This window comes from Bacillus sp. TCT6, from assembly GCF_056033845.1.
This window is the reverse complement of the sequence record NZ_JBVYHX010000001.1, coordinates 3303403-3361073: the sequence shown is the minus strand read 5'-3', so window position 1 is coordinate 3361073 and position 57671 is coordinate 3303403. Positions and strand designations below refer to the sequence as shown.

Annotated in this window: 61 protein-coding genes and 1 pseudogene (2 of these 62 only partly in view); 43 read left to right on the top strand and 19 right to left on the bottom strand. The window is 35.9% G+C overall.

The window, feature by feature from the left end; genetic code table 11:
• Positions 1 to 1026: the 5' portion of a chitinase gene (locus tag AC0ONG_RS17000; protein WP_000932447.1), read on the bottom strand. It extends 57 nt beyond the left edge of the window; the window shows 1026 of its 1083 coding nt (coding positions 1-1026); it begins with the start codon at positions 1024 to 1026; the stop codon falls past the left edge of the window.
• A 270-nt stretch (positions 1027 to 1296) separates the two neighbouring features.
• Between AC0ONG_RS17000 and gabP the strand changes: the two genes are divergently transcribed.
• The 8 genes from gabP (at position 1297) to entD (ending at position 10281) form a co-directional block, all read left to right on the top strand.
• Positions 1297 to 2691, top strand: a complete 1395-nt coding sequence (gene gabP, locus AC0ONG_RS16995) for a GABA permease (RefSeq protein WP_000360101.1) — start codon at positions 1297 to 1299, stop codon at positions 2689 to 2691.
• A 123-nt stretch (positions 2692 to 2814) separates the two neighbouring features.
• On the top strand, positions 2815 to 3153 hold the full coding sequence (locus AC0ONG_RS16990) for a hypothetical protein (protein ID WP_003309818.1): 339 nt from the start codon (positions 2815 to 2817) through the stop codon (positions 3151 to 3153).
• 318 nt (positions 3154 to 3471) lie between these two features.
• Positions 3472 to 4014: a DUF420 domain-containing protein gene (locus AC0ONG_RS16985; protein WP_000248061.1), complete on the top strand. Its 543-nt coding sequence runs from the start codon at positions 3472 to 3474 to the stop codon at positions 4012 to 4014.
• A 115-nt stretch (positions 4015 to 4129) separates the two neighbouring features.
• Positions 4130 to 5293: an iron-containing alcohol dehydrogenase gene (locus tag AC0ONG_RS16980; protein WP_016077363.1), complete on the top strand. Its 1164-nt coding sequence runs from the start codon at positions 4130 to 4132 to the stop codon at positions 5291 to 5293.
• Between the two features lie 158 nt (positions 5294 to 5451).
• Complete coding sequence (locus AC0ONG_RS16975) at positions 5452 to 6204, top strand: DeoR/GlpR family DNA-binding transcription regulator (protein ID WP_000957288.1); 753 nt, start codon at positions 5452 to 5454, stop codon at positions 6202 to 6204.
• Entirely contained in the window at positions 6201 to 7112 is a 912-nt protein-coding gene (gene pfkB, locus AC0ONG_RS16970; RefSeq protein ID WP_000640856.1) for a 1-phosphofructokinase, read from the top strand. Before AC0ONG_RS16975 ends, pfkB begins: the two co-directional genes overlap by 4 nt.
• Positions 7113 to 7125: 13 nt before the next feature.
• Positions 7126 to 8982, top strand: coding sequence for a PTS fructose transporter subunit IIABC (locus AC0ONG_RS16965; protein ID WP_000704609.1), 1857 nt, complete (start codon positions 7126 to 7128; stop codon positions 8980 to 8982).
• Between the two features lie 348 nt (positions 8983 to 9330).
• Positions 9331 to 10281, top strand: a complete 951-nt coding sequence (entD, locus tag AC0ONG_RS16960) for a cell wall-binding protein EntD (protein ID WP_000735454.1) — start codon at positions 9331 to 9333, stop codon at positions 10279 to 10281.
• 62 nt (positions 10282 to 10343) lie between these two features.
• Here entD and AC0ONG_RS16955 read toward each other — a convergent pair whose 3' ends face one another.
• Positions 10344 to 10589, bottom strand: a complete 246-nt coding sequence (locus tag AC0ONG_RS16955; protein WP_000814430.1) for a hypothetical protein — start codon at positions 10587 to 10589, stop codon at positions 10344 to 10346.
• A gap of 180 nt (positions 10590 to 10769) precedes the next feature.
• On the opposite strand from AC0ONG_RS16955, the gene miaA reads away from it, so the two are divergent.
• Together miaA and hfq are read left to right on the top strand one after the other, a co-directional pair.
• The gene (gene miaA, locus AC0ONG_RS16950) at positions 10770 to 11723 is read left to right on the top strand and encodes a tRNA (adenosine(37)-N6)-dimethylallyltransferase MiaA (RefSeq protein ID WP_000504289.1); all 954 of its coding nucleotides are present in this window, start codon (positions 10770 to 10772) and stop codon (positions 11721 to 11723) included.
• A 21-nt stretch (positions 11724 to 11744) separates the two neighbouring features.
• A complete protein-coding gene (gene hfq, locus AC0ONG_RS16945; protein ID WP_000813896.1) occupies positions 11745 to 11969 on the top strand; it encodes an RNA chaperone Hfq in 225 nt (74 codons plus the stop codon).
• A gap of 73 nt (positions 11970 to 12042) precedes the next feature.
• Here the strand turns inward: hfq and AC0ONG_RS16940 are convergent.
• The 5 genes and pseudogenes from AC0ONG_RS16940 to AC0ONG_RS16920 form a co-directional block, all read right to left on the bottom strand.
• Positions 12043 to 13397 (bottom strand): IS3 family transposase gene (locus AC0ONG_RS16940; protein WP_085959122.1). Its coding sequence is split into 2 segments (ribosomal slippage): positions 12043 to 12944 and positions 12944 to 13397, totalling 1356 coding nucleotides; the frame shifts between segments, so codons are not numbered across the junction.
• 101 nt (positions 13398 to 13498) lie between these two features.
• Positions 13499 to 13843: a Gly-Xaa-Xaa repeat protein gene (locus AC0ONG_RS16935; protein WP_238328462.1), complete on the bottom strand. Its 345-nt coding sequence runs from the start codon at positions 13841 to 13843 to the stop codon at positions 13499 to 13501.
• Positions 13844 to 14748: 905 nt separating this feature from the next.
• Positions 14749 to 15078, bottom strand: coding sequence for a hypothetical protein (locus tag AC0ONG_RS16930; protein WP_474203620.1), 330 nt, complete (start codon positions 15076 to 15078; stop codon positions 14749 to 14751).
• Positions 15079 to 15211: 133 nt separating this feature from the next.
• A pseudogene (locus tag AC0ONG_RS16925) lies at positions 15212 to 16685 on the bottom strand (collagen-like repeat preface domain-containing protein); the annotation flags it as partial.
• 113 nt (positions 16686 to 16798) lie between these two features.
• On the bottom strand, positions 16799 to 17764 hold the full coding sequence (locus AC0ONG_RS16920; protein ID WP_000381624.1) for a tyrosine-type recombinase/integrase: 966 nt from the start codon (positions 17762 to 17764) through the stop codon (positions 16799 to 16801).
• 264 nt (positions 17765 to 18028) lie between these two features.
• Between AC0ONG_RS16920 and spoVK the strand changes: the two genes are divergently transcribed.
• On the top strand, positions 18029 to 18985 hold the full coding sequence (spoVK, locus tag AC0ONG_RS16915; protein ID WP_000438196.1) for a stage V sporulation protein K: 957 nt from the start codon (positions 18029 to 18031) through the stop codon (positions 18983 to 18985).
• Positions 18986 to 19016: 31 nt separating this feature from the next.
• Here the strand turns inward: spoVK and AC0ONG_RS16910 are convergent, their stop codons facing one another.
• Positions 19017 to 19154 carry a hypothetical protein gene (locus AC0ONG_RS16910; RefSeq protein WP_000181500.1) on the bottom strand — a complete coding sequence of 46 codons (138 nt, stop codon included), beginning with the start codon at positions 19152 to 19154 and terminating at the stop codon, positions 19017 to 19019.
• A gap of 99 nt (positions 19155 to 19253) precedes the next feature.
• Positions 19254 to 19877: a trimeric intracellular cation channel family protein gene (locus AC0ONG_RS16905; RefSeq protein ID WP_000312267.1), complete on the bottom strand. Its 624-nt coding sequence runs from the start codon at positions 19875 to 19877 to the stop codon at positions 19254 to 19256.
• Between the two features lie 92 nt (positions 19878 to 19969).
• Here AC0ONG_RS16905 and hflX point away from each other — a divergent pair, with 92 nt between their 5' ends.
• From hflX to AC0ONG_RS16870, 7 genes are all read left to right on the top strand, one after another.
• The gene (hflX, locus tag AC0ONG_RS16900; RefSeq protein WP_000391414.1) at positions 19970 to 21244 is read left to right on the top strand and encodes a GTPase HflX; all 1275 of its coding nucleotides are present in this window, start codon (positions 19970 to 19972) and stop codon (positions 21242 to 21244) included.
• Positions 21237 to 22508: a methionine gamma-lyase family protein gene (locus tag AC0ONG_RS16895; RefSeq protein WP_000460287.1), complete on the top strand. Its 1272-nt coding sequence runs from the start codon at positions 21237 to 21239 to the stop codon at positions 22506 to 22508. The genes hflX and AC0ONG_RS16895 overlap by 8 nt, the downstream gene beginning before the upstream one ends.
• A 173-nt stretch (positions 22509 to 22681) precedes the next feature.
• The gene (gene glnR / locus AC0ONG_RS16890; protein ID WP_000656783.1) at positions 22682 to 23071 is read left to right on the top strand and encodes a transcriptional repressor GlnR; all 390 of its coding nucleotides are present in this window, start codon (positions 22682 to 22684) and stop codon (positions 23069 to 23071) included.
• A 48-nt stretch (positions 23072 to 23119) separates the two neighbouring features.
• Positions 23120 to 24454 carry a type I glutamate--ammonia ligase gene (gene glnA, locus AC0ONG_RS16885; protein ID WP_000092763.1) on the top strand — a complete coding sequence of 445 codons (1335 nt, stop codon included), beginning with the start codon at positions 23120 to 23122 and terminating at the stop codon, positions 24452 to 24454.
• 618 nt (positions 24455 to 25072) lie between these two features.
• Positions 25073 to 25396 (top strand): PadR family transcriptional regulator, encoded by a 324-nt coding sequence (locus AC0ONG_RS16880; protein WP_001102628.1) that lies wholly within the window; start codon positions 25073 to 25075, stop codon positions 25394 to 25396.
• A complete protein-coding gene (locus AC0ONG_RS16875) occupies positions 25389 to 25931 on the top strand; it encodes a DUF1700 domain-containing protein (RefSeq protein WP_000031386.1) in 543 nt (180 codons plus the stop codon). The genes AC0ONG_RS16880 and AC0ONG_RS16875 overlap by 8 nt, the downstream gene beginning before the upstream one ends.
• Complete coding sequence (locus AC0ONG_RS16870) at positions 25932 to 26735, top strand: DUF4097 family beta strand repeat-containing protein (protein WP_003279471.1); 804 nt, start codon at positions 25932 to 25934, stop codon at positions 26733 to 26735.
• Between the two features lie 90 nt (positions 26736 to 26825).
• On the opposite strand, the gene lexA is transcribed toward AC0ONG_RS16870, so the two are convergent.
• The gene (lexA, locus tag AC0ONG_RS16865; RefSeq protein WP_000413739.1) at positions 26826 to 27446 is read right to left on the bottom strand and encodes a transcriptional repressor LexA; all 621 of its coding nucleotides are present in this window, start codon (positions 27444 to 27446) and stop codon (positions 26826 to 26828) included.
• A gap of 141 nt (positions 27447 to 27587) precedes the next feature.
• Between lexA and AC0ONG_RS16860 the strand changes: the two genes are divergently transcribed.
• Together AC0ONG_RS16860 and AC0ONG_RS16855 are read left to right on the top strand one after the other, a co-directional pair.
• Positions 27588 to 28244 (top strand): YneB family resolvase-like protein, encoded by a 657-nt coding sequence (locus AC0ONG_RS16860; RefSeq protein ID WP_000991471.1) that lies wholly within the window; start codon positions 27588 to 27590, stop codon positions 28242 to 28244.
• Between the two features lie 45 nt (positions 28245 to 28289).
• A complete protein-coding gene (locus AC0ONG_RS16855) occupies positions 28290 to 28529 on the top strand; it encodes a DUF896 domain-containing protein (RefSeq protein WP_000607015.1) in 240 nt (79 codons plus the stop codon).
• Between the two features lie 39 nt (positions 28530 to 28568).
• Here AC0ONG_RS16855 and AC0ONG_RS16850 read toward each other — a convergent pair whose 3' ends face one another.
• Entirely contained in the window at positions 28569 to 30152 is a 1584-nt protein-coding gene (locus AC0ONG_RS16850) for a bifunctional metallophosphatase/5'-nucleotidase (protein WP_000437465.1), read from the bottom strand.
• 184 nt (positions 30153 to 30336) lie between these two features.
• Here AC0ONG_RS16850 and AC0ONG_RS16845 point away from each other — a divergent pair, with 184 nt between their 5' ends.
• The 14 genes from AC0ONG_RS16845 (at position 30337) to AC0ONG_RS16780 (ending at position 44719) form a co-directional block, all read left to right on the top strand.
• A complete protein-coding gene (locus AC0ONG_RS16845) occupies positions 30337 to 31275 on the top strand; it encodes a phosphate/phosphite/phosphonate ABC transporter substrate-binding protein (protein ID WP_000915043.1) in 939 nt (312 codons plus the stop codon).
• 95 nt (positions 31276 to 31370) lie between these two features.
• Positions 31371 to 32144 carry a phosphonate ABC transporter ATP-binding protein gene (gene phnC / locus AC0ONG_RS16840; RefSeq protein ID WP_000569232.1) on the top strand — a complete coding sequence of 258 codons (774 nt, stop codon included), beginning with the start codon at positions 31371 to 31373 and terminating at the stop codon, positions 32142 to 32144.
• Positions 32141 to 32935, top strand: coding sequence for a phosphonate ABC transporter, permease protein PhnE (phnE, locus tag AC0ONG_RS16835; RefSeq protein ID WP_016077368.1), 795 nt, complete (start codon positions 32141 to 32143; stop codon positions 32933 to 32935). Before phnC ends, phnE (AC0ONG_RS16835) begins: the two co-directional genes overlap by 4 nt.
• On the top strand, positions 32935 to 33738 hold the full coding sequence (gene phnE / locus AC0ONG_RS16830) for a phosphonate ABC transporter, permease protein PhnE (protein ID WP_001082385.1): 804 nt from the start codon (positions 32935 to 32937) through the stop codon (positions 33736 to 33738). The genes phnE (AC0ONG_RS16835) and phnE (AC0ONG_RS16830) overlap by 1 nt, the downstream gene beginning before the upstream one ends.
• A 295-nt stretch (positions 33739 to 34033) precedes the next feature.
• A complete protein-coding gene (gene tkt, locus AC0ONG_RS16825) occupies positions 34034 to 36034 on the top strand; it encodes a transketolase (protein WP_000019774.1) in 2001 nt (666 codons plus the stop codon).
• A gap of 156 nt (positions 36035 to 36190) precedes the next feature.
• A complete protein-coding gene (gene sirA, locus AC0ONG_RS16820; RefSeq protein ID WP_000860652.1) occupies positions 36191 to 36631 on the top strand; it encodes a sporulation inhibitor of replication protein SirA in 441 nt (146 codons plus the stop codon).
• Positions 36632 to 36709: 78 nt separating this feature from the next.
• Complete coding sequence (locus tag AC0ONG_RS16815; RefSeq protein WP_001123317.1) at positions 36710 to 36931, top strand: YneF family protein; 222 nt, start codon at positions 36710 to 36712, stop codon at positions 36929 to 36931.
• 122 nt (positions 36932 to 37053) lie between these two features.
• On the top strand, positions 37054 to 38805 hold the full coding sequence (locus AC0ONG_RS16810) for an ABC transporter ATP-binding protein (RefSeq protein WP_000862447.1): 1752 nt from the start codon (positions 37054 to 37056) through the stop codon (positions 38803 to 38805).
• Positions 38805 to 40568, top strand: coding sequence for an ABC transporter ATP-binding protein (locus AC0ONG_RS16805; protein WP_000229515.1), 1764 nt, complete (start codon positions 38805 to 38807; stop codon positions 40566 to 40568). Before AC0ONG_RS16810 ends, AC0ONG_RS16805 begins: the two co-directional genes overlap by 1 nt.
• Before the next feature lie 132 nt (positions 40569 to 40700).
• Positions 40701 to 41747 (top strand): GH25 family lysozyme, encoded by a 1047-nt coding sequence (locus AC0ONG_RS16800; protein ID WP_001181414.1) that lies wholly within the window; start codon positions 40701 to 40703, stop codon positions 41745 to 41747.
• A 140-nt stretch (positions 41748 to 41887) separates the two neighbouring features.
• Positions 41888 to 42907: an NERD domain-containing protein gene (locus AC0ONG_RS16795; protein WP_016077369.1), complete on the top strand. Its 1020-nt coding sequence runs from the start codon at positions 41888 to 41890 to the stop codon at positions 42905 to 42907.
• A gap of 23 nt (positions 42908 to 42930) precedes the next feature.
• Positions 42931 to 43479, top strand: coding sequence for a hypothetical protein (locus AC0ONG_RS16790; RefSeq protein WP_016098823.1), 549 nt, complete (start codon positions 42931 to 42933; stop codon positions 43477 to 43479).
• A gap of 239 nt (positions 43480 to 43718) precedes the next feature.
• On the top strand, positions 43719 to 43865 hold the full coding sequence (locus AC0ONG_RS16785) for a BC1881 family protein (protein ID WP_000644411.1): 147 nt from the start codon (positions 43719 to 43721) through the stop codon (positions 43863 to 43865).
• Positions 43866 to 43963: 98 nt separating this feature from the next.
• Positions 43964 to 44719, top strand: a complete 756-nt coding sequence (locus tag AC0ONG_RS16780; protein ID WP_000974665.1) for a sulfite exporter TauE/SafE family protein — start codon at positions 43964 to 43966, stop codon at positions 44717 to 44719.
• A 367-nt stretch (positions 44720 to 45086) separates the two neighbouring features.
• On the opposite strand, the gene AC0ONG_RS16775 is transcribed toward AC0ONG_RS16780, so the two are convergent.
• Complete coding sequence (locus AC0ONG_RS16775) at positions 45087 to 45287, bottom strand: DUF3903 domain-containing protein (protein WP_079245837.1); 201 nt, start codon at positions 45285 to 45287, stop codon at positions 45087 to 45089.
• 142 nt (positions 45288 to 45429) lie between these two features.
• Between AC0ONG_RS16775 and AC0ONG_RS16770 the strand changes: the two genes are divergently transcribed.
• The gene (locus AC0ONG_RS16770; protein ID WP_000442973.1) at positions 45430 to 45843 is read left to right on the top strand and encodes an NUDIX hydrolase; all 414 of its coding nucleotides are present in this window, start codon (positions 45430 to 45432) and stop codon (positions 45841 to 45843) included.
• A gap of 12 nt (positions 45844 to 45855) precedes the next feature.
• On the opposite strand, the gene AC0ONG_RS16765 is transcribed toward AC0ONG_RS16770, so the two are convergent.
• Both AC0ONG_RS16765 and AC0ONG_RS16760 read right to left on the bottom strand, forming a co-directional pair.
• Positions 45856 to 46533: an LrgB family protein gene (locus AC0ONG_RS16765; RefSeq protein WP_000578954.1), complete on the bottom strand. Its 678-nt coding sequence runs from the start codon at positions 46531 to 46533 to the stop codon at positions 45856 to 45858.
• Positions 46530 to 46895 (bottom strand): CidA/LrgA family holin-like protein, encoded by a 366-nt coding sequence (locus tag AC0ONG_RS16760; protein ID WP_000872365.1) that lies wholly within the window; start codon positions 46893 to 46895, stop codon positions 46530 to 46532. The genes AC0ONG_RS16765 and AC0ONG_RS16760 overlap by 4 nt, the downstream gene beginning before the upstream one ends.
• A 153-nt stretch (positions 46896 to 47048) precedes the next feature.
• On the opposite strand from AC0ONG_RS16760, the gene alsR reads away from it, so the two are divergent.
• Complete coding sequence (gene alsR, locus AC0ONG_RS16755) at positions 47049 to 47948, top strand: acetoin biosynthesis transcriptional regulator AlsR (RefSeq protein WP_000423234.1); 900 nt, start codon at positions 47049 to 47051, stop codon at positions 47946 to 47948.
• A 93-nt stretch (positions 47949 to 48041) separates the two neighbouring features.
• Here alsR and AC0ONG_RS16750 read toward each other — a convergent pair whose 3' ends face one another.
• On the bottom strand, positions 48042 to 48641 hold the full coding sequence (locus tag AC0ONG_RS16750; RefSeq protein WP_001220625.1) for a hypothetical protein: 600 nt from the start codon (positions 48639 to 48641) through the stop codon (positions 48042 to 48044).
• A gap of 170 nt (positions 48642 to 48811) precedes the next feature.
• On the opposite strand from AC0ONG_RS16750, the gene AC0ONG_RS16745 reads away from it, so the two are divergent.
• The 4 genes from AC0ONG_RS16745 to AC0ONG_RS16730 all read left to right on the top strand — a co-directional run bounded on the left by AC0ONG_RS16745 (position 48812) and on the right by AC0ONG_RS16730 (position 52989).
• Positions 48812 to 49387, top strand: a complete 576-nt coding sequence (locus AC0ONG_RS16745) for an ABC transporter permease (protein ID WP_127725910.1) — start codon at positions 48812 to 48814, stop codon at positions 49385 to 49387.
• A 159-nt stretch (positions 49388 to 49546) separates the two neighbouring features.
• The gene (locus AC0ONG_RS16740) at positions 49547 to 51016 is read left to right on the top strand and encodes an RNA-guided endonuclease InsQ/TnpB family protein (protein ID WP_127726081.1); all 1470 of its coding nucleotides are present in this window, start codon (positions 49547 to 49549) and stop codon (positions 51014 to 51016) included.
• A gap of 124 nt (positions 51017 to 51140) precedes the next feature.
• The gene (locus tag AC0ONG_RS16735) at positions 51141 to 52052 is read left to right on the top strand and encodes an ABC transporter ATP-binding protein (RefSeq protein WP_000180626.1); all 912 of its coding nucleotides are present in this window, start codon (positions 51141 to 51143) and stop codon (positions 52050 to 52052) included.
• Positions 52045 to 52989 carry an ABC transporter permease gene (locus AC0ONG_RS16730; protein WP_000482759.1) on the top strand — a complete coding sequence of 315 codons (945 nt, stop codon included), beginning with the start codon at positions 52045 to 52047 and terminating at the stop codon, positions 52987 to 52989. Before AC0ONG_RS16735 ends, AC0ONG_RS16730 begins: the two co-directional genes overlap by 8 nt.
• Before the next feature lie 48 nt (positions 52990 to 53037).
• On the opposite strand, the gene AC0ONG_RS16725 is transcribed toward AC0ONG_RS16730, so the two are convergent.
• Positions 53038 to 54183 (bottom strand): M20 peptidase aminoacylase family protein, encoded by a 1146-nt coding sequence (locus AC0ONG_RS16725; protein ID WP_000253665.1) that lies wholly within the window; start codon positions 54181 to 54183, stop codon positions 53038 to 53040.
• A gap of 87 nt (positions 54184 to 54270) precedes the next feature.
• Positions 54271 to 55185 (bottom strand): EamA family transporter, encoded by a 915-nt coding sequence (locus AC0ONG_RS16720; protein WP_000947042.1) that lies wholly within the window; start codon positions 55183 to 55185, stop codon positions 54271 to 54273.
• A 322-nt stretch (positions 55186 to 55507) separates the two neighbouring features.
• On the opposite strand from AC0ONG_RS16720, the gene AC0ONG_RS16715 reads away from it, so the two are divergent.
• The 3 genes from AC0ONG_RS16715 (at position 55508) to AC0ONG_RS16705 (ending at position 56978) form a co-directional block, all read left to right on the top strand.
• Positions 55508 to 55657 (top strand): peptidase T, encoded by a 150-nt coding sequence (locus tag AC0ONG_RS16715; RefSeq protein ID WP_074790237.1) that lies wholly within the window; start codon positions 55508 to 55510, stop codon positions 55655 to 55657.
• A 16-nt stretch (positions 55658 to 55673) separates the two neighbouring features.
• Positions 55674 to 56381 (top strand): cytochrome c-type biogenesis protein CcdA, encoded by a 708-nt coding sequence (gene ccdA / locus AC0ONG_RS16710; RefSeq protein ID WP_001152674.1) that lies wholly within the window; start codon positions 55674 to 55676, stop codon positions 56379 to 56381.
• Positions 56382 to 56471: 90 nt separating this feature from the next.
• Positions 56472 to 56978 carry a CcdC family protein gene (locus AC0ONG_RS16705; protein ID WP_001028640.1) on the top strand — a complete coding sequence of 169 codons (507 nt, stop codon included), beginning with the start codon at positions 56472 to 56474 and terminating at the stop codon, positions 56976 to 56978.
• Between the two features lie 70 nt (positions 56979 to 57048).
• Here the strand turns inward: AC0ONG_RS16705 and AC0ONG_RS16700 are convergent, their stop codons facing one another.
• Together AC0ONG_RS16700 and AC0ONG_RS16695 are read right to left on the bottom strand one after the other, a co-directional pair.
• A complete protein-coding gene (locus tag AC0ONG_RS16700) occupies positions 57049 to 57480 on the bottom strand; it encodes a DUF2621 domain-containing protein (RefSeq protein ID WP_000889371.1) in 432 nt (143 codons plus the stop codon).
• Positions 57481 to 57583: 103 nt separating this feature from the next.
• A protein-coding gene (locus tag AC0ONG_RS16695; RefSeq protein WP_000262400.1) for a hypothetical protein crosses the window boundary here: on the bottom strand, positions 57584 to 57671 show its 3' portion. It continues 209 nt past the right edge of the window; 88 of the gene's 297 nt are visible here — the last part of the coding sequence; its start codon lies beyond the right edge, outside the window — the gene reads right to left on this strand; it ends in the stop codon at positions 57584 to 57586.

The window sequence follows — 57671 nt, the reverse complement described above, 5'->3', positions numbered from 1 at the left end:
GTTGTTTTTTGCATCCCAATTAATAGACCAAGACATTAGGCCGCGGAATGCAGGATAGCCACTCTGATTTGAAAGTTTATACTTTCCTCCGAAAGGAATGCCCTTAATGATATAATCTAAAGCTTTTTTCATTTCAGTTGGAGAAATGTACCCGCCACTTGGAGCGGCCGCTGGAGCTGCAGGAAGTCCAATCATGACTTGATCCGAACGAAGAGCTGGGAAAATGTTATTTGCATTACCACCTACAGGAAAACCATGTAAGAGCATATCCGCCATAGCGACTTCGTAGTCTGCAGTACCTTGATTGTAGTTATTACCGTCCATTCCAATCCCGCTACCAGCATTGTAGTGTTGAACGTGAATGTATGTTAGTTTATCTTTCACTCCATAAATAATTGGTAAATATGCACCCCAGATGCTTCCGTATGCGCTATAACCGCCTTGAACATAAGCTGTTTCAGGAGCCATGCTTAATAGAAAATCTGGACCATAATGATCTGAGATTGTTCGAATAGCTGATATAAGATTTACGATTTGAGGAGTAGTTGGGTTTTTGAAATTAGTGTCATTTCCGTTTAAGTAAATACCCGATTCAAGGTCAATATCTATTCCATCAAAATCATATTTATCAATCAGAGATTGTATGGAATTAATAAAACGTTGCTTAGCGGCATTGTCAGGGAGTAAAACGACCCCATTTTGTCCACCTATTGAAAGAACTACTTTCTTTCCTTTACTTTTTAAATAAGAAATATCTGATTTGAATTCTGCATCTGTACCATATACAGGGGAAAATTCAACAGTGGAACGATCACCACCAGTTTCACCGAAAGATACATTGATTACATCCCATTTTGGTGAAACGTCTCTTAATTTAATAATGCCAGTACCGTTATCGAAGTTATGCCAGTATCCAACGAGTAATTTTGAACCTAAATTGTTTGCTGCTTGTGTTTGGAAAGGGGATAGCGGTAGTAGTAAGAACATTACTAAAATACAACAAAAAAATTTGAACTTGTTTAACATATTAACACTCCTATACAAAAAGTTGTCTAGATGTATAATCTTGTTTATTTAATGATATCTGAAAATTCTTTCTTTTGTAAGAGGACTATAATTTTCTCAACAATTGTGTATGGGAAAGTATTAAACCTAATGAAATAATTTTTGAAGGAGATTGAATTGCAATTGTTAAATTCAGAATATTTTGATATATTTTAAAGTATAGGACAAAATCTTTCGCACAGTACTCTTACATAAATTTCAAAATTTAGTTTGGAAGGGGATGTACAAGAGTTGGATAAAAATCTTAAGAAAGACCTCAAAATACGCCACATTACAATGATCTCAATTGGTGGCGTAATAGGAGCTGGTTTGTTTGTTGGAAGTGGTGCGGTTGTGCATTCGGCAGGACCTGGTTCTATCGTTTCATATGCATTAGCAGGGCTTCTAGTTATTTTCGTTATGAGAATGCTGGGGGAAATGGCAGCTATTAATCCGACAAGTGGTTCATTTGCAACATATGCAAGAGAAGCAATTGGTCCATGGGCAGGTTATACAATTGGGTGGCTATATTGGTTTTTCTGGGTAATTGTTATTGCAATAGAAGCTACAGCAGGTGCTGGTATTATTCAATACTGGATTCCGGAAATCCCACTCTGGTTATTAAGCTTAATATTAACGATTTTATTAACGTTGACGAATGTTTTCTCGGTGAAATCATTTGGAGAATTTGAATATTGGTTTTCATTTATTAAAGTAATAAGTATTGTTTTGTTCCTTTGCTTAGGTCTTGCTGTTATTTTAGGATTTGTACCAGGAACGGAAGCACCTGGCACTTCGAATTTAGTAGGGCAAGGAGGGTTTATGCCAAATGGTATAAGTTCGGTGTTACTTGGAATCACCGTCGTTATATTTTCATTTATGGGATCTGAGATTGTTGCTGTAGCCGCTGGAGAGTCTGCCGAACCTGTAAAAGCAGTAAAAACAGCAACAAATAGTGTGATTTGGCGTATTCTCGTATTTTTCATTGGATCGATCGCTGTAGTTGTTACACTCCTTCCGTGGAATTCAGCGAACATACTAAAAAGCCCATTTGTGGCGGTATTGGAACATATAGGGATACCAGCGGCAGCACAAATTATGAATTTTATCGTTTTAACAGCTGTACTTTCTTGTTTAAATTCGGGTTTATATACGAACTCAAGAATGCTTTTTTCAATGGCAGAAAGAGGAGATGCACCAAAGGCATTTTTGAAATTGAATAGTAGTGGTGTTCCGGTTCGGGCGGTTTTATTTGGAACTTTCTTTGCTTACATTGGAGTTGTTTTTAGTTACATATCTCCAGATAAAGTATTTTTATTTTTAGTGAATGCATCTGGCGGTATTGCATTACTCGTTTATCTCGTTATAGCAATTTCACATTTCAAGATACGTAAAAAAATGGGGAAAGCAGAACAACAAAATTTGAAAGTGAAGATGTGGCTTTTTCCATATGTAACATATGTTACAATTGCTGCGATTATAGCAGTTTTAGTTGCAATGATCGCAATTGAATCTTTACGTTCACAGGCACTATTAACGATGCTTGTTACTCTTCTTATAATAATTTCTTATTTTATTTTTAATAGAAATAAAAATAGTACAGTATTGAATTCCGAAAGTAAAAATGAGGAATCTGTTCGATTCTAATTTCTTGTTTTAGAAGAGAGTTACACCCAATCATTGCTATAAAAGAATCATAGAAACAAGTAATTACTATTGTCATAGTGAATATAAACTTTTTTCTTGACTTTTTATACGAAGGCGAGCAGAATGGTAAAAAAGGAAGGGGGGATGATGTTGGAAGAGTACGTATTAGAGCTGTATAACTTGTTATATACGACAGAATGGCAAGATATTGTTTCGTTTCTAGGAATAGTATTTTGCATGAAAATTGTAATTGTATATATGGAAGAGCAAGGTATGTTCTATTCCTTCTCATCTCCGTTCGATGTGCAGCGCGAGCCGTTGCTAAACTATGCCAATGTGAATTACGAACAATTTCCTTTTGTACTATTCTTTATGATTCGATTTATAACAGCAATTGTAAAGAAGAAGGAAAGTGATGATGAAGAGTGCCACGCAACTTGTAAGGTAGCTAATGTTTTTTAAGCTAAATACAAGGAGGAGATTTATATGTGGTTTCGATTTCTTATGATTGGTTTCTTTTCATTAACAGCAATTTCATTAATGGGATATCAAGTGTCTGAAATTTTTCAAGCATATAGCGATACATTTTTTAACAAAAATTAATCGCGTTGCTATTTGAATAATAAAGCGATAAAATCCTTCTTAAGAAGTTTTATTAAGAAGGATTTTTTTCTTTGTCTTGTCTTGCTGTGTCAAACTATTGTCACATTTACACTGTGAATAATATGTTAAAATAGTGAGGTTATGTATACATACTTGAAGGAAGAGGGAGTGACCATTTTGGTGAATCAATCAACAAATCAGAAAAGCTATGCTCCTATTGTGATAACGCTTTCTGTAATTGTAAATGCGATTATTTTATTTTTGTTCTTTGGACCTGTTGGCTATGAAGGAGAAGTACATTTTGATGTAACAATTTTACCAATGTTAAATGCGATTTTTAATAGCTTTACGTTCGTATTCTTATTAGCAGCTTTATACTCTATTATTAAAAAGAATGTGAAAATGCACCGTGGTTTTATCCTCGCAGCATTTACAACGACGTTGCTATTTTGTGTTTCTTATTTATCGTATCATTACTTGGCGCCAGCAACACATTTTGGCGGAGAAGGGTTCATTAAATATGTGTACTTCATTATTTTAATTACGCATATTATCCTTGCTGCAATTATTGTACCACTTGCATTGTTTGCACTTGTATTTGGTTTTACAAATCAATTAACACGTCACCGTAAAATTGTACGTTGGACGATGCCAATTTGGTTATATGTAAGTTTATCTGGTGTTATTGTTTACTTAATGATCTCACCTTATTATCAATAAAAGTCTCAGCCCTTAGGCTGGGGCTTTTTTGTTAAGCAAATCTTTTTGTGAAATGAAAAAAATATGGTATACAAAAGTATAGTTGCTTTTCATATAGAAGGGATGGTAAAGAAATATGCAAAATTTTGTATTTCGTAATCCAACGAAACTTATTTTCGGTAAAGATCAATTAGAACAGTTAAAAACTGAAATTCCACAGTTTGGTAAGAAGGTTCTTCTCGTATATGGAGGAGGCAGTATTAAAAGAAACGGTATTTATGATAATGTAATTTCTATTTTAAAGGATATTAATGCAGAAGTATTTGAATTGACGGGTGTTGAACCGAATCCTCGTGTATCAACTGTAAAGAAAGGGATTCAAATTTGTAAAGATAATGGAGTTGAATTTATTTTAGCAGTTGGTGGAGGAAGTGTAATCGACTGTACGAAAGCGATTGCTGCTGGTAGCAAATATGATGGAGATGTATGGGATATTGTAACGAAAAAAGCATCTGCTAGTGAGGCATTACCATTTGGCACTGTACTTACTCTTGCTGCGACAGGTTCTGAAATGAATGCAGGCTCGGTAATTACAAATTGGGAAACGAATGAAAAGTATGGATGGGGAAGCCCAGTTACATTCCCGCAGTTTTCAATTTTAGATCCAGTTCATACTGCATCTGTACCGAGAGATCAAACGATTTATGGTATGGTAGATATTATGTCACATGTATTAGAACAATATTTCCATCATGGAACGAATACAGAACTACAAGACCGTTATTGTGAATCTGTTTTAAGAACAGTCATTGAAACAGCACCTAAGCTTTTAAGTGATTTAGAAAATTATGAGCATAGGGAAACAATTTTATATTGCGGAACGATGGCGTTAAATGGCATTTTAGCGATGGGAGTAAGAGGTGACTGGGCAACTCATAATATTGAACATGCAGTTTCTGCTGTTCATGATATACCGCATGGAGGTGGGCTTGCGATTTTATTCCCGAACTGGATGAAACATGTTGTAGAGGAAAATGTAAGTCGTTTTAAACAGTTCGCTATTCGTGTATTTGATATAGAAACAGATGGCAAAACAGATAAAGAAGTGGCGTTAGAAGGAATTGAGGCACTGCGTCAATTTTGGACTTCAATTGAAGCGCCAGCAACATTAGCTGATTACGGTATTGGAGAAAATGAAATTGATATAATGGCTAATAAAGCGATGGTGTATGGTGAATTTGGTAACTTTAAAAAATTAAATAAAGATGATGTTCTAAGTATATATAAAGCTTCTTTATAAGTGAATTTAGAAAAGAAACCTATTTGATTGTTTGATCGAATAGGTTTCTTTTTTGCTGTTTATAAGCGTTTATGAATGTTTGTGATTATTTTTGACTGTTTGTGGTTGATTTTTGTGACCGTTTTCATTATACTGTAATCAAAGAAGAGGTGAATAAAATGTTAACTCCTGAACGTCATCAAATGATATTGCAACTTGTAAAAGAACAGAAAGTTGTAAAATTACAGCAATTAGTTGAAAGAACAGAAAGCTCTGAGTCGACAATTCGCCGTGATTTAGCACAATTGGAAAAGCAAAGGTTATTAAAAAGAGTTCATGGTGGTGCCGCTGTTTTAACAGGAAAAGGGCAAGAACCAACGATGGTTGAAAAATCATCCAAAAACATTCAAATAAAACAACAAATTGCTAATTATGCGGCTAGCGTTGTTGAACAAGGTGATTGTATTTATTTAGATGCAGGGAGTACAACATTTGAAATGATTCCATTTTTAATCAATAAAGATGTTACTGTCGTTACGAATGGACTTATGCATATTGAAGCTTTAGTTGAAAATAATATTCGTGCGTATTTACTAGGCGGAATGATGAAGAGTAGGACGAAAGCTTTAATCGGTGCTATGGCACAGGAAAGTATGCAGAAGTATCGCTTTGATAAATGTTTTTTAGGTGCAAATGGTGTACATGAACAGCTTGGCTTTACAACGCCAGATCCAGAAGAAGCGCTCCTAAAACAAATGGCATTAACATTAGCAAACGAAGGATATTTCTTAATTGATGAAAGTAAGTTTTCAGAAGTTGCGTTTGCGAAAATTGCAAATGTTGAAGATGCAAATATTATTACAAACCATTTAGAAATTGATTTAGAAAAATATAAAAAACAAACCAATGTAATTGAGGCTGATAAACAATGATCTATACAGTTACTTTAAACCCATCTATTGATTATGTAGTGCAAGTTCCTTCTTTTGATTTAGGAACAATAAATCGAGCGGAGAAAGATATGAAGTTTCCTGGAGGAAAAGGAATTAATGTTTCTCGTGTTCTTCAGCGTTTAGGTGTTAAAAATATAGCACTTGGATTTACTGGTGGATTTACTGGTCAATTTATTAAAGAGGTATTACAGACGGAAGGTGTAACAACAAACTTCGTCCAAGTAGATGAAGATACTCGCATTAATGTGAAAATAAAAGGGAAAGAAGAAACAGAATTAAATGGCCAAGGTCCTATTGTAACAAAAGAGCAGTTCGAACAGTTAATGAAAAAAATTGAGAGTATGCAACCTGGAGATTGTGTTGTACTCGCTGGGAGTGTACCAGTCTCTATTCCAAGTACCTTTTACGAATCAATCGCTGCGTTTGGAGCTGAAAAAGGTATTCGTGTAGTAGTAGATGCAAGTGGAAGTGCACTGCAACATGTAATTAAAAATAAGCCGTTTTTAATTAAGCCAAACCACCATGAACTTGGTGAGTTGTTTGGAGTGGAGCTTTCAACAGTAGAAGACATTTTACCTTATGGAAGAAAATTAATTGAACAAGGTGTAAAACACGTTATCGTATCGATGGCTGGAGAGGGAGCTTTATTATTTACGGCAGAAGGTATATATGAAGCGACTGTTCCAAAAGGTGTTGTAATTAATTCAGTTGGGGCCGGAGATTCTCTTGTTGCAGGGTTTGTAGGCAAATATGAACAGACAAAAGATATTGAAAAGGCATTTCAATACGGCGTTGCAACAGGGAGTGCAACAGCATTTTCAGCTGATTTATGTAAGAAGGAAAAAGTAGAAGAATTATTGTCGCAAGTAATTGTAGCTAAGCGATAGGGGGAAGCAACATATGAAAATTACAGAACTATTAAAAAGGGATACAGTCATTATGGATTTGACAGCTTCAAATAAAGAAGCTGTCATAGATGAATTAGTTGAGAAATTAAACGGGGCAAATCGTTTAAATAGTAAAACGGAATTTAAAGAAGCTATTTTAAAGCGGGAGTCCCAAAGTACGACTGGAATAGGGGAAGGTATTGCAATACCTCATGCGAAGACAAAGGCTGTTAAACAACCATCGATTTGTTTTGGTAGAAGTGTAAGCGGTATCAATTATGAGTCGCTTGATGGACAACCGGCACACTTATTCTTTATGATTGCTGCAAGTGAAGGAGCGAATAATACTCATTTAGAAACGTTGTCTCGTTTATCGACATTATTAATGGATGAAGGGTTTCGCAAGCAACTATTAGAAGCGAAGGATGAAAGTGAGCTTCTTCAACTATTTGATGAAAAAGAGAATGAAAAAGAAGAAGAGATTGAAGTTGCAAAACCAGAAGGAAATGAACCGTACGTACTTGCTGTTACAGCTTGCCCAACTGGAATCGCTCACACATATATGGCGGCGGATAGCTTAAAAGCAAAAGCGGCAGAGTTAGGAATAGCGATTAAAGTTGAAACGAACGGATCAACAGGTATTAAAAACGGTTTAACGAAAGAGGATATTGAACGTGCAACAGCTATTATTGTTGCGGCAGATAAACAAGTAGAAATGAATCGTTTTGCTGGTAAACATGTCATTCAAGTGCCAGTTGCTGATGGGATTAGAAAAACGGAAAATCTGCTTAAACGAGCTGTCAAACAAGATGCACCAATCTTTAAAGGTGTAAAAGAGGATGGGAAAACAGAAAGTATTGAGAGAGAAAAAGGATTAGGAATTTATAAGCATTTAATGAGCGGTGTAAGTAATATGCTTCCATTCGTTGTTGGTGGCGGGATTTTAATAGCGCTAGCATTTTCGTTTGGTGGTATAAAGGCGGAAGGTCCTTTAGCTGAATTGTTCATGTCAATTGGTGGAGGAAAAACAGGTGCGTTTTTATTCCTTGTACCAATTTTAGCTGGATTTATTGCAAGCTCTATTGCTGATCGTCCTGGTTTTATGCCTGGTGTTGTAGGTGGATTTTTAGCGGCGAATGCGAATGCTGGATTTTTAGGTGGATTAATTGCTGGTTTCTTAGCTGGATATGTTGTTTTAGGGTTAAAAAGATTATTTTCAGGACTACCAGTACAATTAGAAGGAATTAAACCTGTTTTGTTATATCCAGTCTTTGGATTATTGATTACAGGAGTTGTAATGCAAAAAGTAGTAATTCCGCCTGTAGTAGCATTAAATGAAATGTTGACAGGGTGGTTAAATGGTTTAAATGGTACGAATGCTATATTACTAGGTCTTATTTTAGGTGGTATGATGGCAATTGATATGGGTGGTCCAATTAATAAAGCGGCATTTACGTTTGGTATTGCTGCAATAGAAGCACAGAATTTTGGAGTGCACTCAGCAGTTATGGCTGGTGGTATGGTACCGCCACTTGCGATTGCATTCGCAACTACATTCTTTAAATCAAAGTTTACAGAAGCGGAACGTAAATCTGGTTTAACAAATTATATTATGGGAGCATCGTTCATTACAGAAGGTGCGATTCCGTTTGCAGCTGCAGATCCGGTTCGAGTAATCGTAAGTTGTGTTGTTGGTTCAAGTATTGCAGGTGCGTTATCTATGTTATTCCAAATTACATTACCGGCACCGCATGGTGGATTATTTGTAATAGCATTAGTAAATAAACCGTTACTATATATTTTCTCTATATTAATTGGAACGATTGTCTCGGCTATTATGCTAGGTGTTTGGAAAAAGAAAGTTCAATAACAAATGAAAAGAGAGTAGCTTTTAGTAGCTGCTTTCTTTTTATTACAAAAAAATAGGTTAACAATGGAATATTGATGATTTTTGGTAAAAGATGTAATGAATTTTGGGTTTTTTGTAACAAAAAAGTAACACTGTAATTTTTTCTGGAAAAAGTTCTTGTGCTCGTATGTAAAAAATATATGAAAACCATTGGAGATTGTATTAAAAATACATTTTATTAATATGGAAATTTATGTTACAGCTCATTAATCGTATATTACGAATGCTTTGTAATTGTGTGATTTCTAAAAATTCTAAAAATCTGTTGCTATAATGAAAATACGAAAACAAAGCAAATGGAGGCTATTCATGAAAAAATTATTAAGTATAGCAACAGCAGCAGTTTTTGGTCTTGGGATTTTTGCAGGTTCTGCTAAAGCGGAAACAATTGTAACGACAGACGTATTAAATGTTAGAGAAAACCCAAATGTAGAGTCAAAGCTTGTAGGTAAAGTGTTAAGTGGGAATACACTAGATGTTATAAATACAGAAAATGGATGGACAAAAATTAAGTTGAACGGTAAGGAAGCGTTTGTAAGTGCTGAGTTTACAAAGAGCACATATTATGTAACGGCGGGCGTATTAAATGTTCGTGCTGGAGCGAATACTGATTCTGAAATTTTAGGTAAACTTAATAAAGGTGATGTGATTGAAACGACGAATCAAGTTCAAAATGAATGGTTACAATTCGACTACAATGGAAAAGTCGGATATGTTCACGTGCCATTTTTAACAGGAACGGCACCTGTAATTGAAAAGAAAGAAGTTGTAGCTCAAGAAGAAGCGCCGGCTAGAACAAATACGCCGGTTAAAAATAATACAGCAGTTAAGAATAAAGAGTCTGTTAAGAGTAACGATTCTATTAAGAAGGTAGAATCAAGTAAACCTGTGGTAAAAGAAAAGCCGGCTGCAAAACCAGTTGCGAAATCTACTGAAACAAGTGCGCCTACTGGTGGTCGTGAAATTACAGTAGAAGCGACGGCATATACAGCAGATCCGAGTGAGAATGGTTCGTATGGTGGTCGTGTATTAACTGCAATGGGGCATGATTTGACAGCAAATCCAAATATGAAAGTAATTGCTGTTGATCCGAAAGTAATTCCGCTTGGCTCAAAAGTATGGGTAGAAGGATATGGAGAAGCGATTGCTGGAGACACTGGTGGTGCGATTAAAGGAAATCGTATTGATGTATTAGTCGGTTCAGATGGTAGTGCTAATAGCTGGGGGCGCAAATCTGTAAAAGTGAAAGTTATACAATAGGTTATCGATATTAATATAAAAAGCGGTTGCTTGAAATTATGTAAGCAGCCGCTTTTTATGGATTATTGAAATGGATAAATAGTTTTACCTGTAATAATTTTATATGCACTGCAAAATTGCGTTTGTATATATTCTGTATTTTTATTTTCTACATGTAATGTTGTTTCATGGAGAGTAGAATGAAAAGCCCGTAGTAAACAATTTAGGGCGAAGTATAATTCCTCTTGTGAACAATTTTGTTCTTTTGTAGAAGTAGCTAAAATGAGGTCTTTTGTCAAAGATGAAAAATTGATGGTGGATTGTTTCATAGTTAACTCATCCTCTCGAAACTATTTTTATCATGTATATGCAGAATTGGACAAACTATGTTCTTTTTTATATGTAATTTCATGTACCGAAATGAAAGAACTTGCAATCATGCCGTTAAAATTGGTAAGATTGGGTATAATCAATAGATGGAGTATATTACATAAAGAGAGTTGAATGATATGGGAGAATTGCAACGTGAAAAAGTTGCTGTCATCATTGGACCAACTGCTGTTGGAAAGACGAAGTTAAGTATCGATCTTGCCAAAGCGTTGAACGGTGAAATTATTAGTGGTGATTCCATGCAGATCTATCGAACGATGGATATTGGAACTGCAAAGGTAACAAAAGCAGAGATGGACGGAATTCCACATTATATGGTCGATATAAAAAATCCGGAAGATTCATTTTCTGTCGCGGAATTTCAAGAACGTGTTCGCAAGCATATTCAAGAAATTACAGAACGTGGTAACTTACCAATTATAGTTGGTGGAACCGGTCTTTATATACAATCTGTTTTATTTGATTATCAGTTTACAGATGATGCTGGTGATGTGATATACCGAGAGCAAATGGAAAAGTTAGCTTTAGAACGCGGTGTGGAATATGTACATAAAAAATTGCAAGAAGTAGATCCAGAAAGTGCAGAGCGTATTCATGCAAATAATGTACGACGTGTCATTCGGGCGTTAGAAATTTTCCACACGACGGGTGAAAAAATGAGTGACCAAATTGAGAAACAAGAAAAAGAGTTACTCTATGATGTTTCATTAATTGGCTTGACAATGGATCGAGAAATGCTATACGATCGCATTAACTTACGAGTGGATTTGATGATGGAACAAGGCCTATTAGAGGAAGTAGAAGGGCTGTATAATAGAGGGATACGAGATTGTCAATCTATTCAAGCGATTGGATATAAAGAAATCTATGATTATTTTGAGAATCGAGCCTCTTTAGAAGATGCGGTATCACAATTAAAGACGAATTCGCGTCGTTATGCAAAGCGTCAATTAACGTGGTTCCGTAATAAAATGGATGTCACGTGGTTTGATGTTACAGACGGTGAAAAAACGTCAGAAATTTTACGATACATAGAAGGAAAGTTACAAGTAAAGTCGAATAATAGTAAGTAGAGAAAAAGAGGAGGATTCGACATGAAGCAATCAATCAATATTCAAGATCAGTTTTTAAATCAACTCCGTAAAGAAAATACGTTTGTTACGCTGTACTTATTAAATGGTTTCCAGCTTCGTGGACTAATTAAAGGATTTGATAATTTTACAGTCCTACTGGAAACAGAAGGTAAGCAACAGCTTATTTATAAACATGCAATTTCTACATTTGTACCACAAAAAAATGTTTCAATTGAATTAGAATAGTAATGAATTATTGTACATAACAAAAAAAGAGCGAGTTTGAAGTGACCCCTAAAAGTTAGACACGGTTATTTGATTAGGCAGCTTGATAAAAGTGAGTCCGGTATTGTACCGGGCTCATTTTTAATTTTGCCTTAATCCGTTTCGTATTATAATAATCTATATATTTTTCTAATTCTATTTTAAAGTGCTCTACATTTTCAAATTCTTTTATGTAGAGGAACTCCGACTTCATAATCCCAAAGAAATTTTCTATTACTGCGTTGTCGTAACAGTTGCCTTTTCGAGACATACTCTGGACGATAGCTCTTGATTCAAGTGTACGGACGTATTGTCTCATTTGATAATGCCACCCTTGATCCGAATGCATCAGTAGCTGGTGCGTTTCAGGTAAACGTTCCAATGCTTTCTCTAACATGTCTGAAACAAGCGAATACGTCGGTCTAGAACCAATTGTATAGGTAATAATTTCACCATTATACAAATCTAATACAGGTGATACATACAGTTTTTCTCCAAACAATTTAAACTCTGTGATGTCTGTTACCCACTTTTGATTCGGTGCATCTGTATGAAAATTACGCTCTAAAATATTAGGTGCAATTCTACCGACTTTTCCTTTATAGGATTTATATTTCTTCATACGCACAACACACTTTAACCCAAGCTCTTTCATAATGCGCTGAACCTTCTTGTGGTTCACTTTCTGGCCACGATTCGTTAATTCATCACGAATGCGACGGTAACCATAACGACCTTCATTTTCCTCATAAATCGCTTTAATCTCAGCTTTCAAATCGGCATCTACATCTGGACGATTCATTTTCTTTACTAAATCATAATACGTGCTTCGAGGAATAGTAGCTAGCTCCACGAGTGCCTTCACCGAATATTTATGCCTTAATTCATAGACTACTTGCGCTTTGTCTTGTTTTGTGATTTTTCCTTGTTTTGAACTAAGGCATTTAACTTTTTTAAGTACTCATTTTCCATCTCAAGCTGTTTAATGCGTGCTTCAAGTGCTTCGACTGACCCTTCAGCTAAATGTTGTTTTAATTGTTTATTTGAATCTTTTTTCATGGATGGACGCCCCTTTTTCTTAGATTGAAGGGCATCAATTCCTTGTGTTTCGAGCTGTTTTTTCCAAACAGAAATCGTTGAAGGGGCAGGAATATTAAAGATAGCTGCCGTCTCAAATAAGGACATACCGTTTTCAATCATAAAGTTTAGTACGTCTAGTTTAAATTGTTGTGTGTAATTTGTACATCGTTTTAGAAAAGCTTCCAGACCATTCTGTTTATATTGGTTTACCCAATTCAAAATGATTGTGTCACTTATACCGAGCGATCTACCCATTTCTCGATAACTTTCATTTCCGTTCAAATAACGTAGAACGATTTGTATTTTTTCATCAGCTGTAAATTTAGCCATAGAAAAACCGCACCTCCAATTGTTAGACTGTGTCTAACAATTGGGGTGCAGTTCAGTTTCTCGCTCTTTTTTTATTTGTCATAAACAATATATAGTGAAATTTAAGCGATTCTAAATACAGTAAGGCGGATGTTAGTATTTCCTGTCGCAGGAATCGTAATCTCATTAAGAGTAGATTGGACAGAAATTCTTGCACCAGCTACTAATGTTTCGATTGTAGTAAATGAAAGTGAGTCGCCTATTAAATTTGAAGAGAAATTATCAGTTGCGACTGCTCCATTAATTGAAATTCCTACTCCGAGTGGAGCGCATCCTGGCGCAGTTGTAGAAATGGATACGCTAATTACATAAATACCACCGTTGATAACAGTAACTGTATCTGTGCCGTTGAAGATAATATTGTTTACGTTAATTGCAGTACTAAAAATAAAGTTATTAAATTGCAGTACTGTTTGCTGAATATTGTTTGTTACAACAATTGTTGCTACAGGGAAGCTAGGTCCAGTTGGCCCAGTAGGTCCGGTAGGCCCACCAGAAGGTCCAGTAGGTCCAGTAACTCCTATACCAGTAGCGCCGGTAGCACCCGTTGGTCCTTGAATGCCTTGAGGTCCGGTAGCGCCGGTAGCACCCGTGTTACCTTGAACACCTTGAGGTCCAGTGGCACCAGTAGCACCTGTGTTACCTTGAACACCTTGAGGCCCAGTAGCGCCAGTAGCACCAGCAGGTCCTTGAACACCTTGAGGTCCAGTAGCGCCGGTAGCACCCGTGTTACCTTGAACACCTTGAGGTCCAGTAGCGCCGGTAGCACCCGTGTTACCTTGAACACCTTGAGGTCCAGTGGCACCCAGTAGCACCTGTGTTACCTTGAACACCTTGAGGTCCAGTAGCGCCGGTAGCCGTGTAGCACCTTGAGGTCCAGCACCAGCAGGTCCTTGAACACCTTGAGGTCCAGTAGCGCCGGTAGCACCCGTGTTACCTTGAACACCTTGAGGTCCAGTAGCGCCGGTAGCACCCGTGTTACCTTGAACACCTTGAGGTCCAGTGGCACCAGTAGCACCTGTGTTACCTTGAACACCTTGAGGTCCAGTAGCGCCGGTAGCACCCGTGTTACCTTGAACACCTTGAGGTCCAGTGGCACCCGTAGCACCTGTGTAGCACCTGTGTAGCGCCGGTACCTTGAACACCTTGAGGTCCAGTAGCGCCAGTAGCACCTGTGTTACCTTGAACACCTTGAGGTCCAGTGGCACCAGTAGCACCTGTGTTACCTTGAACACCTTGAGGTCCAGTGGCGCCGGTAGCACCCGTGTTACCTTGAACGCCTTGAGGTCCAGTAGCGCCAGTAGCACCCGTGTTACCTTGCAGGTCCCAGTAGCACCCGTGTTACCTTGAACACCTTGAGGTCCAGTAGCGCCAGTAGCACCTGTGTTACCTTGAACACCTTGAGGTCCAGTAGCACCTGTGTTACCTTGAACACCTTGAGGTCCAGTAGCGCCAGTAGCACCTGTGTTACCTTGAACACCTTGAGGTCCAGTAGCGCCAGTAGCACCTGTGTTACCTTGAACACCTTGAGGTCCAGTAGCGCCGGTAGCACCCGTGTTACCTTGAACACCTTGAGGTCCAGTGGCACCCGTAGCACCTGTGTTACCTTGAACACCTTGAGGTCCAGTAGCGCCGGTAGCACCCAGTGTCCTTGAACACCTTGAGGTCCAGTGGCGCCGGTAGCACCTGTGTTACCTTGAGTACCTTGAGGTCCAGTAGCGCCGGTAGCACCCAGGTCCTTGAACACCTTGAGGTCCAGTAGCGCCAGTAGCACCTGTGTTACCTTGAACACCTTGAGGTCCAGTAGCGCCAGTAGCACCTGTGTTACCTTGAACACCTTGAGGTCCAGTAGCGCCGGTAGCACCCGTGTTACCTTGAACACCTTGAGGTCCAGTGGCACCCGTAGCACCTGTGTTACCTTGAACACCTTGAGGTCCAGTAGCGCCAGTAGCACCAGCAGGTCCTTGAACACCTTGAGGTCCAGTGGCGCCGGTAGCACCTGTGTTACCTTGAACACCTTGAGGTCCAGTAGCCCGTAGCACCTGTGGTCCTTGAACACCTTGAGGTCCAGTGGCACCCGTAGCACCTGTGTTACCTTGAACACCTTGAGGTCCAGTGGCACCAGTAGCACCCGTGTTACCCTGAACACCCTGAGGTCCAGTAGTAGCAGAAGGTCCGGTAGTCCGGTTACCTTGAACACCTTGAGTCCAGTAGCACCCGTGTTACCTTGAACACCTTGAGGTCCAGTAGCGCCGGTAGCACCAGTAGCACCTGTGAACACCTTGAGGTCCTTGAACCACCTTGAGGTCCAGTAGCACCGGTAGCGCCTGTGTTACCTTGAGGCCCCTGAGCGCCGGTAGCGCCAGTAGCACCTGTGTTACCTTGAACACCTTGAGGTCCAGTAGCACCGGTAGCGCCTGTGTTACCTTGAGGCCCCTGAGGTCCGGTAGCGCCGGTAGCACCAGCAGGTCCTTGAGCGCCTGTATTGCCGGTAGCACCTGTGTTACCTTGAGGCCCCTGAGGTCCGGTAGCGCCGGTAGCACCAGCAGGTCCTTGAGCGCCTGTATTGCCGGTAGCGCCTGTGTTACCTTGAGGCCCCTGAGGTCCAGTAGCACCGGTAGCACCCGCAGGTCCTTGAGCGCCTGTATTGCCGGTAGCGCCTGTGTTACCTTGAGGTCCCTGAGGTCCAGTAGCGCCCGTGTTACCTCGAGGTCCAGTGGCACCAGTAGCGCCTGCTGGTCCAGTAGGTCCAGTAGGTCCAGTAGGTCCGGTAGGTCCTTGAATGAACGAAGCAGAATTAACTAGAGCAGTTTGTAATGCTGCTATTAATTTAAGAAGCTCTTGAAGTGTGCAAGGGTCAATTCGGAATAATTTTGTAATGTATAGTAAATAGTTAATGAGATTTTGAAGCTCAATAAATACAGCGCTTGCTACAAAGGTTGGATTTCTTAATATAGTTATTAAGTTTTTAATAATAGCTAACCCTTGTGCTTTCAGGGAGGAAGTAGCGTCTAGTGAACAAATAAATTTACTTAGTAGGTTCAATGTATCGATTAGATCTTCAATGTTTTGGGGAGATGGATTTGCGAAAAGTTTTGGGATTATTTTTGTTAAATCAATAATAATCGCACGAAATGTTCTAAGTTGAGCTTTAGTAATTGGGATTGATGGAGTATTTGGGATTCGTCCGGCGCTACTTGGAAAGCATGGTTTGGAGAATTTGTTTTGACTGTCGTTATAACGAGACATTAAATCTCTCCTTTCTCATGAAAATGTGAACGAAACTCATCATAGTAGATGCAGAAATTAGTTAAATGGTCATAGTAAAATCGTTTGTTTAAAGAAAAAATAGAAAAAACGCCTTACAATAAGGCGTTTTTTCTATTTTCTGCGTATTGATAATATCGCTTTAATGAAATTTTTGATTTGAATCCAGCGAGTTTTATAATTTCTGATTCAGGAGTTTCTTTTTTTATTAAGTTTAAAATATAGGTGTTACGAAAATGTTGTCCTGAAATTCCTTTACGTAAATTGGCTCTAGCCACTTCGAGGCGAATCATTTTTTGTATAGCAATTTCCGTTAATGCCTTTGGTGCATCATTTTCATATACCCACCTGTATGTTCCGCGGTTAAAATCAAATGCGACAAACAATGAATCATCACTATGATACTTAGGACGAACTGGTTCTGGGATACTTTTGTAATAATTATATAGTTGTTTTTTGTCTTCTTTTGCTAATGTAATTGTTCTTTCTACACCTGCGGTTGCTGGGATTGACAATGTGTTAGTTTCAAAGTGAACGTGATGCATTGTTAATGCTGTAAGTTCCTGTAAGGATAAACCGTAGTCGATTAATAAATTTAAAATGGCGATATTGCGATCCATTAATAAAGGGCGCACAGGAAGTTGTTTTTCTGAAAGTCCTTCTAATGAAGTGACTATATACTTTAATCTTTTTTCTTCATCAGGTGAAATGAAATCTTCGTTACGAAGTGTACGGTCTGGTTGAATAGATATTTCCATATTCTTCAATGGATTGGGAATGTTTAGAAAGTGATGCATTCTATTTAGTACAGTAAATACACGATGCATCGTTTTTTCTGAGTAATGTCGATTCGTTTTTAAATCGGAAAAGTAATCTTCGTAGTCTTTTGTACAAAGTGTAGCCCATATATTACTGGAAGGGAGCTTTTTGTTTTTTTCTAACCAATGTCCGAAGTCTTCAACGTCATAAACATAACGTTTAATAGTTGAAGGTTTTCGGCCTTTATTCAATAAAAAAATAGAAAAGGCTTGTATTGTATCATGGAATTCCGTTGTATCCATAGTCCCACCACCTTAATTATTTCTTATATTATAGCAAACTTTTCTGAAAATAGGCATTTACAAGGGGGACAGGAATAATAATATTTGGTGAGTGGATAAAGTGAAACTATAATCAGTGGGGATTTTGTTCATCCTCTGCGATTATTAGTTGAACCAATCGGGCATTTACGGGCGGTTATCTCCCGCTTAAATACCAAGCGTTTGCTGAATGTCGAGGTGGGAGTCTTACTGCCCGCAAATAGCGGGATAAAATGAGGTGATTGTATGGAACAATCGATGCGAAAGAAAAACAACAATCAAATTAATATTGTGTTAAACCATCGAAAGAAAATTTCTTTGCCAGCCACAGAAAATAAAACGGTAATTTCAAATGAAACTACAATTAAACATGAAATGCTGCAGAGAATTGAAGAAGAGATGGGGAAGCTTGTTGGGATGGATGATATAAAAAAGATAATAAAAGAAATATATGCTTGGATTTATGTGAATAAAAAAAGACAAGAGAAGGGATTGAAGTCTGAGAAGCAAGTACTTCATATGTTGTTTAAAGGGAATCCGGGTACAGGGAAGACAACTGTTGCTAGAATGATAGGGAAATTGCTGTTTGAGATGAATATTCTATCGAAAGGCCACTTGGTTGAAGCTGAACGTGCTGATCTTGTAGGAGAGTATATCGGCCATACAGCTCAAAAAACAAGAGACTTAATAAAAAAAGCAATGGGAGGTATTTTGTTTATTGATGAGGCTTATTCTTTAGCTCGAGGAGGAGAGAAGGACTTTGGAAAAGAAGCAATTGATACGCTTGTAAAACATATGGAAGATAAACAACATGGTTTTGTATTGATTTTAGCTGGATATTCAAGAGAGATGAATCACTTTCTTTCATTAAATCCAGGGCTGCAATCTCGTTTTCCATTTATTATTGAATTTGCGGATTACTCGGTAAATCAGCTATTGGAAATTGGAAAGAGAATGTATGAAGATCGTGAATATCAGTTATCAAAAGAAGCTGAATGGAAATTTAGGGATCATTTACATGCGGTGAAGTATTCGTCGCAAATTACATCGTTTAGTAATGGGCGGTATGTACGGAATATTGTTGAAAAATCAATTCGTACACAGGCGATGCGGTTGTTGCAAGAAGATACGTATGATAAAAATGATTTAATTGGAATATCGAGTATGGATTTGATGCTCGAAGAGGAGACGCACAGTACATAAACTGTGCGTCTATTTTTGTGTATAAGTTCGTTTACTCTTTTTTTGCTTTTTCTTGGTGCGCTTTATGGAAGTGTTCCATTTTAGCGCTCTTTTCGTGTGCTGAATTAGGGTCGTGTCCAAATTGGTTTACTGAACTTTTTTGAGCTCCTTTATTAACGTGGTTTGTCATTTGTATTCACCTCACTTTAAAAATTAGTATAAACATTATATAAAGAAAAAATCGTTAGAAAAGAAAAACCTCTTTACGATATGTAAAGAGGTTAGATTGCTATTTATGCATTGAACGTTCTTTCGTTTCGATACGTCTGTGCGGTAAATGCCATTTGTAATGAATAGAAACCATGCGGAAGCAAACAATTAAAATGAATAAAATGTAAAGAGCCCAATCGCTAACAATAATTTGAGCGCCAATTAAGAAACCTGCTAAAATTGTCCAAAAGGCATATACTTCAGCTCGAAGAACGAGAGGTTTTCTGCGGGCTAAAAGGTCGCGAATGATACCGCCGCCGATACCAGTTAAAACAGCTGCCACGATTGTGGCGCTAATTGGTAAATTTAATTTTTGAGCATATAATGCTCCTTGTACAGCAAATGCTGATAAGCCGATAGCGTCAGTGATATTTTCCCACTTTTTCCAATGTCTAATTAACTTATTTGGAAAAAGAAAAATAATAGTCATTGATAAAAGTGCGATTTGGAATAACATGTCTTGTTGCCAAAACGCGACAATCGGATAACCAATTAATAAATTACGAAGGGCACCTCCCCCAAATGCGGTTGCCATTCCTAAAATATACACCCCGAAAATATCATAATCCTCTTCCATTGCAACAATGGCTCCGCTTAGTGCGAAAGCGATTGTGCCTATGATGCTAAAAATCTCCCATGCCATGAATTTTCTCCCCCGCTAACTAGATGAAATGTGCTTCCTCTGCTATTATATTAGAAGGTTTAAATTTCGAAAAGGATGAGTGAACATATTTGATGGAAGAAAAAGAAAAAGTCATATTAGTAGGCTGTCAATTGCCGCAAGATGATGATGAAAAATTTATGCATTCCATGAAAGAGCTTGCATCACTAGCTAAGACTGCGAGAGCGGAAGTGTTAGTTTCAACAACGCAAAAACGACCAAAGTTTCATCCGGCAACTTACATAGGTAAAGGGAAATTAGAAGAGCTTACAATGCTAACTGAAGAATTAGAGCCGGATGTTATTGTATTTAATAATGAATTAACGCCGAGTCAAATTCGGAATTTATCCTCAGTATTAGATGCGAGAGTAATTGATCGAACGCAACTAATACTAGATATTTTTGCGCAACGTGCGAAGTCGAGGGAAGGTAAGCTTCAAGTAGAATTAGCTCAGTTGCAATATACAATGCCACGTCTTATGGGTCAAGGGTTGTCCTTATCACGTCTTGGTGGTGGTATTGGAACGAGAGGACCGGGTGAGACGAAACTTGAGACGGATCGTCGTCATATTCGATCGCGTATTGATGAAATAAAGAAACAACTTGCAGTTGTTGTGGAACACCGAAAAAGATATCGTGAGAGAAGAAAAGACAATAAAGTATTTCAAGTTTCATTAATAGGCTATACAAATGCAGGGAAATCGACACTGTTTAATAGATTAACGGAAGCTAATACGTTTGAAGAAAACCTTCTGTTTGCAACACTAGACCCAACGACGAGGAAGATGCCGTTACCTTCTGGTTATACAGTATTACTAACTGATACTGTTGGTTTTATACAAGATTTACCCACTTCATTAATTGCTGCTTTTCGTTCAACACTGGAAGAAGCGGGGGAAGCAGATGTTATTTTACATGTAGTTGATTCTGCGGATCCTAACTACATAGGGCATGAAAGAACAGTAAAACGATTATTATCAGAACTTGAAATTAATCATATTCCTATTATTACGTTATATAATAAAAAAGATGAATTACATCAAAACTTTATTCCGTTTCCGAAAAGTGATTTCTTAATGACTAGTGCTTTTGAAGAAAGTGATTTATTGCGTATAAAAGAAGCGATAGAAATGAAAATGAAGAAAGAAATGGATCGTTATCGAGTAGAAATCCCTCCGAGTGAAGGTAAGTTATTAACGCTTTTAAAGACGGAAACGCTATTAGCAAAGATGGAGTTTCTGGAAGATAAATTTGTATATGATTGTGCAGGGTATATTTTTACTCATTCATCGCTTAATGTGCAATTAAAGAGATTTTTAGTGGAAGAAGGAGAAAATAAAAATGTTTGATCGTTTGAAAAATGGAGAAAAAATTGCTCCAATCGTAAAAGAAGTAGAGAGTCAGATTACAGAAGTACATAAACGTGCGGATGAAGTAATTGAAAGTAATCAGTTTCGTGTATTAGAAAGTTTTCGTAAACATAAAATTAGTGACTCGCATTTTATCCCGACGACAGGTTATGGTTATGATGATATTGGCCGTGATTCGTTAGAAAAAGTGTATGCTGATGTGTTTGGAGCGGAAGCTGGACTTGTTCGTCCGCAAATTATTTCAGGTACTCACGCTATTTCTACAGCGTTATTCGGTATTTTACGTCCAGGAGATGAGTTATTGTACATCACTGGAAAACCGTATGATACGTTAGAGGAAATCGTTGGCGTGCGTGGGAAAGGTGTAGGTTCATTTAAAGAATATAATATTGGTTACAATGCAGTTCCGCTAACTGAAGGTGGGCTTGTTGATTTTGAAGCTGTTGCAGCAGCGATTCATAGTAATACGAAAATGATCGGTATTCAGCGTTCGAAAGGTTATGCTACTCGTCCATCGTTTACTATTTCTCAAATTAAAGAGATGATCGCGTTTGTTAAAGAAATTAAACCTGATGTTGTTGTGTTTGTAGATAACTGTTATGGTGAGTTTATTGAAGAGCAAGAGCCGTGTCATGTTGGTGCAGATTTAATGGCGGGTTCGCTTATTAAAAACCCAGGCGGGGGAATTGTAAAAACTGGTGGTTACATTGTCGGTAAAGAACAGTATGTTGAAGCGTGTGCATATCGTTTAACATCTCCGGGAATTGGTGCGGAAGCTGGAGCGTCTTTATACAGTCTGCAAGAAATGTATCAAGGGTTCTTCTTAGCGCCACATGTTGCAGGACAAGCGCTGAAAGGTGCAATTTTTACAGCTGCGTTTTTAGAAAAGTTAGGAATGAACACGTCACCAGCGTGGAATGCACCAAGAACAGACTTAATTCAATCTGTTCAATTTGATGATAAAGACCGTATGATTGCCTTCTGCCAAGCGATTCAATATGCATCTCCAATTAATTCGCATTTTACTCCGTATGCAAACTATATGCCAGGTTATGAAGATGATGTAATTATGGCGGCGGGAACATTTATTCAAGGTGCAAGTATTGAATTGTCTGCTGATGGTCCGATTAGACCACCGTATGTTGCATATGTGCAAGGTGGATTAACGTATTCGCATGTTAAAATTGCGATTTGTTCTGCGATTGATGAATTGATTGAAAAGAATTTATTAACAATTTCTTAAAGGGGAGCTGTCGATATCGGCAGCTTTTTTCGTATAAAAGTAACGATTTATGCGATTAGAAAAAAGAATGAAAAAATTTATAAAAAAACATGTAAGAAAAGCTAACATCTATTGACACTAAACATAACATGGTATAAAATGAGAAGCAGTTAAGGCGAAGGAGGAACTGAAAAATGAAAGAAGATAGACGTTCTGCCCCGCTGTTTCCAATTGGTATTGTTATGGATTTAACACAATTGTCTGCACGTCAAATTCGCTACTATGAAGAGCATAATCTTGTTTCTCCAACCCGTACAAAGGGGAATCGTAGATTATTTTCATTTAACGATGTAGATAAGTTGTTAGAGATTAAAGATTTGTTAGATCAAGGCTTGAATATGGCTGGTATTAAGCAAGTGTTACTAATGAAAGAAAATCAAACAGAAGCAGTGAAAGTAAAAGAAGAAACAAAAGAAATTTCAAAAACTGAGCTTCGCAAAATACTTCGAGATGAACTACAACATACAGGTAGATTCAATCGAACTTCATTGCGACAAGGTGACATTTCAAGATTTTTTCACTAAAGATAACTGATTCTGAAGGCGATTAGAGGGACTAAGGAGGAATTTATAATGTCTAGATACACAAAAGAAGATATTTTCCGTTTGGCGAAAGAAGAGAATGTAAAGTATATCCGTTTACAATTTACGGACCTTTTAGGGGTAATTAAAAACGTAGAGATTCCAGTGAGACAATTAACGAAAGCTCTTGATAACAAAATGATGTTTGATGGATCTTCGATTGAAGGTTTCGTACGTATTGAAGAATCTGATATGTATTTATATCCTGATTTAGACACTTGGGTAATTTTCCCTTGGACAGCTGAAAAAGGTAAAGTAGCTCGACTAATCTGTGATATTTACAATGCAGATGGCACTCCATTTGATGGAGACCCACGTAACAACTTAAAACGTGTGTTAAAAGAAATGGAAGCTTTAGGATTTTCAGACTTCAATCTTGGACCAGAGCCAGAATTCTTCCTATTTAAGGTTGATGAAAAAGGAAATCCAACATTAGAATTAAACGATAACGGTGGATACTTCGACCTTGCGCCGATGGATCTAGGGGAAAACTGTCGTCGTGATATCGTTCTTGAACTTGAAGAAATGGGATTTGAAATTGAAGCATCTCACCATGAGGTTGCTCCAGGGCAGCATGAAATTGACTTTAAATATGCAAATGCAATTCGCTCATGTGATGACATTCAAACATTCAAACTTGTTGTAAAAACAATTGCTCGTAAACATGGTTTACACGCAACATTTATGCCGAAACCACTATACGGTGTGAACGGTTCAGGTATGCACTGTAACTTATCATTATTTAAAAATGGTGAGAACGTATTCTTTGATGCAAACGGTGACTTACAACTAAGTGATGATGCTCGTCACTTCATCGCAGGTATTTTAAAACATGCACCAGCATTTACAGCGATAGCAAATCCAACTGTAAACTCATATAAACGTCTAGTACCTGGATATGAAGCGCCTTGTTACGTAGCATGGTCTGCACAAAACCGTAGCCCGTTAGTACGTATCCCTGCATCTCGTGGTATTAGTACACGCGTAGAAGTACGTAGTGTTGACCCAGCTGCAAACCCATATTTAGTAATGGCTACATTATTAGCTGCAGGTCTTGATGGAATTAAAAACAAATTAACTCCACCAGCTGCAGTAGACCGTAACATCTATGTAATGACAAAAGAAGAGCGCGAAGAAGCAGGTATCGTTGACTTACCAGCAACATTAGCGCAAGCGTTAGTTACATTACAATCTAATGAAGTAGTATGCGGTGCACTAGGAGAACACTTACTTGAGCACTTCATCGAAGCGAAAGAGATTGAGTGGGATATCTTTAGAACACAAGTTCACCAATGGGAACGCGATCAATATATGTCTCTATACTAAGAGGCTTGAACCCTTGATACAACTCGTATCAAGGGTTTTTTAATTCCCTATTATTACAATTTTATATGGTTGCAAAATGAAAAACAGCCACATAAAAGCCAATAATTAATAACAAGTAGTGATATCATAGAAAAATATTATCAGATAAATGTAAGTTTTATATAATTTGTGAAATGAAAAAGCCTTGATACTACGGTATCAGGGCTTTTTTAGTGAAGTTATTGGATATGTTAACTACTAGATAATGGATTGTTTTTGGTTATTTTGAATCATGTTACTAAGAAAATCTGTTCAAAAGAATTGATCTTATCTTTTTTAATCACTTGTGCTATAACTTAATAATTCTTTACTGCCTTGTACAACGCGAGCGATGATTTTTATGTCCTCATCTGCAAGGCTATAAGTTTGTGGCTTGTGAATCAGATTATTACTCAATGATATTAACGTAATGATGCTCAGTTATAACACAGTCTTATTCAGAATTTCGTTAGTTCATTTTCTAAATTTAGGGAATAAATATAGTTTAGTACCTTGCAATAAATAATACTAAGTGGTATATTATGGATAAAACAGGTACCGTGTATTGAACAGTACTAAGATAGGAAAGGAGGATGACACTTGAACGTTCAGTTTAAAAAAGGTGTGCTTGAACTTTGTGTATTAGCACTTGTAAAACGTAAAGATAGTTACGGTTATGAACTTGTTCAGCAAATTTCTAATAAATTTTTAATATCGGAAGGGTCAGTATATCCTTTGTTACGTCGTTTGACGAAAGAAGGGTATTTTCAAACGTATTTAAAGGAATCTACGGAAGGGCCACCTCGTAAATATTATCAATTAACAGAGCAAGGGGAGACGCAATTTCATTTGTTAGTAACAGAATGGCGTGATTTTGCGAAAGGGGTACAAGAAATTATTGAAGGGGTGGAATGGGATGAGTAAAGAAGGGTTTCTTAAAGAATTATCAAGTTATCTTAGAAAGTTACCAGAGGAAGAGAGGCAAGATATTTTATTGGATTATGAAGAGCACTTTCAGTTTGGACTAGAAGAGGGGAAAACTGAATCAGAAATAATTCAGGGCCTTGGTTCTCCGAAAGTAATCGCAAAAGAGTTACTTGCGATGTATCGCTTCGATGAAATGAAAAAAAATCCATCGACTTCAAATGTGACAAGAGCTGTTATGGCAGCGATTGGACTTAGTTTGTTTAATTTTATTATTGTGTTAGGCCCGTTAGTCGCAATTGTTGCTTTTATATTTTCTTTTTGGATTGGTGGCATTGCTAGTGTAGTAACACCATTTTTCGTTATTGGAAAAGTATTTATGGGTACTTTTATATGGTTGGATCTTTTCGTTAGTATAACGTTTGTTGGAGTAGGTTTGTTGTTATGTATTATCGCTTTTTATAGTACAAAGTGGTTTAAGAGATTGTGTGTACGATACGTAATATGGAACTTCAAAATGATAAAAGGAGAGTAAATGATGAAAAAACTATTTTTAATCGCTATCGCTTGTATCATTATTGGAGTAATAGGAATTTCCCAAACATATGAAAAAGCAGTACAAACTGCTGAAAAAGGCGATAAAGAAGATGTAATTAAAAACGAAACATTAAAAAATATAGAAGTTAAGTTAGATGCCGGAGATATTGTTATCCAAAAATCTCCTGACTCTTCTTTTTATGTAAAGCAATCAGGAGATGTACGTAAACAAGAGATTCGTATTGCAGAAGATGGTGACACATTAAAAATTATTGGGGAAAGAGAAAAAGGTGCTTCATTTGATTTTTCTTTTTACGATTTTAGGTTCCAAACGTCTAAATTGACTCTCCTTGTGCCCGAACGCTCTTATCAAGATGTAAAAGTAAATTCATCTGCTGGACAAATCGAAATGAGTGATGTGAAAAGTGATAGTGTAAGTGTTAGAACACTTGCTGGAGAAGTAGAGCTGAAACAAGTAACGTCTAAGAATGTGGAGGGATCTACAAAAGCTGGTGAGGTGAACTTTAAAAAAGTAATAGGGAAAGTGACCGCAAAAACAACAAGTGGGGAAATAAATATTCAAGATCATGATTCTAAGTATAATCTAGAAGCAAGTTCAACTGCGGGAGATATAGATATTACTTTATCGGAAAAACCACAAGATGCGGTAATTACTGGGCAAAGTGCTGCCGGAGATGTAACAATTTTTAATGAAGAAAATAATAACGTAACAATTGGAAATGGTAGTAAAAAGATTAGCGGTAAAACGGCTGCTGGAGATGTCACGATTGAAACTCGTTAATAAGAAATAGAGTGCATGGAAATCTATCAAAATACAAAAAGAAGATAATTACCGTATATAAATAAGGTAATTATCTTCTTTTTATTATTTTTAATGTAAATCACGATATACGCCAATTACTTTCCCGATAACTGACACTTGTTTTAAAATGATAGGTTCTAATGAAGAGTTTTCTGGTTGTAGACGGAAATGGTCTTTTTCTTTATAGAAACGTTTAACAGTTGCTTCGTTATCTTCTGTTAAAGCGACTACAATTTCACCATTATATGCAGACTGTTGTTGGCGAACAACAACTAAATCTCCATCGAAAATACCAGCTTCAATCATACTATCTCCAGAAATACGTAACATGAACACTTGGTCTGCTCCGGAAACAATGCTAGCTGGAAGTGGGAAATGTTCCTCTACGCTTTCGACCGCTGTAATTGGTAAACCAGCAGTAACTTTTCCGACAATTGGAACTTGAATAACAGATTGTGTTTCCGTATCCATTCGGTCTTCGCCTAAAATTTCAATGGCACGTGGTTTTGTTGGATCGCGTCGAATGTATCCTTTTTCTTCTAATCGTGATAAATGTCCGTGCACTGTAGAACTAGAAGCGAGGCCGACTGCTTGACCAATTTCACGTACGGAAGGTGGATATCCTTTTTCTTGTACTTTTAGCTTAATAAAGTCGAGAATGTCTTGCTGGCGTTTCGTTAACTTTTCCATGTTTTCTAACACCTCGTTTTCTTTCATTTTTCTTATTAATAAGTATAACATGTGAAAAAACATTCTACAAACATAAGTTCGAACAAATGGCAGATTTATGTTACACTATAGGGAAATGATAGGGAGAAAGAGGGGTTCAAAATGAATGCAATTATTTATGCACGTGTGAGTACAACGAAAGAAGCGCAAGAAACATCATTATTACGTCAAAAAGATGAATTATTGCATTTAGCTGAGCGCTATCAAATGAATGTTACGAAGGTGATTGAAGAGCAGGCTAGTGGGTATACAATTGAACGTGACGGTATATTAGAGGTGTTAGATACAATTCGGGACGAACAAATTGATGTGTTACTTATACAAGATGAAACGCGCCTTGGTAGAGGGAATGCGAAGATTGCATTAATGCATTGTTTACATAAAGAAGGCATAAAAGTATATACACATACACATAATGGTGAATTACAATTGTCGGATTCTGATTCGATGGTATTAGATATTATTGGTATTGTTGAAGAATATCAAAGGAAGATTCATAACTTGAAAATTAAACGAGGTATGCAACGTGCAGTAGAAAAAGGTTATCGTCCAGAAAATAATTTAAAAAATCGTCATTTAAGTGTAGGAAGAGAGAAAAAAGAAGTGCCAATTGAGGAAATTGTACGTTTGCGAAAAAGTGAACTCACGTTTGAAGAAATTGCAGCAACACTACGTGGATTTGGTCATAATGTTTCAAAGGCGACTGTACATCGTAGATATGTAGAGTATACGAAGCAATTGCTTGATAAAGAAGAGTAACTATTGTATGATAATAATCAGTTTTGATTAGAAGGGGGATTCGAGATGATTAATCACGAACTCGTTGAACGCATTAACTTCTTAGCGAAAAAAGCAAAAGCTGAAGGTTTAACTGAAGAAGAGCAACGTGAGCGTCAATCGCTACGTGAACAATATTTAAAAGGATTTCGTCAAAATATGTTAAACGAACTTAAAGGTATTAAAGTTGTTAACGAAGAAGGTACAGATGTTACACCGACGAAATTAAAAGCTTTAAAAAAGCAAGATAATGCAAAATTAAATTAAAAGATGGGCGAAGCCCATCTTTTTTATTTGTAAAAATCCTTATTTAATAACTTTCCAGTTGTTATTAACGGTTGCTTCTATCGTTCTATGTTCCAATATATAATTAGCGATAAGTTCAGACATATCAGTGGGTATATCTTTTACTATCGGTTTGTTTTGAAACATAAAGAAATTTCCCCCGCCACTTGCACGATAATTATTCATTACAACGTCATATTCGTCATTCATATTAAGAGGAGCACTTTTATGCTGTAAAGATTCTACTCTTTCACCAATTGGTTTTGAAATGTTTAATACATATGAAATCCCTTCCCACATATCATAATTATAATGTTGTGGTTTTGGTTCTATGTAGGTAGGGCTTACGATGATGGATCCATCTGTTTTTAATGTGAAATAAGAAGCAGAGAGTTCAAGAGCATCTTTTATATCTGCTCCAGTTATTCTAATTACTTTTAATGTGTTTGGATAAATATAATTAGAAACGATGTCACGCATTGTTACATGTTCTGGGAAGCCTGGAGATGTATTATGGAACAAACTTGTACAAGAAATTGATACATTAGCTATATCCATCTGTATTTTATTTATGAACTCGATAAAAGGATGATCATGCAAACGAGTTTGCATAGCATCTGAAATTTTCATGTCCCCCTCAATAATTCCAATAGGTTGATCAAGCCACTTTTGTGTTTTCTCTTCGTAATCGGCTACCAATGAAAGTACATCTTGGTCCGCTTCAACCCCTTGTACAGATAATAATTCAGAAGAACTCTCTTTTTTCACCCATTTATGTTTCATTTTTTCGAATGTTACTTTTACTTTTCCAACTGAGTGTCCATTGCATCCGGTCTGTAAAATTGTTACACCGTTAGCCATTGTGTGAGAAATGTCTCGGTGTTGATGACCTGTTAGTAAAAGATCTATGCCTTCAATTTCCTGGCACATTGCATATCCTTGGTTTTCACCTGTTAACACTTCAGTCGGTTCCCCGGTTTGTAAATCACTTTCAAATCCACCGTGATAGGCTACGACTAATAAATCTGGTTTCTCGTGTTCGTGAATATAAGAAACCCATTTTTTTGTAGTCTCTAATGCATCTTCAAATAGTAAATCTTTAATATGATGGGCCTGTTCCCAATTTGGGATGTAATGTGTTGTTACCCCTAAAATAGCAATTTTTATATTTGATTCAATCTGTTTGATTATATAAGGTTTTCCGAAATAGGGTTTCTTTATGTTTTTATCTAAAATGTTTGCTGATAGGTACGGGAAGTTCGCAGTAGTCACAGCATTATTTAATATGTCCATCCCGTAATTAAATTCATGATTGCCGATAACTGCAGCATCATACTGTAGGTAATTCGCTAATAAGGACATTGGGTTTTTTTTGTTTTTTTCGTATGTAACATAATGATAAGTAAATGGTGTTCCTTGAATGAAGTCACCATTATCAATTAAAAGAACGTTTGTATTTTGGGAACGTTCTTTTTTTATAAGAGTAGAAATTTTAGCTAAACCAAGTTCTGCCGGGGAGTTATCTTGGTAGTAAATGGGATAAACAGTGCCATGTATATCGCTTGTTAATAAGATGTTTAAAGTTACAGTTTGATTTTGTTCCAATATGACTCACCTTTTCTATTGTTATCTTCCAATTCATCATATCAAATATGTGAAGTGAATTTTGATGTGAATGTATAGAATGTGTAAAGATTCTGTAAATAACAAATTGTGCATCAAAATATGTGATATATTTCTTCATGTTTACGGAAGCTTATTTCATAACAAGAAAAATGGAGGCATTAATATGTTGAAAAAAGTTTTTGCAATGAGTACAACAGTTGTACTAGCGGCGGGATTATTAAGTGGCTGCGGAGCGAAAGAATCAAGTGCAAGTAAAAATGAAGATACGAAAAAAGGTTATGTACCAAAGACCTTAAATGTTCAATTTGTTCCTTCTCAAAATGCGGATACGCTAGAGGCGAAGGCAAAACCATTGGAAAAGCTATTAAGCGATAAATTAAATATTCCGGTAAAAGTTAGTATTTCAACTAACTACAATACAATTGTAGAAGCGATGGCATCTAAACAAGTAGATGTAGGGTTTTTACCGCCAACAGCGTACGTGTTAGCACATGAAAAGAAGGCTGCTAATGTAATTTTGCAAGCACAACGTTTTGGAGTAGAGGATGAAACAGGAGCTCCTACAAAAGATTTAGTAGACTATTATAAATCTGAGTTTGTTGTTAAAAAAGACTCTAATATAAATAGTGTAAAAGATTTAAAAAGTAAAAAAATTGGTTATCAAGATGTAACATCATCAGCAGGATATGTATGGCCTGCAGCTGTTCTATTAAAAGAGGGAATTGATCCGCTAAAGGATGTGAAACCTGTTACATTAAAAGGCCATGATCAGTCACTTATTGCACTTTTAAATGGTGATGTAGATGCAGCTGTTGTATTCCAAGATGCTCGTAATATTGTAAAAAAAGATTATCCGAATATATTTGATCAAACGAAAATAGTGAAATTTACTGAGAAAATTCCGAACGATACAATTTCTGTACGCTCGGATTTAGATGCAGAGTGGAGTAAGAAATTACAAGATGCTTTCATTGAAATTGGAAAAAATGAGGAAGGCCGTAAAATCATTAAAGAAGTATATTCCCATGAAGGATATATTAAATCTGATGATAGTAAATTTGATATTGTTCGTGAATATGGAAAGACAGTGAAGACGCAATAATACATAGTGAAATGGCGGCTAGCTGGAAGGTGTGAGATTTCAGTTAGTTTGCCGTTTTTTAGTTATTGATAATACATTGAAAGTAGGTAAGATGTGTGATAGAGTTTCGAAATGTTTCCAAAATGTATCCGAATGGCACAAAGGGATTGAATAATATAAATTTAAAGATTCAAAAAGGTGAGTTTATTGTAATGGTCGGATTATCCGGAGCCGGAAAATCTACACTTCTCAGATCCGTAAATCGTCTTCATGAGATTACCGAAGGAGAAATTATTATTGAAGGTGAGTCTATTACTTCTGCGAAAGGAAAAGGATTAAGGCGTATGCGCCGGGATATCGGTATGATCTTCCAAAGTTTTAACCTTGTAAAGCGATCAACAGTATTAAAAAATGTATTAGCTGGTCGTGTTGGATATCATTCCACACTACGTACAACGTTAGGTTTGTTTCCGAAAGAAGATGTGGAGCTCGCATTTCAAGCATTAAAAAGAGTGAATATTTTAGAAAAAGCATATGCACGTGCTGATGAATTATCAGGAGGACAACAGCAACGTGTATCGATAGCTAGAGCATTGGCGCAAGAAGCAAAAATCATATTGGCAGATGAGCCTGTTGCATCGTTAGATCCACTTACGACAAAGCAAGTGCTAGATGATTTGAAAAAAATTAATGAAGATTTTGGAATCACGACAATTGTAAATTTACATTCTATTGATTTGGCTAGACAATATGCGACACGCATTATCGGATTACATGCAGGAGAAATTGTTTTTGACGGTTTAGTAGAAGAAGCAACGGATGAAAAATTTGCTGAAATTTATGGGGACGTTGCTCAGAAAAGCGAATTATTAGAGGTGGCAGTAAAATGAATGACATGACGATATATTCAAATGAAATACCGAAGCCGCCGAGTAAATTGAAACATATGTTAACGTTTATTTTAGTTATTTTAATGCTGTGGAGTAGTAGTGTACAAGTAGATGCATCATTTTCAAAACTGGTAGACGGTTTTCCAAATATGGTAGATCTATTGAAAGAAATGGTGCCACCTGATTGGAGTTATTTTCAAGTTATTACAACAGCGATGTTAGATACAATACGTATGGCGATTATTGGGACGACCTTAGGAGCGATTTTAGCTATTCCACTTGCATTGTTTGCAGCAAGTAATGTGTTTACTAACACATTTTTATATAGTCCAGCTCGAATGATTTTAAATTTTATACGAACGATACCAGATTTATTATTGGCGGCTATTTTCGTAGCGATTTTTGGAATTGGGCCACTTCCAGGTATTTTGGCTCTTACTTTTTTTTCAATTGGACTTGTAGCGAAATTGTTGTATGAATCAATTGAATCAATTGACCCTGGCCCACTAGAAGCGATGACAGCTGTAGGGGCTACTAAGGTGCAATGGATTGTTTATGGAGTCATTCCACAAGTAAAAGCACACTTTGTTTCCTATGTACTATATACATTTGAGGTGAATGTACGTGCAGCGGCTGTCCTAGGTTTAGTAGGAGCAGGTGGTATTGGACTATATTATGATCGTACACTTGGATTTTTACAATATCAACAAACTGCTTCTATAATTATTTATACCCTTATTGTTGTTTTGTTAATTGACTACATTAGTACATTGTTGCGGGAGAAACTATAATGAATAGAACGACGATGATTGTGCCAAAACCGAAGAAACTGAGTGTATATCGCTGGGTTATTTTTATAGCAATTACATTTGTTTATGTTTGGGCCTTTTCAGGAGTACCATTAGAAGGGATAAAGGACACAGCAGGTGAAATCACGAAAGCAATTATGACAGGGGTATTGAATCCAGACTGGTCGTATGTATCTTTGCCAGATGGTGAAGATTTATTGCATGGATTAATTGATACGTTGGCAATTGCGATATTAGGTACATTTATTTCTGCATTTTTATCTGTTCCGTTTGCCTTTTGGGCGGCAACGAATATGAGTAGTGGAAAATTAACTTCAGGATCTGGAAAATTTGTACTTAGTTTTGTTCGTACGTTTCCTGAATTAGTTATGGCTCTTTTATTTATAAAAGCTGTTGGTCCAGGCTCTTTTGCAGGAGTATTAGCCTTAGGATTACATTCTATTGGAATGTTAGGAAAACTATATTCAGAAGGAATTGAAAACATAGATAAAGGACCGACGGAAGCGTTACTAGCAACAGGAGCAAACCGTTTTCAAATACTTTGGTATGCAGTGTTACCACAAGTGTTACCAGACTTTCTATCGTATACGTTATACAGATTTGAAATTAATGTACGATCCGCTGCGATTTTAGGGGTTATCGGAGCAGGAGGGATTGGTACACCTTTAATTTTTGCGCTGAGTTCACGGAATTGGTCTCGTGTTGGGATTATTTTATTAGGTATTATTTTAATGGTAATTATAATTGATTTGATTTCAAGTTCGATTCGCAAACGGATTGTTTAACTTATTTGAAAAGCATCGAAGTTAGATGCTTTTTATATTTTTAAAAACGTATTTAAAAACGTAAGTATAGAAGAAATTTGTATAAATATACAGATAATTCTCTTTCTTTTTAAAATAAAAATAATGAAAAAGTATGTCATATTGAATGCCCATACATTCCCGGAAACATTGATTTTTTTATAAAAAATCAAAAAAATATCAACATATTTGTCGATACATGTTGTATAATCTTGCGTGGGAAGCTATCATATAAATGTATAAAACGTTTACTAATATAAGCGAAGGGAAGAATAGCATGTCACATTCAATCGAACAACTTTCTATCAACACGATTCGCACATTATCCATCGATGCGATTGAAAAAGCAAACTCTGGTCACCCAGGAATGCCAATGGGTGCAGCACCAATGGCTTATACATTATGGACTCAATTTATGAAACACAATCCAAATAACCCAACGTGGTTTAACCGTGATCGTTTCGTATTATCTGCAGGTCATGGTTCAATGTTATTATACAGCCTACTTCATCTATCTGGTTATGATGTAACAATGGATGACTTAAAGAACTTCCGTCAATGGGGAAGCAAAACTCCAGGACATCCTGAGTACGGTCATACAGCTGGTGTAGATGCAACGACTGGTCCACTTGGACAAGGTATTGCAACTGCTGTAGGTATGGCAATGGCTGAAAGACATTTAGCTGCTAAATATAACCGTGATGCGTATAATGTAGTAGATCATTATACATACGCTATTTGTGGTGATGGAGATTTAATGGAGGGCGTTTCTGCTGAAGCATCTTCATTAGCTGCTCATTTACAATTAGGTCGTCTTGTTGTGCTTTATGATTCAAACGATATTTCATTAGATGGCGATTTAAATCGTTCATTCTCTGAAAGTGTAGAAGATCGTTACAAAGCATACGGATGGCAAGTGATCCGTGTTGAGGATGGAAACGATATTGAAGCAATCGCGAAAGCAATTGAAGAAGCGAAAGCTGACGAAAAACGCCCAACGCTAATTGAAGTAAGAACGACAATTGGTTTCGGTTCTCCAAACAAATCAGGAAAATCAGCTTCACATGGTTCTCCACTTGGTGTAGAAGAAACAAAATTAACTAAAGAAGCATATGCTTGGACTGCTGAACAAGACTTCCACGTAGCAGAAGAGGTATACGACAACTTCCGTAAAACAGTACAAGATGTTGGTGAAACTACGCAAGCAGAGTGGAACACTATGCTAGGTGAATATGCGCAAGCATACCCAGAATTAGCAAACGAATTCCAAGCAGCAATGAACGGTCAACTTCCAGAAGGTTGGGAGCAAAACTTACCAACTTATGAATTAGGATCAAAAGCAGCAACTCGTAATTCTTCTGGTGCTGTAATTAATGCAATTGCAGAGTCTGTACCATCATTCTTCGGTGGATCTGCTGACCTTGCTGGTTCTAACAAAACATACATGAATAACGAAAAAGACTTTACAAGAGACGATTACAGCGGTAAAAACATTTGGTACGGTGTACGTGAGTTCGCAATGGGTGCAGCAATGAACGGTATTGCATTACATGGCGGTTTAAAAACTTACGGTGGTACGTTCTTCGTATTCTCTGATTACTTACGTCCAGCAATTCGCCTTGCAGCATTAATGCAATTGCCAGTAACGTATGTATTCACACATGACAGTATCGCTGTTGGTGAAGATGGTCCAACACATGAACCAGTCGAACAATTAGCAGCGCTTCGTGCAATGCCGAACGTTTCTGTTATCCGTCCAGCTGATGGTAACGAATCTGTTGCAGCTTGGAGACTGGCTTTAGAATCTACAAACAAACCAACTGCTTTAGTATTAACTCGTCAAGACCTTCCAACATTAGAAGGTGCAAAAGATGATACGTATGAAAAAGTAGCAAAAGGTGCATATGTAGTTTCTGCAAGCAAGAAAGAAACGGCTGATGTTATCTTACTTGCAACTGGGTCTGAAGTAAGCCTAGCTGTTGAAGCTCAAAAAGCATTAGCAGCGGACGGCGTTGACGCAGCTGTTGTCAGCATGCCATCTATGGATCGTTTTGAAGCTCAACCTGCAGAGTACAAAGAATCTGTATTACCAAAAGCAGTAACAAAACGTTTCGCAATCGAAATGGGTGCTACATTCGGATGGCACCGTTACGTAGGTCTTGAAGGAGATGTGTTAGGTATCGATACATTCGGTGCTTCTGCTCCTGGTGAGAAGATTATGGAAGAGTATGGATTTACTGTAGAGAACGTTGTTCGTAAAGTAAAAGAAATGCTTTAATGATTTCAGAAAAATCTCTCCGGCATGGAGAGATTTTTCTATGTAAATGAGTTTTTTCGACAGAAAAAGTTTTTTATCTCTCCGCAGTCAGACAATCATTGCAAATTTTCTTATATATAATGAAGGGAAAAGGTTGTCCAGATTGGGAGGGGAAAAATGAAAACGTATGAATTGTATTTAATTCAAGAGGATATTGCGAAATCTTATTTTGGTCGTGAATATTTGTTTTTTGATTTATTTGCTCGATTTTCAGAATCTGGGTCCCTTTCGGAGAAAAAAGTGTTATATAAACAAATGATGTATATAACGAAACCATTGCAAGTAATGAAAATTCATCATAAATTAGAACAAGCTTTGCGCGTTCTTGGTAAATATGATAGAACACATCATACACATACACTTTATACGGGAGCGGAGTACGGTGAAATAATGGTGAAACCACACTATATTCGTATGAATACCTCTGGAAATGTCTCTATGGAAACGACTTTCTTTGAGGTGTTAAGAAAGTGTGAATTAACATTTTTAGCTATGGATTATGAAAATACAAAGTACGGATGGCTGAATCCTCTAAAACAAGTACGAACATATGTGTAAAAAATGTCGAATTGTATCTTGTCTTATTGAAAAGGTTTTAGTACACTGTAAGGTAGACAACATGAAGGAGGAAAATATATGCCAATTTGGTTAGGTATTCTAGTGGGCGTAGTAGCACTAGTAGCAGGCGTGGCGTTAGGATTTTTCATTGCCCGCAAATACATGATGAATTACTTACAAAAAAATCCACCAATTAACGAACAAATGTTAAAAATGATGATGATGCAAATGGGACAAAAACCTTCCCAAAAGAAAATCAATCAAATGATGAGCGCGATGAACAAGCAACAAATGAAATAAGCGCTAAAAGACACTCACTAAGAGTGTCTTTCTTTTTGTTAGTTACAGTTTTTAAAACTTTTAAAAATTCTGTATTTTTGGTAAACTGAAAACATCGCTCATTTTAAGGGAGGAGGAAAAAAATGAAAGTGTTTATGAATTTAGCGTGGTTTTTTAAACAAGAAAAACGAGCGTACATAACCGGAATTATTTTATTATTTGGCGTTGCACTTTTAGAGCTCGTAGCACCAAAAGTAATTGGAATCGTTGTAGATGAAATTAATGATGAAACATTGACGACCGATAAGTTACTAAAATGGGTTGTACTATTAGTAATTGTAGGTATTACGATGTACATATTGCGTTACATATGGCGTATTATGATTTTCGGGTCTTCGTTAAAATTAGCTCGCCAATTACGAAAAAATTTATATGAACATTTTACAAAGATGAGTCCATCTTTCTATCAGTCAAATCGAACAGGTGATTTAATGGCACATGCGACTAATGATATTCAAGCAATCCAGCAAACTGCTGGAGCGGGTGTTTTAACGCTTGTTGATTCATTAGCTGTTGGGGGATGTGTACTCGTAGCGATGGGTTTTACAATTAGTTGGAAGTTAACATTGTTAAGTTTAATTCCGATGCCGATTGTAGCCATTTCGACAAATTATTATGGAACGTTATTACATAAAAGGTTTCATAAAGCACAGCAATCGTTTTCGGAAATTAATGATAAAGTGCAAGAGAGTATGAGTGGAATGAAAGTGATTCGATCGCTTGGACAAGAGAAAGAAGATTTGCAGGCGTTTCGAAAAAAATCAGAAGATGTTGTGCATAAAAATGTGTTAGTTGCACGTATTGATTCGTTATTTGATCCGACAATCGCTCTTATCGTTGGATTTTCTTTTTTAATTGCAGTATGTTACGGATCGGTATTAGTTGTAAGAGGTGAATTAACAGTAGGTGATCTCGTTACATTTACGACATATTTAGGTACCCTCGTTTGGCCAATGTTAGCGTTTGGATGGTTGTTCAATATTATGGAGCGTGGGCGTGCTTCATATGACCGTGTAGAAAAAATTCTTTCACAAAAATCAGATGTAGTAAATAGAGAAAATGCTGTACATACGATAGCGAGCGGTAATGTTTCATTTGCCATTGATTCATTTTCGTATAAGAAAAATGAACTGTTACATTTAAACGATATTCACTTTGATTTGAAGAAGGGCGAAACGCTAGGAGTTGTAGGACGTACAGGTGCAGGGAAAACGACTTTATTAAAATGTTTAATCCGTGAGTATGATCATTTTAATGGTGAATTAAAAGTTGGGGAGCGAGATATTCGAGATTTAACACTTCATGGTGTCCGTTCTGCCATTTCATATGTGCCGCAAGATCATTTTTTATTTTCAGCAAGTATTGGTGAGAATATTGCCTTTGGAAAGGCGGATGCTACATATAATGAAATTACCCAAGCTGCAGAGATTGCTTGTATTCATAATGATATCCTCCAATTTTCAGAAGGATATGAAACAGTAGTAGGGGAAAGAGGCGTTTCGTTATCTGGTGGTCAAAAACAGCGAATCTCTATTGCTCGTGCTTTATTAACAAATGCTGAAATTTTAATTTTGGATGATTGTTTATCAGCGGTAGATGCAAAAACAGAAGAGACAATTTTAAGTGCCTTAAAGAGGGAAAGAGCAGGGAAAACGACGATTATTACTGCACACCGATTAAGTGCAATTCAGCATGCTAATCTTATTCTTGTTGTTGATGAAGGTAGAATTGTACAAAGAGGTACACATGAGGAATTAATGAAGGAAAACGGCTGGTATAAGGAAATGTATGAAAGCCAGCAATTAGAAGCTTTAGTCGAGAAAGGAGGCGTATGATGGTAGAGAAGAAGCGAAGTGATTTAAGTAGATTGCTTTCTTATATGAAGCCATATAAAGGGTTGCTATCTTTAGCATTTATCTTTTTAGTTGGTGCGACAGTAACGGAAATGATGGGGCCTTTTTTAATTAAACAATTCCTTGATGAACACCTAGTACCGCGGGATTTTGAACGATCAGCACTCGTTACTTTATTTGTAATTTACATAGTTGCTCATTTATTAAAGGTATTATTTACGTATTTAAATCTATTGTACTTTCAGAACATTGCTTTTAAGATTGTTCAAGATATGCGAGTTGAAGTATATGAACATGTTCAAAAGCTGTCATTAAGTTTCTTTGATCGTACGCCAATTGGTACGCTCGTATCTCGTATAACGAATGATACGGAAGCGATTAAAGATTTTTATGTCAGTGTATTATCAACATTTGTGAAAAATGTAGTCTTTTTAGTAGGTATTTTAATAGCGATGTTTTTATTAGATGTAAAATTAGCGTTATTTTCTCTCATATTAATTCCGATAATGTTCGCGATTATGGTATTATATCGCCGGAAAAGTGCAGCTTTTTATTTAGAAGTACGTAATCAACTAAGCGTGTTAAATGCAAAATTGAACGAGTCCATACAAGGAATGAATATTGTTCAAGTGTTCAGACAAGAAAAACGTATGAGAAAAGAGTTTGAAGAAGTGAATAATAAACATTATAGTGCAGGGCGACGTACTTTGAAGTTAGACGCATTACTTTTACGACCAGCTACGGATTTAGTACATATTGTAGCTATTGCGTTAGTACTAGGTTTATTTGGGATTGATGCTTTAAAGAGCCCTGTTGAAGTAGGAGTTTTATATGCTTTTGTTAACTATATACATCGTTTCTTCCAACCTGTAAATGAGATGATGATGAAATTGTCCTTTTTCCAACAGGCACTTGTTTCGTCATCACGTGTATTTCATTTAATGGACGAGAAAGATTTAGCACCGGTTCAAAAAGGCAATGAGAATCCTCAAGTTGTCGATGGAGATATTGAATTTAAAAATGTTACTTTTTCATATGATGGAAAGCGTGACGTTTTAAAAAATGTATCATTTCACGTGAAACAAGGGCAAACGGTTGCTTTTGTTGGGCATACTGGTAGCGGAAAAAGTACGATTATGAATTTGTTAATGCGATTTTATAATATTAAGTCGGGAAATATTGTAATAGACTGTGTAGATTTAGAAAAATTTGAAGAACGAGAAATTAGAAAGAAAATAGGACTCGTATTGCAAGATGCATTTTTATTTGCTGGAAATGTAAAGCAAAATATTCGTATGTATAATGAAGAAATTACGGATGAAGAAGTAAAAGAAGCTGCTCGATTTGTGCAAGCGAATACGTTTATTGAAAAGTTACCAGAGCAGTATGAAACAGAAGTAGTAGAAAGAGGTGCAGCATTTTCAAGCGGTCAACGACAATTAATTGCTTTTGCTAGAACGATAGCAACGAATCCGAAAGTATTAGTATTAGATGAAGCAACAGCTAATATCGATACAGAAACAGAAGAGGCTATTCAAACAGCGTTGCAACAAATGCGAAAAGGTAGAACGACGATAGCCATTGCGCATAGGTTATCTACAATTCAAGATGCAGATCAAATTTTTGTGATGCATGATGGAGAGATAGTAGAAAGAGGAACACATCAAGAATTACTAAGTGAGCAAGGTTTGTATTATAATATGTACTTGTTACAAAATAAAGGGAGTTTGCAAAAGGCCTTGTAAATACAAGGTCTTTTTTATTTTGTATACAAAATATATTTACTCTTTGTTTCTATAGCATAAATGTCGTGTCCTCTTATGAAATTTGTACATATTGTATGTATACGAAGTAAAAAAATTAATAGGAGATTTTATATGCAAAACAGATCGAGTTCAAATGTTACGTTAATTGATGTGTCTCATTGGGAAGGGAATATTGATTGGAATGCAGTGAAGGCATCTGGAATTCCAGCAGCGTATGCAAAAGCGACAGAAGGTGTAAATTACATTGATCCTACTTTTACTAAAAATGTACAAGCAGCCCGAAGTGCGAATGTATTAATTGGTGCATACCATTTTGCACGTCCAGAACAAAATGATGCAATTTCAGAGGCGAAATATTTTGTGAGTATATTACAAAGTAACCAGACAGACTTAATGCCAGTTCTGGATTTAGAATCACCAAAAGATCCGAGTAATAGTAATTTAACTGGTAGCGCTATATCGAATTGGGCAAGAAGCTTCATAAATTATGTGAAACAGGCTACTGGAAAAGATGTAATGTTATATACAGGAGTTTGGTATATTAATGAGTTCGGAATTAGCGGATTAAGTGATATTCCACTTTGGATTGCTAAATACTCGAGTACACCGCCTGCTGATGCTGGTGGATGGACAGCGTGGACAGCATGGCAGTACACAGATTCTGGACAAATTTCAGGTGTAGGAAATTGTGATGTATCAGCTGCAGTTTCACTAGAAGCTTTACAAGGGAATGGAGCAAGTGGTGGAGGGAATGTTTCTCCGCCTAATAATGCAACTCCAGTGTACGGGGTTGCTATAATTAATGGAGATAATGTGAATTTGAGAAGTGGACCATCTTTGCAGTCTAGTGTAATTCGCCAATTGAATCGTGGCGAAACATATGAAGTTTGGGGAGAACAAGATGGATGGCTTTGTTTAGGGACAAATCAGTGGGTATATAATGATCCGAGTTATATTCAGTATAAACATTATGTGGCGACTATTACTGGTGATAATGTAAATTTGCGTGATGCTCCATCATTAAAAGGAAATGTTATAAGACAGTTACATCATGGTGAATCGTATCGAGTATGGAGTAAGCAAGATGGATGGCTTTGCTTAGGGACAAATCAATGGATATACTACGATCCAAGTTATATTCAGTATGGTGTACAATAGAGTGAAAATAAAAGGTGCCCCGTCAGAGGTGCCTTTTATTAAAAATATACAACTTTTACAAAGTCTGTATCGAAACCATAGTATACTATAGTAGATATATTTATAAAAAATAATCGAAAATGAAATAAAGGGGTAAAAATATGAATTATGTGCTAATAGGTGCGGTTTTAATATTATTAGCTGTAGTATTTGTGCTGTTTTATAAAAATAAACAGTTAGAATCAGAGAGTCAGCAAGTAGAATTTGAAAAGAAACAAGCGATTGAAACGTATAAAAATGAAATTGCAGCTACGGTGATAGAGCATACAGAACAACAAAATAATTTGAAAAATATGGAACAGAAAAAATACAATGATTTACAAGTAAGTGCAAATAGAGAAATTGAAAATATGCGTATGATGAAAAATCAATTAGCTGTGCAGCATAGTAAAGAACGTAGTGAAATACAAAATAAACATAATAATGAAATACATATGTTTCAAAAATTAATTGCAAATTTACGAGAATATACTAAAAACGGCGCTGAAATGAATACGTACGAAACATTACATTATATGAAGCGAGGATTCATAGAGCAAGGCATCATATTAGATGCTGAAATTCAAATCATGCCGAATGTTTTTATTAAAAATAATAGTGAAATAAACGATAATCGGATCCATCATCTCATCTTGTGCAAAACTGGTATTTATCTACTTGAGACGAAAGAATGGGAAGAGAAATTAGTTCATGGTTTAACGAAAGAAAATGCTGGTATATATTCATTTATGATTGATGAAATGGGTAAGTATCAACAAGAAGTTGAAAAAGAAGAGACATTTGAATATATAGTAGGTAAAGATTCGTCAACTATACAAGTGAAAAATGAAGGGAATCCAGTATATAAGGCGAAGAAACTATCTCAAATTTTATACAATTGTTTGAAAGAAATGCAGACTAATAGTATAAAAGCAAAGGTAAAACCAGTTGTATATTTTTATAATGAAAATGGAAAAGAAATAATAGATCTTTCTAGTGAGGAAACACCTAGATTAAAAGATCGGGAGCAAATTGTAACGTTCTTCAGAAATGAAATCTTAGCAGGGAAAATAGTATATACAGTGCAAGAATTAGAACAGATTCGAGAAATGATTAGCAGGATGAATTATATAGTGAGTTAAAAGGGGGGATCTTTCTGAGCGCTATGCTATGTGGCATTTTGTATGTCTATTTTTGTTTGTATATAGTAATGTACATTCTATTTATATTCGTCATCGATATGATCCATATGCCCTTAAGTGTAAGGAGCATTTTTGTAGTATTCATACCATTTGTTTTATTAGTCATGGTTCAAAGGGTTATTTTATATGCTTCTAAAAATCGTAATGAAGAAAAGAAGCAAATGTCTGGGGTTTTAATAGTAGCACTCATACCATTAATAGTATGCACTGTGCAACTAAGTGTAAATGAATATACGTCAAAGTTTAATCAAAATAGATGGTTAAATCATGCAGAGAAACGGATACATATGGTAGATGATCTATTACAAAAATATAAATTAATAGGGAAATCAAATGAAGAAATTACACAATTGTTAGGAGCTTCAACGGACATGAGAAGTGGGGAAGAAGGAGTTATCACTTTGTATTATCTTGGGACTGAACGTGGCTTTATTCCAATAGATAGCGAACAGCTTGTTTTCCAATTTGATAGAGATGGAAAAGTCATGGAATATACGGTGCATAAAGATTAAAGAAATGTAGAGGGAAGCTATATGTTATAGCTTCTTTTTTATTTTTCAATATGTCACGGAAGGGGGAGAAGGTTTTTGAGTGGAATAAGGAATGAAAGCGGAGGTGATGCATATATATAGATGCATTGGGTGATTATTAGTCCGATTGGTGAGGGGTAATAATTAATAAGTACGGACAAAACCCCCACTGATTAAAGTTTCATTTTATCATATTGTATAAATGAAAAGGAGGTAAGACGGTGAAAGCAATCCCGACTGATGTCCTGAGTAAAGAATTGATGGAAAGAGAAGGAGTTATCTCTATTACAGTAAAGGAATTTGAAAAGATAGAAGTAGCTGGAGTGGTGGTCGCTGGTCCAGCAGTTATTTTGATTAATCAAGATTAAGTACATATCATTGAAATAAAAAGCATCCGTCTAGGATGCTTTTTATTTGTATGTAAGGATAAATATGATGGATAATTGTGTTACTGGAGGGAAAGTCTGTGGCAATTATTATAACAATGTTAGTAATGGGTATTTTATTAGGATTTGTTGGAGCTGGAGGAGCTGGGTTTATTATCGCGATACTCACTTTAGTATTCCAAATTCCTATTCATGTTGCTCTTGCAACATCTTTAACTGCAATGGCATTTACGACATTATCAGGTGTTGTAAGTCATTACCGTGAAGGCAATGTTGCACTTATTATAGGCGGCATTGTTGGGGGATTTGGCGCAATTGGCTCTTATATTGGTTCTAAATTTGGTTCACTTATACCAGCACATCTTCTTCATTGGTTTACAGCTGGGATGTTATTTTTATCGGCAATTTTTATGTTTATTAAATTAATTATGTTCCAAAAAAAAGAACAGTCGTCTTTATATAAACATAAAGAGTTTTCCGTGAACTACTTGTTGAAATGTGTATGCCTTGGATTAGTTACTGGAATGATGGCTGGTTCATTTGGGATTGGTTCTGCACCGTTTATTCAACTTGGATTAATGGTTCTATTGGGACTTACGATTCAGCAATCTGTAGGGACAACAATGCTTGTTATATTACCGATTGCAATTGGAGGCGGGCTAGGATATAGTTCGGAAGGATATTTAGATTATATATTGTTATTGCAAGTATTGATTGGGACCATGTTAGGGGCATACATTGGTGCGAAGTTTACAAATTATGCACCGCGAACGCTTTTGAGGTTTTCGATGATTATGACACCGGTTTTAGCTGGATGTATGCTATTGATGGAATAAAGTGAAATTATAATCAGCAGGGGGTTACTGCCTACAAATAGCGGGATAAAATTAATATAGCAAACTATTAATATATTTTACGAATGAATTATATAGGTAATTCATATTTCCCATATAAAAGGATTTGTTTTAATATTATGAGTGTAAAGTTCGAGTATTCGAAGTACTACTTGAATTATATCCCTATCCCTTTTCTAAAAATGCGAACAAGTTTTGCCCTATTCTATTCAATAGTTAATTGCATAGAAATATATTGTTCGATGACCATTATGGAACGTACATAATGGGAAAATCCCGATCCTTAAAGAGGATGCCCCTAATCTTCATGTGAAAATATGATCGGATATGAAAGCTGACCAATTTATGGTCAGCTTTCTTTTTGTTCGAAAATTATTTCTTCTTTAATTTCTGTTTGCAATAATACAGTTTTTCCGAAGTGACGTTTGCATTCCGCGCGCACTTTTTCAAGGGCTAGTAGCTGAGTAGTGGCGGGAACTGTGACAATAGCTTGGCGAGGTTTTCGATTTTCTTCACAAAAGACACATTCCACAACATAATTAGAAATCATATTTTCATCCTTCCAGTTTTAATTTCTAAGAAGGGATTGTCTATGAAGTTGATGTAACTTTTCGTCGTTGTTTTATTATTTTCCTCTTTTTTTCAAGGGGAAAATAATAAAGAAGGCGAATTTTAGTAGGGGAGGGATGTTTATGGAGAGATGGATAGGTAGTGCAGCGGTATGTGTAAATGAAAAAAATGAAGTTTTAATGGTATTGCAGGGCAAAGAGGGAGAAGAAAAAAGGTGGTCTGTCCCAAGTGGAGGACTTGAAAAGGGAGAGACACTAGAAGAATGTTGTATCAGGGAAGTTTGGGAAGAAACGGGTTACAATGTGGAAGTTGTAAATAAAATATATGAAAAAGAGGGTATTACATACGGAATTCCAGTGTATGTCCATTATTATTTTGTTAAACAAATAGGCGGTAATATGAAAATCCAAGATCCTGATGAGTTAATACATGAAATTGCTTGGAAAGGGATACATGAAGTTGAACAATTGTGTTTAGCTTTTCCAGAGGATTATGAATTGCTGTGCCAATATATAAATAAAGAAGCAAGTATGTAAATACTTGCTTCTTTAATGTATCCAAGACAAGAAAAGCGGAACGATAACCAAACTAGCGCCTGCTGTTAAAAGCATGGATAAACTTGCAATTGTTCCTTCCACAGGACCGATTTCGAATGCTTTTGATGTACCGGTTCCATTTGCGCTCGTTCCTAACATAATACCTTTTGCGATTGCTGTTTTAATACGGCAAATACGTATGAGAGAAGGACCGAGCAATGCTCCTGTTAAGGCAGTTAAAACGACAAATACAGCAGTTAATTGTGACATACCACCAATCATTTCTGAAATAGCCATTGCGATTGGTGTTGTTACGATATGTGGCGCTAAACTATGTTCTAGTGATGAATCAATTTGAAAATAATTTGCTAGTAGTGCTGAAGTAATGACTGATAAAAACGAACCGACAATGACATTAAGTAAGATAGCCATTCCATGTTTCTTTAATAAATCAAAGTATTTATAGATTGGCCATGCAAAAGCAACTGTTGCGGGTTTTAATAATTCAGTTAACCAGTGACCACCAGATTCATATGTTTCATAAGGTGTATCTAATCCGAGCAATAAAGCAATTAAAATAATGGGACAGACGAGAAGAGGAGAAAGTAGACTCCAATTCCAACGTTGATACATTTTTTTTGATATCCAATATGTGAATAGTGTTAATAGTAAACAAAGAAATCCGATCATTGCGTTGATCCTTTCCGCTTTAGTAGCAATTCTGTTAAAAGTCCTGTAACTAAGGTAACGCAAAGAGTGCTAATCATAATAATTAAAATGAGATCGATTCCATATTGTGTTAGTGTATCTCTGTAACGTATGACAGCGACTGCAGAAGGGATGAAAAATAAAATAAGTTCTTTTAATAAAAAATCTGCTCCGTCCTGTATCCATTCTTTTTTAACTAGGTTAAATTTTAATGAAATTAATAATAAAAAAATACCGATTATACTTCCTGGAACTGGGAGGTGTGCCTGTTTTGCAATCCATTCACCTGTCCAAGCGAAACAAAATAGTAACAAAATTTGTCCGCTTAACTTCCACCATTTCATACAGTAACCACCTCTTTCTTTTTTTACATAAAAATTGTAAAAAAGAATTAACAATTTCTACTATACGTTCATTCAAAATATTTGTCTAATATATAAATTATATGTTATTAATATATTAGACGTATTAATCGAAAGTGAAAAGGGTGTCCAAAAATGGAATTACGGCATTTGCAATATTTTGTTGTTGTGGCAGAAGAGTTACACTTTGGACGGGCGGCTGCTCGTTTACAAATGACACAGCCACCACTTAGTCAACAAATACAGCAATTAGAAAAAGAAATGGGAGTTACATTATTTTCAAGAACGAAAAGAAAGGTTGAACTAACAGAAGCAGGAGAAATGTTTTTAAAAGAAGTAAAAAAAGCGTTTGAACAAATTGAAAAAGCAGTAGAAGTTGCACAAAGTGCGCAAAGGGGAGAAGTGGGATCACTTTCAATTGGTTTTGTAGGTGCAGCGATATACGATATTTTACCATCAATTGTTAGGGAATATAGAAAGAAATTTCCGAGAGTGTCTGTTGCATTACATGAATTGTCAACACCAGATCAAGTTCATGCACTTCATGATAACCGTATTGATATTGGCTTTTTACGTCCGCCAATTCCAACACAATTATTAGAATTAGAGCCAATTCAAAGGTTATCTTGCACCTTATGTTTACCAAAGGCACATCCGCTTGCAGAGAAAGATGAAATACATATAGAAGATTTACGAGATGAGCCGTTTGTATTTATTACGAGACCAGTATGGCCAGCTTTATATGATACAATTTTATCTCTTTGCAGAGAAGTTGGATTTAGTCCGCGTATTGTACAAGAAGCAACAGAGTATCAAACAGTTATGGGGCTTGTAGCAGCAGGAATTGGAATTACAGTAATACCCGTGTCGGCAAATAAGTTATATAAAACAGAAGTTGTATATAAAGAGTTATATGATTCTAATTTTGTTGCAGAAATGTCAGTGGCTTACAAAAAAATGAATAGTAATCCAGAGCTACTAGAGTTTTTAAAAATTGCAAGAGAGAAGAAAAGAATAGAAGTAGAAGATGAGTAATAGTAGTAACAGAAAATGGATTTAATTCAGATCCATAAAAGTACACCTTATTAAACAATAAAGCGGAAATGCAACTTAAGTTGCATTTCCGCTTTATTGTTCTTTTTTTAGCTCGATACTAAATAGATAAACGTGTTCATTTTCTTTTAAGAGTAGATCAATGCCTGTTTCTTCATCAATGATAGGAACGATTACAGTTTCTTTACTGGTTTGGATTACAGCAGCTAAAATCGTTTTTTGATTGTATTTTAAATTTTTTATAGATTGGATTGTAGTAGTTGCAGAGCTATTTACGATTGGTGGCGCTTCTTCAGGAACAAGTGTTGCACCACCATTAATATTAATATACCATTGCCCTTTTTCTGGTACATCTTCATTAAAGTAGGGGTATGGCGATATGAAAGAGAGTTTTATTTTCTTTTCTAGAAAATGTGAGGTAGCAATGTAAGCAATTTCTTTTGTTTTTTTACCATTGTTATAATAATCAATTGTAGCATTTATTTCATCTTTATCATTTTTAAGCGTAACGTTATAAAACATGCTATTTCCTTCTTGAAAAGGAGTCATTTGTAAAATAGAAGCTTGCTCTTTTGTTAATTTGTATGGCTCAACAGTGGCAACTTCATTGTTTATTAGTTGGCTACAACTTGTGAGTAATAATAAAGACAAGATTGATAGTAATTTTATACGCATGCAATCTCCTCCTTTTTACAATTATATTCTAAATGTGATTTTTTTATCATTTCGTTTTCTAGGACTAAAGACTTAGAAGAAATTCCGATTGTAGTGCGATGTTTAAAATGTCATATTTTTATACACTAGTAGTATAGAATGCGTATGTAATAAGGTAGGGGAAGAATTTTATGTCTTTATGTCGGTTAGCGAGAAAAAATATTAGAACATTTGCTACCAAAAGGATGAAGCAATTTATTTGGATTGCTATGAGTACTATGATTTTGTTTTTTATGATATCGTTACAATTTAATGAAGGAGCTATTTTGAAAGTAGGGGATACATTTGTATTTCAAATGTATTTTTACACACTGTTTATTGTACTAATTTTCATATGTATTTTTACTACATATAAAATGATGTCCTCCCTTTTGCTAGTGAGGAGAGAGGAGTTTACATCTTATGTAGCAGAAAATATAAAAAGAAAAGAAGTACTATGTTTATTATGTCAGGAGCAATTATTCATTTATGGAGCAGCATTTGTTTTCGGATTAATTAATGGGATGCTATTTTTGAAATTATTTACGGTTATCTTTATGAAAATCGCAGGGATACAAGGAGTAAATAGTGCGCCAATTACAATATATGCAATAGTAGTAGTGAGTATAATTATGATTGTTATCCTTCTATTATCGATGGTGCAATGTTTTCGATTTGTTCAAAGTTTACAAGATAAAAATTCGTTGCATTTCAAGAAAAAGGCATGAGAAATCATGCCTTTTTCTTGAAATGCCTTTTGAGAGGACTCCCACCTCTAAACGTAAATGAAGGTGGTGAGGTGAATCGAAAGAAATATTTTATTTTCAAGAAAAACAGAAACGTACGTTCTTTTTTGCTATAATATCCTTAACAAGGAGGTGAATAAAATGACAAAGGAAAATCCATCAAACTATAAAACTCTTCAAATTTGGATTAAAAAAGGGCATCGTATGTATTCTTATTTTCAAGAATGTTGTCATAACGCTAAGAATATGTATAACACCACAAACTTTTATATACGCCAGGTGTACACTGGATTAACACAAGAAAAAGAGTTGCACCCTTTGCAAAAAGAAGTTCTGGATAATATTCATAAAAATATTGATAAGATGAATGACACACAACTTCTTGCCTATCGGAAGAAATTGGAAAAAGAGAAATTAAAGCCTAAAGAAGAACAGAAAGAGATTACATGTAATTTGTTTTCAGAACCTAATTTTGAAAAACCTTATGTAGATTACAACTTTCTAGATGCACTATTTAAGGCTATGATTCAAAATGATTATCGAGCTTTGCCTACGCAATGTAGCCAGTCCATCATGAAGGGTTTGTTCCAAAATTGGAAATCTTTTTTTGCTAGTTTAAAAGACTATAAAAAGAATCCAAACAAATATGCTGGAACGCCTAGGATTCCAAAGTATATTCGTTCTTCTGAAAAAGAGATTCTGTATACAAACCAAGATTGTATCATTAAAAACGGTAGATTTTTAAAGTTTCCAAAGACGAAATTACAATTAAATATTGGGAAACTAGGTTTCACTGAAGGTAAACTGAAACAAGTTCGTGTGATTCCAAAATACAATGAATATGTAGTGGAATTGGTAATTGATGTTCCTTCTGAACAACAAATGATTGAAGAGAATGCTCGTTATATGAGTATTGATTTAGGGATTGATAACCTTGCAACCATCGTAACAAACACAGGTATGAAACCTGTCCTTGTTAAGGGCAAACATGTCAAAAGCATAAATCAATATTACAACAAAATGAAGAGTCATTTTACAAGCATTCTTAGAAATGGAAAACAAACGAATGAAGGACCTTTTACTTCTAAAAGGATAGAAAAACTTCATCAAAAACGTTACTTGAAAATAAAAGACGTCTTCCATAAAGTTAGTCACCATATCGTAAAACTAGCTCAAGAAGAAGAAGTTTGTAAAATCGTTATTGGTCAAAACAAAAGTTGGAAACAAGAAACGAATATGGGAAAAAGAAATAACCAATCGTTTTGTCATATCCCGCACAATTTACTGATTCAAATGATTACATACAAAGCAAATGCTGTAGGCATTCAAGTTGTTGTAACTGAAGAATCATATACATCGAAAGCAAGTTTTCTGGATAACGACTTCATTCCAACGTATGGAGAAAATGACCAAAATACAACTTTTTCAGGAAAACGAATAGAGCGCGGCATATATCGTTCAGCAAATAAAACTTTAATTAATGCTGATGTAAATGCTGCGGCTAACATTTTACGAAAAGTAATCCCAAATGCATGGACAAATGGGATAGAGGGGTTAGGCGTGAAACAGCTCGCTAATGTGTTAACTCCTCTGACGTTAATCGTCCGTTAGGTCGAAACGTTAGAAACCCCCACTTCAAGCTTTGCTAAGTGGGGGAGTGTTCATTTTACACATAAAAATAATCATGTTACAGTGAAAAGACCTGACAAAGAATGGGAAGGAAAGGTTGTATAGAATGACAAATGAACAATCAATTGTAAAAGTCGATCGGTTAACGAAGCGAATTGGCTCAAAGACACTTGTACAAAATATTAGTTTTGAAGTGAAAAAAGGCGAGGTTGTCGGTTTACTCGGACCAAACGGTGCTGGAAAAACGACTTTAATGAGAATGATGGTTGGTATGATCCGTATGACAGAAGGTGAAGTATGGATTGATGGTCAATCTGTGAAACAGCAATTTGAAAAAACCGCTGCGAAAATTGGGGCGGTAATTGAGACACCCGAATTTTATCCTTTTTTGAGCGGGTATGAAAATTTAACATATTTCGGACGAATGAATGGTAATGTGACCGAAGAACGTATCGATGAAGTAGTGAAATTGTTAGGAATGGGACAAGTAATTAATCGTAAAGTAAAAGCATATTCACTTGGCATGAGACAACGTTTAGGAATCGCTCAGGCGCTTATTCACGATCCGGATGTGTTGGTACTAGATGAACCGACGAATGGATTAGACCCTAGTGGAATACATGAAATGAGAATGTACATAAAAAAAATTGCACATGAACAAGGAAAAGCTGTACTTGTATCGAGTCACTTACTTTCAGAAGTTGAATTAATGTGTGACAGAGTTATCATTATTCAGCACGGGGAATATGTGGCTACGCAAAACATTCAGCATAGTCAAAGTGAAGAGATGGAGACGATCCGTATACGTGTAGATGATGCGAATAAAGCAGCGGAAATGTTAGGGCATGATGTTTTAGTAAAAGATAATGAATTAATTATTAACGTAAAAGATGAAGAAATCCCAAATGTTATTCGTACATTGCTTGAGAAAAACATTCAAGTGTATCGTGTATATGAAGAAAGAAAAACGTTAGAAGAGCAATTTTTAGAATTAACAGGGGGAAAAGATATTGTTTAATTTAGTATATAACGAACTGTATAAAATATTTAAGCGGAAGCGAACGATTATTCCATTTGCGGTTATTGCAGTATTAATAATCGGATTAGGGTGGGTTACGGTAAAGTATTTTGAACCGGAAACAAAAGGATGGAAAGTAGATTATACAGAACGTACTGTAGAAATTGAGAAAAAGCTTGGCATGAAAAAAGAAGCTATTTTAGCAGAAAAATCAGGGGATGAGCTTGTAAAAGAATACCAGCTTAAGATGAAGCATTTAGATACGGATACAGCACCGGCAAGCAGTTCCCCACTTTCTTTCATGAGAGATACAGGTTTTATCGTATTTCCAATTTTGCTCCCATTTATCCTCGTGTATGCAAGTACAATTTTTGCGAATGAATATAGCTGGGGAACATATAAGTTTTTAACAATCCGTCCGGCGAGTCGATTTAAAATTTTAACAGCAAAGTTTTTAGCAATCGTTATATTTGCAGCTTTATTGTTTATATTTAATATGATTTTCTCAGCTTTATGTGGACTTGTTATTTATAAATTCCAACAGCCTGCATGGAGTGAGTTTATTTTCCAAGATGGAAATATAATAAAACAAAATATTTTTGTAGAAGCAAGTAAATATTATGTTTTATCGTGGTTACCAACGGTTGTGTATGCATCGTTTGCATTTATGATTTCTGTGTTAACGAGATCTAGTGGAGGTGCAATTGGTATTTCACTATTCCTTGCTTTATCAGGCAATATTGCGTTATTAGCAGCCACTAGATATAACTGGGCGAAATATTTATTGCCAGCAAATACAGATTTATATAGTATTTCAAAGAATGGAAGTTTTATTGATGGAGTAACATTCCCGTTTGCATCATGTATGTTACTACTTTATTTGTTTGTATTTTTATGTATTTCATATACTGTGTTTTTAAAACGCGATTTAACTTAATTAGAAAAGCCGTTCAGAGTGCTGAGATGCACTTTGAACGGCTTTTTTTTATGAGAATTGTTTAAGTGCTCTTTCGGCTAGTAAAGCAAAGTATTCTGCACTTATAGGCAGTGCCTCTTCATTAATTGTAAAAGCAGGATGATGCCATTCATGTGTACCGCTCGTTCCCATAAAGACGAATGAACCTGGTATTTCCTGTTGGTAAAATGAAAAATCTTCTCCAGCCATTGACGGATTAGGCGAGATGATATTAAGATTCATCTTTGTGGCAACTTGAGTAGATAAGTCTGTAAGAGCTTTATCGTTGTGAACAGCAGGAGGACCTGAAAAAAAACGGAATTCCGTTTTTACACCTAATGCATCAGACACACCTTGAATAATACGCTCCATGAGTGCTGGAATCTTTTCACGTGTTTCAGCTTGGAACGTGCGAATAGTTCCTTCTAACGTAGCTTTTTCAGGAATCACGTTCCACGTATTTCCCGCATGAATATTTGTAACACTAACAACTGCATTATGAGATGAACTTATATTTCGGCTTACAATTGTTTGCAGTGCCATCACAATTTGAGAGGATGCGACAATAGGATCTACGCCAGCATCTGGTACAGCCGCGTGTGTACCAACTCCGTGAATTTCAATTTCAAATCGATCAACTCCGGCCATCAGTGGACCATCTTTAATGCCAATTGTACCTACTGATAAATCAGGTTTATTATGCATGCCGAAAATCGCTTGCACATTACGTAAATGTCCAGCATTAATAACTTTGCAAGCGCCATTACTACTTTCTTCAGCTGGTTGGAATATGAAGCGAACCGTTCCATTTAGGGAAGATTCTCTTTCTTTTAATAAGAAAGCAGTACCTAAAATAGCAGCTGTATGAAAATCGTGTCCACAAGCATGCATTTTCCCTGGTACTTTAGATGCATAGGACAAATGTGTTTCTTCTTGAATAGGAAGGGCATCAATATCAGCACGAACTGCTACAATTGGTCCGTTTTTATTACCAGACACTTCAGCGATAATTCCTGTTTCTAAATTGGAATCAATGATAGTAATGTTTTTTTCTTCTAACCAATTTTTTATTGCTTTTGTTGTTTCGAACTCTTCATATGATAGTTCTGGATACTCATGTAAATGTCGACGGATGGAAATAAGTTTTTCTTTTAGTTGATTTGAAATAGATACCATGTAGTATGCCTTCTTTCTTCAGCAAAATCTTTACTATAAGTATACAACAATAAAAGAGAGGATTTTCAAATGAAAATCCTCTCTCGTTCATGCTGCTATTTTTTTATGCGTATGATGTTTACGATAACGTCCGCGTCCACGCATTGCGTATGCAATTTGCGGGATTGCAATCCCGATTAAAATAAGTGATACACCGAACCATTGTGAAGATAGTACAGCCTCTTTTAAAACGAATACTGACATAATTGTTGTAACCGGTAGTTCCGCTGCACCAAGAATAGTCGCTAAGCCAGAACCGATTTTTGGAATCCCGATTGTAAAGGCAATAGATGGAATTACGATACTAAATGTTCCTAATCCTAAACCGTATTTCCAAAGACCTTGAGAAATGGCACCATTAAAAATAAATGTTGGTGGAAATACAATCATGACTAAAGTTAAAGCACCAGTCATTAAGAGAACACCGCGCGGTAATGAAGGTACTTCAACAGCAACTTTTCCGCTCACGAAAATGTATGTTGCGAATGTAACAGCAGATAATAAACCTAAAATGATTCCAGTCGTATCGAAAGCACCTGCTGATTGTTCTAGTAAACCACTGGATAAAAATGTCCCTACAAGTAAGAAAATAACAGAAATAACTTTTTCTCTTGAAGGTAATGTTTTTGTTGCGACTGCTTCAATGATAATTCCGACCCAAACGAATTGGAATAAAAGAATAATTGCAATAGAAGCTGGTACAGTTTTTAATGAAGCATAATAAAAAATTCCGGTAAAACTTGCAGATGTACCTGCAACGAATAAAAGTAATGCTTGCTTTAAAGGAACGCGATGTCTAGAAAATAGAAGTGTAATAGCAAGCAAAATAATCCAACCGAACAAATATTGGCTGCCAATTACTTCTCCAAGTGAAAATCCTTCTGCATATGCAAGCTTAACAAAAATAGCTAAAATTCCATAACTACACGCTCCTAATAAAACTAAAAGAGAATAACGAAGCATGAAAAATTCCTCCCATCTATATGAAGTTGTTCCGTATCGAAAATATATAACTAGAGGGAAGTATACAAAATTAGAAATAAAGGGTCAAATGAAAGAAAAGTATGACATTTTATAGAATAATAATAAAAGTATGATATTTATGCATAATCTTGAAATTATTAATAGTAGAAGTATTATAAAATCAACTTTGCATTGTATAGAGACAGCATTTGAAAAAAATATTTTTTAAACCAATATGTAAATAGGCGTACTAGTAGCGTGCTAATTATTTGAGAAACTATGTTACCTTTGTTATGTTAATAACAATTAAAGGAGTTTCATAATCCATTTGAGTTTTTTCTATATAATAGAAGGAAATGAAAACGTTTTATTAGAAACTGTGGGGAAGTGTGGTTTTTCTTATTGCCACGTTGTAAAAGTGATTTCACGAATTGTACATAGTATTTTTATGTGTTTTTGTTACAATATTTAGGGAGAGGAGTGGAATGATGCAAGATATTAGTATTTTTTTAGCGTTTGGCGCCGGGTTCTTATCATTTATTTCCCCATGTTGCTTACCGCTTTATCCGGCATTTTTATCGTACATAACAGGTATGTCGGTTTCTGAATTGAAAGAAGAAAATGCAATGCTTCGCAAAAGAAGTATGATACATACAGCGTTTTTCTTACTTGGATTTTCAATTATATTTATTGCAATTGGATTTGGTACAAGTTTTATTGGAGGAATCTTTACTGACTATAAAGATTTAATCAGACAGTTAGGTGGTATCTTTATCATCGTGTTCGGCTTAATTATTGTCGGGGTGTTTAAGCCGAAATTTTTAATGCAAGACCGTAAATTTACATTTAAAAATCGTCCAAGTGGCTATTTTGGATCAGTACTAATTGGATTAGCCTTTGCAGCAGGATGGACGCCATGTACCGGACCAATTCTAGTGTCCGTAATTGGATTAGCAGCAACAAACCCAGAATCTGCAATGATTTACATGATTGCTTACATACTTGGATTTGCTATCCCGTTTTTCGTACTGTCATTCTTTATTACGAAAATGTCTTGGATTAAAAGAAATAGTATGGCCTTCATGAAAATCGGAGGATATATTATGATTGTTATGGGTGTCTTCTTATACTTTAACTGGATGACGAAAATTATCGTATATTTCTCAAGTTTATTTGGTGGTTTTACCGGTTTTTAGTATTATTCTGCGAAAATGTTGGAAATACTAACGGAAAAGCATATAATGAAAGTATATTTTGCATATAGCCACAAAAAAGGATGAGAAAATATGAACATAGTTGTTTTATCCAGTATCGTTGCTGTTTGTATGGCTGTCGGTGCGATGTTTATTCGTTTAAAAGCAGCTAAGAAACCTGCAACATTGAAAAAAATTATACTTCCACCATTTTTTATGAGTACGGGCGCATTGATGTATGTTTTTCCTGAATTTCGATTAACTCCAGCAGAAATGTTAGAAGCAATTGGTGTCGGTTTGATTTTCTCTATTTTTCTTATTAAAACATCTAAATTTGAAATTAGAGGACAAGAGATTTATTTGAAGCGTTCAAAAGCCTTTGTTTTTATATTAATTGGATTACTTGTAGTGCGGATTGTATTTAAAACATACTTAAGCCAATCTCTTGATTTAGGACAACTTAGTGGCATGTTCTTCTTACTTGCGTTTGCGATGATTGTGTCATGGAGAATTGCAATGTATCGTTCCTTTACGAAATTACAGAAGGAAATGGAAAAAGAAGATGGTTTTTATAATGAAAAAGATATGAAGCTAACTTAAAAACTGTATATGTACCAAATAAAAAGACAGCGTCAAAGGCGCTGTCTTTTTTATCGAAAATAATATGAAGTTACTTTGCGAGTAAAGATTGATAGTTAGAATAATCAATCTTTTTTTCTTGTAGTTTTTTAATTAAAAATTTATGATCACGCTTTGGTGTGGCAATGATATATCCTTTAATAATTAAGTCTTGTGTAATTTGAGAGGCATTTTCTTGTAATGCAAGTTCCCCAATTTTGCCAGCGATTTTTGATTTTGCAACATCGCGAAATAGTTCTGGAACAGGACTTACAAGCTCTTCTAACAATTGTTTTTGTTCGTCAGCCCATAAATGTCTCGTTTTATTTATGTAGTGTTCTTCCCAATCCAAAATGGACATGCCGTCTTCTTTTGGTAATCGTTTTAAAAATTTTCTGAACATAAAGTATCCACCGATAGACATAAGTCCTAATAAAATAACCGTCCATAATACAATGAACCAACTGAACCATCCTTCGAGCAAGCATATCCCCCCTTAATGATTACGGTTTTCTTTTATTCATATTATATACAGTGAGATTAATAGAAAGCAAGAACGCTTGGTCATTTTGACCAAGCGTTATAGTTTAAACGAAGTATAGTTGTTCAACACATAAATTATTATTATCGTCTTCAACATACTCAATAATAAGTGTGCCAACTTTACGATCTTTA

Coding starts and splice junctions, on each gene's coding strand:
- lexA (WP_000413739.1), bottom strand. CDS start 27,446: ATGGAAAAGTTAACGAAACGCCAGCAAGACATTCTCGACTTTATTAAG.
- AC0ONG_RS16765 (WP_000578954.1), bottom strand. CDS start 46,533: ATGATCGGATTTCTTTGTTTACTATTAACACTATTCACATATTGGATA.
- AC0ONG_RS16955 (WP_000814430.1), bottom strand. CDS start 10,589: ATGAAACAATCCACCATCAATTTTTCATCTTTGACAAAAGACCTCATT.
- AC0ONG_RS16810 (WP_000862447.1), top strand. CDS start 37,054: ATGAAAGTGTTTATGAATTTAGCGTGGTTTTTTAAACAAGAAAAACGA.
- AC0ONG_RS16870 (WP_003279471.1), top strand. CDS start 25,932: ATGATGAAAAAACTATTTTTAATCGCTATCGCTTGTATCATTATTGGA.
- AC0ONG_RS16805 (WP_000229515.1), top strand. CDS start 38,805: ATGGTAGAGAAGAAGCGAAGTGATTTAAGTAGATTGCTTTCTTATATG.
- AC0ONG_RS16845 (WP_000915043.1), top strand. CDS start 30,337: ATGTTGAAAAAAGTTTTTGCAATGAGTACAACAGTTGTACTAGCGGCG.
- entD (WP_000735454.1), top strand. CDS start 9,331: ATGAAAAAATTATTAAGTATAGCAACAGCAGCAGTTTTTGGTCTTGGG.
- AC0ONG_RS16855 (WP_000607015.1), top strand. CDS start 28,290: ATGATTAATCACGAACTCGTTGAACGCATTAACTTCTTAGCGAAAAAA.
- AC0ONG_RS16875 (WP_000031386.1), top strand. CDS start 25,389: ATGAGTAAAGAAGGGTTTCTTAAAGAATTATCAAGTTATCTTAGAAAG.
- AC0ONG_RS16975 (WP_000957288.1), top strand. CDS start 5,452: ATGTTAACTCCTGAACGTCATCAAATGATATTGCAACTTGTAAAAGAA.
- glnR (WP_000656783.1), top strand. CDS start 22,682: ATGAAAGAAGATAGACGTTCTGCCCCGCTGTTTCCAATTGGTATTGTT.
- AC0ONG_RS16990 (WP_003309818.1), top strand. CDS start 2,815: ATGGTAAAAAAGGAAGGGGGGATGATGTTGGAAGAGTACGTATTAGAG.
- miaA (WP_000504289.1), top strand. CDS start 10,770: ATGGGAGAATTGCAACGTGAAAAAGTTGCTGTCATCATTGGACCAACT.
- ccdA (WP_001152674.1), top strand. CDS start 55,674: ATGCAAGATATTAGTATTTTTTTAGCGTTTGGCGCCGGGTTCTTATCA.
- AC0ONG_RS16965 (WP_000704609.1), top strand. CDS start 7,126: ATGAAAATTACAGAACTATTAAAAAGGGATACAGTCATTATGGATTTG.
- AC0ONG_RS16705 (WP_001028640.1), top strand. CDS start 56,472: ATGAACATAGTTGTTTTATCCAGTATCGTTGCTGTTTGTATGGCTGTC.
- AC0ONG_RS16910 (WP_000181500.1), bottom strand. CDS start 19,154: ATGACAAACCACGTTAATAAAGGAGCTCAAAAAAGTTCAGTAAACCAA.
- AC0ONG_RS16800 (WP_001181414.1), top strand. CDS start 40,701: ATGCAAAACAGATCGAGTTCAAATGTTACGTTAATTGATGTGTCTCAT.
- AC0ONG_RS16725 (WP_000253665.1), bottom strand. CDS start 54,183: ATGGTATCTATTTCAAATCAACTAAAAGAAAAACTTATTTCCATCCGT.
- AC0ONG_RS16750 (WP_001220625.1), bottom strand. CDS start 48,641: ATGCGTATAAAATTACTATCAATCTTGTCTTTATTATTACTCACAAGT.
- phnE (WP_001082385.1), top strand. CDS start 32,935: ATGAATAGAACGACGATGATTGTGCCAAAACCGAAGAAACTGAGTGTA.
- AC0ONG_RS16775 (WP_079245837.1), bottom strand. CDS start 45,287: ATGATTTCTAATTATGTTGTGGAATGTGTCTTTTGTGAAGAAAATCGA.
- glnA (WP_000092763.1), top strand. CDS start 23,120: ATGTCTAGATACACAAAAGAAGATATTTTCCGTTTGGCGAAAGAAGAG.
- AC0ONG_RS16980 (WP_016077363.1), top strand. CDS start 4,130: ATGCAAAATTTTGTATTTCGTAATCCAACGAAACTTATTTTCGGTAAA.
- alsR (WP_000423234.1), top strand. CDS start 47,049: ATGGAATTACGGCATTTGCAATATTTTGTTGTTGTGGCAGAAGAGTTA.
- AC0ONG_RS16795 (WP_016077369.1), top strand. CDS start 41,888: ATGAATTATGTGCTAATAGGTGCGGTTTTAATATTATTAGCTGTAGTA.
- AC0ONG_RS16745 (WP_127725910.1), top strand. CDS start 48,812: ATGTCTTTATGTCGGTTAGCGAGAAAAAATATTAGAACATTTGCTACC.
- AC0ONG_RS16740 (WP_127726081.1), top strand. CDS start 49,547: ATGACAAAGGAAAATCCATCAAACTATAAAACTCTTCAAATTTGGATT.
- AC0ONG_RS16815 (WP_001123317.1), top strand. CDS start 36,710: ATGCCAATTTGGTTAGGTATTCTAGTGGGCGTAGTAGCACTAGTAGCA.
- AC0ONG_RS16720 (WP_000947042.1), bottom strand. CDS start 55,185: ATGCTTCGTTATTCTCTTTTAGTTTTATTAGGAGCGTGTAGTTATGGA.
- phnE (WP_016077368.1), top strand. CDS start 32,141: ATGAATGACATGACGATATATTCAAATGAAATACCGAAGCCGCCGAGT.
- tkt (WP_000019774.1), top strand. CDS start 34,034: ATGTCACATTCAATCGAACAACTTTCTATCAACACGATTCGCACATTA.
- AC0ONG_RS16735 (WP_000180626.1), top strand. CDS start 51,141: ATGACAAATGAACAATCAATTGTAAAAGTCGATCGGTTAACGAAGCGA.
- sirA (WP_000860652.1), top strand. CDS start 36,191: ATGAAAACGTATGAATTGTATTTAATTCAAGAGGATATTGCGAAATCT.
- AC0ONG_RS16760 (WP_000872365.1), bottom strand. CDS start 46,895: ATGAAATGGTGGAAGTTAAGCGGACAAATTTTGTTACTATTTTGTTTC.
- hflX (WP_000391414.1), top strand. CDS start 19,970: ATGGAAGAAAAAGAAAAAGTCATATTAGTAGGCTGTCAATTGCCGCAA.
- AC0ONG_RS16770 (WP_000442973.1), top strand. CDS start 45,430: ATGGAGAGATGGATAGGTAGTGCAGCGGTATGTGTAAATGAAAAAAAT.
- AC0ONG_RS16895 (WP_000460287.1), top strand. CDS start 21,237: ATGTTTGATCGTTTGAAAAATGGAGAAAAAATTGCTCCAATCGTAAAA.
- spoVK (WP_000438196.1), top strand. CDS start 18,029: ATGGAACAATCGATGCGAAAGAAAAACAACAATCAAATTAATATTGTG.
- hfq (WP_000813896.1), top strand. CDS start 11,745: ATGAAGCAATCAATCAATATTCAAGATCAGTTTTTAAATCAACTCCGT.
- AC0ONG_RS16860 (WP_000991471.1), top strand. CDS start 27,588: ATGAATGCAATTATTTATGCACGTGTGAGTACAACGAAAGAAGCGCAA.
- AC0ONG_RS16790 (WP_016098823.1), top strand. CDS start 42,931: ATGCTATGTGGCATTTTGTATGTCTATTTTTGTTTGTATATAGTAATG.
- pfkB (WP_000640856.1), top strand. CDS start 6,201: ATGATCTATACAGTTACTTTAAACCCATCTATTGATTATGTAGTGCAA.
- AC0ONG_RS16920 (WP_000381624.1), bottom strand. CDS start 17,764: ATGGATACAACGGAATTCCATGATACAATACAAGCCTTTTCTATTTTT.
- AC0ONG_RS16905 (WP_000312267.1), bottom strand. CDS start 19,877: ATGGCATGGGAGATTTTTAGCATCATAGGCACAATCGCTTTCGCACTA.